Source organism: Glycomyces arizonensis DSM 44726 (assembly GCF_000482705.1).
Classification (GTDB): Bacteria; Actinomycetota; Actinomycetes; order Mycobacteriales; family Micromonosporaceae; genus Glycomyces; species Glycomyces arizonensis.
In genome coordinates this window covers 341,846-398,173 of record NZ_AXWO01000001.1, presented here as the reverse complement: position 1 = coordinate 398,173, position 56,328 = coordinate 341,846, and the positions used below count along the sequence as shown (strand labels likewise).

Here is a 56,328-nt window from a genome sequence, read left to right as displayed (position 1 = left end):
CGCGCGACACTTCCGCGTTTCTGCACGTCAGAGACGACTTGTGCCCCGAATCGGGGCTCGTTCATGAATTACTGGAGATTGCATTGCAAGCGAAGGCGAAAGTCAAGCTTTCCCGTTCCCTCGGCGTCGCGCTGACGCCGAAGGCCGCCAAGTACATGGAGCGCCGTCCGTACCCTCCGGGGCAGCACGGCCGCGGCCGCAAGAAGGAATCGGACTACAAAAACCAGCTCGTCGAGAAGCAGCGTCTGCGCGCGCAGTACAACATCAGCGAGCGTCAGCTGCGCAACGCCTACCAGGAGGCCGTGCGCAAGCAGGGCAAGACCGGTGAGGTCCTGATCAGCATCCTGGAGTCCCGCCTCGACGCCTTCGTGCTGCGGGCCGGATTCGCGCGCACCATCTACCAGGCGCGCCAGTTCGTCAACCACGGTCACTTCATCGTGAACGGCCGCAAGGTCGACATCCCGTCGTACCGGCTCAAGGCGAACGACTTCGTGCAGGTGCGCAAGAAGTCCCGCACGATGACACCGTTCCAGCTGGCCGCGGCCGGCGCGTGGGCGGGCGAGCAGACCCCCGCCTACATCGAGGCCCACCTCGACGGCCTGGTGGCCCGCTTCATCCAGGTGCCCGAGCGCAAGCAGGTCCCCGTGATCTGCGATGAGGCGCTCGTCGTCGAGTACTACTCGAAGTAGGAGCTCAGCCGAGTACTGCTCGAAGTAAGAGCTCAGCCGGGTACCGCTCGAAGCAGCGACTCAGCCGAGCGCCGCTCCGAGTAAGCGCTCAGCGAGTATCACTCGAAGTACGCGTTGTGACGAGGCGGCCCCCGCTCCGGCGGCGGGCCGCCTCGTACGCGCGACAGTGCCGTCCGTCACGGTCTCCCCGCTGGTAGCCGCCTCGCAGGCGCGAGTAGACTTACCCCGCGGTGCAGTCCGTTCTGTCCTGAGTCCGCCCGCGCTCCGGCGAACTGGGACAGTGATCAAGGCGAACTGCACCGATGCGACCGGCACGTGGCCCAGTGCCGCACAGCGGTCGCTCACGGTTCCGGCGCGGTGCGAATTCACTGCTCGCAAGCTTCGCAGAGAGTGCGAATGCCTTGCTCGCAGGTTTCGCGGCAACCGAACCGTGGAATACGCCCGATCAACGTCAGCGGACCCCGCCAGGGGCTCCTCGGCGTCGTGCGGGCTGACAGTTGCTCCGGACCCGGACGGGTGCGGAGTTTCGGACCGAGTTGTCACGGTAGCGGAGGACATGCCTAAAAAAGACGGTGCCATCGAGATCGAAGGCAAGGTCACCGAGTCCCTCCCGAACGCTATGTTCCGGGTGGAACTCACCAACGGCCACAAAGTACTCGCTCACATCAGCGGCAAGATGCGGCAGAACTACATCCGGATCCTCCCAGAGGACCGGGTCGTCGTCGAGCTCTCGCCGTACGACCTGTCGCGCGGGCGGATTGTCTACCGCTACCGCTGACCTGACGACTACACGTAAGTAGGACTCGTGAAAGTCAAACCGAGCGTCAAGAAGATCTGCAAGAACTGCCGCGTGATCCGCAGGCACGGACGGGTGATGGTCATCTGCTCGTCCGACCCGCGTCACAAGCAGCGTCAGGGCTAGAACTTCACACGCAACGAGCAAGGCCCCACGCTTGATGAGATGGGGAACCGCCGCCAGTGCGCACGAGCGCACAACCCCCGGTTCGGAGGCCGGGGCTCGCATCGCCCGATCAGGGCGGGGAGATCGACTCCTGGCGGGACGGCAGCGGTCAGACCTCCGAGAACACTAGGAGAACGCCTAGATGGCACGCCTGGTCGGAGTGGACCTCCCGCGCGACAAGCGCCTGGAGATCGCACTCACCTACATCTACGGTGTCGGCCGCACGCGCTCGATCGAGACGATCGAGGCCACCGGCCTCGACCGTGACAAGCGCGTCAAGGACCTCACCGACGACGAGCTGGTGAAGCTCCGCGACCACATCGAAGAGCACTACCAAGTCGAGGGCGACCTGCGCCGCGAAGTGCAGGCCGACATCCGCCGCAAGATCGAGATCGGCTGCTACCAGGGCCTGCGTCACCGCTTCGGCCTCCCGGTCCACGGTCAGCGCACCAAGACCAACGCTCGGACCCGCAAGGGCCCGAAGAAGACTGTCGCCGGAAAGAAGAAGGCCCGCTAGGGCTGAGGAGCGCAAGAGATGCCACCGAAGACTCGCGGCGGTTCGAAGAACCCGCGCGCAAAGAAGAAGAACGTCCCCCAGGGGCAGGCTCACATCAAGAGCACCTTCAACAACACCATCGTGTCGATCACCGACCCGACCGGTGCCGTCGTCTCCTGGTCCTCCGCCGGCCAGGTGGGCTTCAAGGGCTCCAGGAAGTCGACCCCCTACGCCGCGCAGATGTGCGCCGAGGCCGCCGCCCGCAAGGCGATGGACAACGGCATGCGCAAGGTCGACGTCTACGTCAAGGGTCCCGGCTCCGGCCGCGAGACCGCGATCCGCTCCCTCCAGGCCGTCGGCCTCGAGGTCGGCTCGATCAACGACGTGACCCCGCAGCCGCACAACGGCTGCCGGCCGCCGAAGCGGCGCCGGGTCTGACCGGCCGCGCGTCCCGAGTGCCAGCACCCGGGACGCCGGCGGTCCGCCGTCACAACTGAATCCGTCAGGGAGGCACCTGGGCGACGCAGCCTCGGTGTGCTCACCATTTCTCGGCGCCATATAGCGGGCGCCCTGAACCGAAGGAATCGATTCACGTGCTTATCACTCAGCGGCCTTCGCTCTCTGAGCAGCAGATCAGCCCGACCCGCTCGAAGTTCACCATCGAACCGCTCGAGCCGGGCTTCGGCTACACGCTCGGCAACTCGCTGCGGCGCACGCTGCTGTCGTCCATCCCGGGCGCGGCGGTCACCTCGATCAAGATCGACGGCGTGCTGCACGAGTTCTCCACCATTCCCGGCGTCAAGGAGGACGTCGTGGAACTGGTGCTGAACGTCAAGCAGATCTGCGTCTCCTCGGAGAACGACGAGCCGGCCACCATGTACCTGCGCAAGGAAGGCCCCGGCGAGGTCCTCGCCGGCGACATCCAGCCGCCCGCCGGCGTGCAGGTCCACAACCCCGAGCTCAAGCTCGCGACCCTCAACTCGAAGGGCCGCCTGGACATGGAGTTCGTGGTCGAGCGCGGCCGAGGCTACGTCTCGGCCCCGCAGAACAAGGCCGACACGAACGAGATCGGCCGCGTCCCGGTCGACTCGATCTACTCGCCGGTCCTGAAGGTGGCCTACTCGGTCGACGCGACCCGCGTCGAGCAGCGCACCGACTTCGACAAGCTCACGGTCGACGTCGAGACCAAGGCCTCGACCTCGCCGCGCACCGCTCTGGCCTCCGCCGGCTCGACCCTGGTCGAGCTGTTCGGGCTCTACCGCGAGCTCGACACCGAGGCCGAGGGCATCGACGTCGGGCCCAGCCCGGCCGACCAGCAGCTGGCCGCCGACCTGGCGCTCCCGATCGAGGACCTGGACATGACCGTCCGGTCGTACAACTGCCTCAAGCGGGAGGGCGTCAACACCGTCGGAGAGCTCATCAACCGCACCGAGGCCGACCTGCTCGACATCCGCAACTTCGGGCAGAAGTCGATCGACGAGGTCAAGATGAAGCTCGCCGGCATGGGCCTGAGCCTGAAGGACTCGCCGGGCACCTTCGACCCGTCCGAGGCCGCCGCGGCCTTCGGGTCCGAGGAGAGCCCCGAGCCCGAGGAGTACGAGGACGACGGTGAGGACCTCCGCGAGACCGAGCAGCTCTAGCGTCTAGCGCTGCCCGACAAGTGGCGGTCGGTTCCGTAAGACGGCCGGCCGCGCCAAACCCAGAGGAGCAAGACAATGCCTAAGCCTTCCAAGGGCCCGCGCCTGGGCGGTTCCCCAGCACACGAGAAGCTGATGCTGGCGAACCTCGCGGCGTCGCTGTTCGAGCACGGCAGCATCACCACGACGGTGACCAAGGCCCGCCGCCTGCGCCCTTACGCCGAGCGTCTGATCACGTACGGCAAGAAGGGCAGCCTGCACCACCGCCGCCTGGCGCTGGCCAAGCTGCGCAACAAGGACGCCACGCACGACCTGTTCGAGCAGGTCGCCCCGCGCTTCGCCGCCCGCGAGGGCGGCTACACCCGGATCATCAAGGCCGGGAACCGCAAGGGCGACAACGCGCCGATGGCGATCATCGAACTGGTCGACTAGCGACCGCCTCGAGGCGCCGACGGCGCCTTCGGGCCGGTGACGGCAAGACGTGCGACCGCGCGCAGAGTTCTGCTCTGCGCGCGGTCGTCTGTTTCTTATAGAATATAGGAAATAACTTATATTCTATAACCTATATCAAGGGTATAGCCTATAAGATCCTCAGTGGGAGGGCGCGTGGAGGACAAGACCAGACTGCGGCTCGGCGTCGCCTACGACGGGGCCGACTTCTCCGGCTGGGCACTGCAACCAGGACTGCGGACCGTCGCCGCCGAGGTGATGCGCGCCTGCGAGCTGCTGTTCGGGCACATCGAGGCATTCACCGTCGCCGGGCGCACCGACGCCGGGGTCCACGCCGTCGGGCAGGTCGTCCACGTCGACGTCCCCACCGCGAAATGGGAGGAGCTGGCCGAGAAGCTGCTGTGGCGCATGCGGGGCATCCTCCCGCCGGACGTGCGCGTCACCTCAGCCGAGGCCGTCGACCCCTCGTTCAACGCCCGCTTCGCCGCCAGGTGGCGCCGCTACACCTACCGCGTGGCCGACGCGATGTGGGGCGTCGACCCGCTGCGCCGATCCGACACTCTCGCCTGGCCCAGGCCCCTCGACGTCGAACGCATGCACACCGCCTGCCAGCGCCTGGTCGGCGAGCACGACTTCATCGGCTTCTGCAAGCAGCGCGAAGGCGCCACGACGATCCGCGAACTGCTCCAGTACGACTGGACCCGCGACGAGGCCGGCGTCGCGGTGGCGACGGTCCGCGCCGACGCGTTCTGCCACTCGATGGTCCGCAGCCTCGTCGGCGCCGCGCTCGCCGTGGGCGACGGCCGCCGAGACGAGGAGTGGCTGGCCTCGATCCTCCACCTCGGCGAGCGCGCGAACGACGTCCACGTCGTCGGCCCCCACGGCCTCGCCCTCGTCGAGGTCGACTACTCGGACGACCCCGCGGACTGGCGCTCCCGCATCGACCTCACTCGCAGAGTCAGGACCCGCCAGGACCCGGCGGCGGCCTGAGCCGCGAGCCCGCCCGGCGAGCCCACGGCGCAGACCCTTCGGACGGATCCGCGGCCCGCGTCACTGAGCGGTGAAGCCGCCGTCGATCGACATGGCCGCGCCGGTGATGAACGAGGCCTCGTCGCTCAGCAGGTGGCACACCGTCGCCGCGATCTCCTCCGGCCTCGCTATGCGCCCCAGCGGATGCAGGCCCTTGACCATCTCGCGTCCCTCGGCGGTCGCGCCGGTGGTCGCCCCGAACAGCGGTGTGTCGACCCCGCCGGGCAGCACCGCGTTCACGCGCACACCCTGCTCGGCGGTCTCCAGTGCGGCGGCCTTCGTCAGGCCGACCACGCCGTGCTTGGCGGCCACGTACGGCGCGACCGTGCCCATGCCGACCATGCCGAGATTCGAGGCGTTGTTGACGATCGAACCGCCCCCGGAGGCCGCGATGGCCGGGATCTGGTGCTTCAGGCCAAAGAACACGCTGGTGAGGCTCTGGGAGATGTCGGCGTGCCACGCCTCCGTCTCCACTTGTGAGATCGGGCCGAACGCGTTCATGCCGCCGGCGTTGTTGAAGGCGCCGTGGAGGCCGCCGTGCTCTTCGACCGCGACGGCCACGAGCCGCTCCATGTCGGCCTCGACGGTGACGTCGGTCGGGACATAGGCGGCCTGGCCGCCCTTGGCGGTGATGGAGGCGACGGCCACCTCGCCGACGTCCTTCCGCCTGGAGGCGATGAGCGCCGTGCCGCCCTCGGCGGCGACGCGCTCGGCGACGGCCAGCCCCATGCCGGTCGCGCCACCGGTGACGATGACCACTTTAGACTTGAATCGCTGGGACATGACTGCTCCTGCCTGCGTTTCCTGCTGGATTTCCTGAACTGTTGACACGTCGCAAGTCTCACCGGCGGTCGCGGCGCGCGCTGGCATGAAACCGACATGGAGTTTCGTCCCCGAATGCGGCGAAGCCGCCGCGTTTCGCGGCGGCTCCTCACGGTATCGCTAGAGGTCGATCGACCAGCCGTTCAGCGTGCCGGTCGAGCCCCCGTCGTACGTGTCGGCCAGCGAGGTCGCCGCCAGTGCCGTCGCGCCCTGTCGCGTGAAGCACTTTGCCGATGTTGCTCGGATGATGCCTTGTCCTTTAGGGCGGGGAGGAATCCGGGGTGATTGTCTGCTCGCTGTCCCGCGTGGCGGGACTGGGAGCGCTGGGATTGTCGGAACCGGCCGATAGGGTTCGTCTCGTGCATCTTCGTTACCGGTTTCGCGTCTATCCGACCGTGCCGCAGCGCTCTGCGCTCGCGCGCACGTTCGGGTGTGTGCGGACGGTGTTCAACGACGCCGTGGCCGCGAGAAAAGCAGCGCACCGGGAGGGGCTTGCGTACCCGTCGACGGCCGTCCTCGACAAGCTGCTGATAACCGAGGCGAAGCGGACCCCGGAGCGGGCCTGGCTGGCCGAGGTCTCGACGGTGCCGTTGCAGCAGGCCCTGCGGGACTGCCACGCGGCGTGGCGGAACTTCTTCGACTCGGTCTCGGGTAAGCGTGCCGGGGGGCGGGTCGGTCCGCCCAGGTTCAAGCGCCGCTCGCACACGCAGGCCGCCCGGTACACCCGGCGCGGGTTCTCGGTGAAAGCGAACGGGCGGCTGTATGTCGCGAAAGTCGGTGACCTCCGCGTCGCCTGGTCCAGGGAGTTGTCTGCCGATCCGTCCTCGGTGACGATCATCAAGACCGCCACCGGCAAGTACTACGCGTCGTTCGTCGTCGCCGTCGATGATGGCGCGGACCTGCTCGAACCGGTGGCCGACCCCGACACCGAAACCGGCATCGACCTCGGACTCAAAGCCTTCGCCGTGCTCCGAGGCGGCAAGACCATCGAGAACCCGAAGTTCTTCGCTCAGATGGAGCGGCGGCTCAAGAAGGCGCAGCGTGCGCTCTCGCGCAAACAGCGAGGATCGGCGAACCGGGTCGGGGCGCGCCTGAAGGTCGCGAAGATCCACGAGCGGATCAGGAACCGCAGGGATGATTGGCTGCACAAGCAGGTGGCGGCGTTGGTGGGCGAGAACCAAGCCCTCTACGTCGAAGACCTGTGCGTGCAGGGCCTGTCCCGGGGCCGAGCCGCGAAATCCATACAGGATGCCGCGCTCGGCCGGTTCCTGACCTTGCTCGAATCGAAAGCCGCCCGTGCGGGCCGGACCTTCGCCAAGGTCGACCGGCTCTTTCCCTCCACCCGGTTGTGCTCGGCCTGCGGAGCGCTGACCGGTCCGAAGGGCCTCGAAGGGCTCGGGGTGCGCGTCTGGGAGTGCGGGTGCGGTGCGGTCCACGACCGGGACGGCAACGCCGAGATCAATATCAGACGTGAAGGCAAGCGTCTGGTGGCCGCCGGGCTGGCGGACACCTAAAACGCCTGCGGAGTCTGTGTCAGACCTGGGAGACCGGGCAGTGGACGTTGAACCAGGAACCCTTCCGTAGACCGTTCCCGACCAGGAACGGCAAGCCGGAAATCCCCTCCCCTAGGGAGGAGAGGAAGTCAAGATGTGCATCTGATGCTCCTGTGAGGGTCGGTGAGGGGACCGGACGGCATGGCACGAGCCGCGGCCGGGGTCGAGCTCATCGACTCCCATCGATCAAAACAGAGGATGATGGGCTGAAGCAAGAGACAAAGCAAAGCGTTAACGACATTGACACGCGTTTCTCACGGAACCGTCTCGCACCGGACATTCCGGATCACGGACGCGCTCACCCGCGACGGCGTCTTCCCTTGCCGATCGCGAAGGCGGCACTGAGAGCCGGGGCCCGGCTCGTCCGAGTCCGGCCTGAGGACCACTGCGCCGACTGGGCGGCTACTCGACCGCGCGGCGCGGGAGGAGCTGATCCACCAGCCACACGTCGACGATGTCGTTCACCACCGTCAAGACCGCCTCGTCGGCGTCCTCCAGGGCTTCGCCGTCGGCGCGGCCGATGACCACGTACATCAGGTAGTGCCCGTAGGTGTTGTAGCCGACCATCGTCGGGGCCCGGCCGAGCTCGGCGCCCGCGCCGTCGGCGCGCAGCGCGGCGAACCCGCCCTCCAGTCCCGCCTCGACGGCCCCGCGCAGCTGCTCGGCCTCGTCGGCGTCCTCGAGATTGAGCACGCCGGCGGTGGCCGCGTACTCGCCGTCGGGACTGGCCAGCGTCGCGCGCACCGTCTGCGTGCAGCCCGAATCGGCCAGCAGCTCGGCGAGCTCGTCGAGGCCCGCCTCCGAGCAGTCGGCGAGTTCCTCGGTCGCCAGGACCTCGTACGGCCCGGCCGCGCCGGACGGGGTGATCGCGGCCGAACCGAACAGCTCGGCGACCGAGACCGGCTCGGGATCGGTCGCGCGCCGCTCGATCGGGTCGACGACCTCGGGCGGCGCCGACGACGCGTCCGCGGAAGACTCCTGCTCACCGGTCGCCGCGTCGCCCTGCGCCGCCGGAGAGGTCTCCCCCTCCCGCAGCACGATGAACGCCCCTGCACCGCAGGCGGCCACGACGGCGATGCCGCTGATCACCGCGAGCACGACGAGCCACCAGCGGGTGCGGCGCCGGGCGCGCTGAGCGGCGCGGCGGAGCGGACGCGAGGCGTGGATGCGCTCCAGGTGCTCCTGCATCTCCTCTTCCGAGGAGCGCTGCGCCGGCATCGGCGGCAGCGACGTCTGCTCGGGACTGAGCCGCATCGTCGGCGCAGTCTGTCGTGCGCGGTCGATGTGTTCAGCCCGGTTGAGATCCTCAACGGTGCGCTCGTGCCGCTGCTCTCGCTGCGGGACACCGAAGGGGGACGGGCCGTGTGCCATGAGGGGAGCATAGCCCCGGGAAGGGCCCGATCCGGGGGACGTTCCCCCTGGGGGAGTAAGCCGCGCGCGCCTTCGTGCCAGTGGGCGAAACGCGAAACACTGTGCGCCTCTGGCGTCACTCTGGCGACGGTCCATGGCCGAGCTTACGACGCGATCCGCCTCGGGCGCGGGCCGCGGAAGGGTGACAATGGGAGTGTGTCCGAGCAGCCAGAGCACTACTTCAGCGAGCAGCCCGCCGTCGACGACCGCGAGCGCACCGTCACCTTCGAACTGGACGGCGTGGCCTACGAGCTGGCCAGCTCGACCGGCGTCTTCTCCGGCAACCGCCTCGACCCGGGGACGAGCGTGCTGCTGGGCAAGGTGGTCCCGCCCGAGGAGGGCGGGACGTTCCTGGATCTGGGGTGCGGGTACGGGCCGATCAGCGCGGTGCTGGCGCGGCGGGAGGACGCGGAGGTGTGGGCGGTGGACGTGAACCGGCGCGCGCTCGACCTGGCGCGGCGCAACACCGAGCAGTCGCCGGGCACGGTGCGCGCCGCGACCCCCGAGGAGGTGCCGGGGGAGGTGGCGTTCGACGAGATCTGGTCGAACCCGCCGATCAAGGTGGGCAAGGAGGCCCTGCACCGGCTGCTGGAGACGTGGCTGCCGCGCCTGAAGCCCGGCGGCGTGGCGTGGCTGGTGGTCTCGAAGCACCTGGGCGCCGACTCCCTGGCGCGCTGGCTCGCCGAATCGGGCTGGGCGGTGGACAAGCACGCCAGTGCCAAGGGCTACCGAGTGCTCAAGGTCGAGCGGCCGTAAGTGTCCGCTTCGTGACACCGGTCTTGCCTACGGTGCTCGTTATGACGTAGCGTGGGCCGCGTAAGCGAATAAACCCACGGGAGTCCGATGCATCGGGCTGAGAGGGGACTTGGTAGTCCCGACCGTCGAACCTGATCCAGATCATGCTGGCGCAGGGAGAAGGAGCCATGCACGCTACTCGTCTACCCCGGCTGCACCTCATCACCGACACTCGCGAGGATCCCGGACCGAGGTCCGGCTCGCAAGCACCGCCGAGAGGGCCGCTGGCCGTCGCCGCCGCGGCGCTGAAGGCGGGCGCGCGGCTCGTCCAAGTGCGACCCGAAGACCACTACACCGATCGGGCCGCCCTCGATCTCGCTGCCGCCCTTGCCGAACTGTGCGCCGAGCATGACGCGTTGTGCATCGTCAACGATCGCGTCCACATCGCGCAAGCGGTCGGCGCCCACGGTGTCCACCTCGGCGCCGACGATCTCCCCGTCGACGTCGCCCGCCGCATCCTCCCCGCGGCCGCCGTCATCGGCGGCACCTGCCGCGAACCCGAGGCCGCCCGCGCCGCGCGCCGCGCCGGGGCCACCTACCTGGGCGTCGGTCCCGTGTGGTCTACCGGCACCAAGACCGGTCTGCCCGACCCCATCGGACTCGACGGCCTCGCCGCCGTCTGCGAGGCCGTCGACCTCCCCGTCATCGCCATCGGCGGCATCACCGCCGCACGCGTGGCCGCCTGCCGCGAGGCCGGCGCCCACGGCGTCGCCGTCGTCGGCGCGGTCTCCGGCGCGGACGATCCGGGGCGGGCCACCGCCGAAATCCTTGAGGCCGTGGGGGAATGGTGATGCGGCTCGCCGTCGTCGGTGCCGGATCGATCGGGCTCGCCGTCGCCTGGCGGGCCGCCGGGCGCGGCGCCGACGTCACCGTCTACGACCCCGATCCCGGATCGGGCGCCTCCCGCGTCGCCGCCGGGATGCTCGCCGCCGTCACCGAAGCCCAGTTCGGCGAGGAAGAGCTGCTGCCGCTCATGGCCGAGTCGGTCGACGCCTGGCCCGCCTTCGCCGAGAAGCTGGAGGACGCCTCGGGGGCGGCGGTCGGCTACCGCGACGTCCCCACGCTCATGGTCGGGCTCGACGACGGCGACCGCGCCGAGATCGACCGGCAGGCCTCGCTCTACCGGTCGAGCGGCCGCGCCTTCGAGGCGCTGAACGGCCGCGCCTCCCGCAAGGCCGAACCGCTGCTCACCCACCGGACGAGAGGCGGCGTCCTGGTCCCCGGCGACCACGCCGTCGACCCGCGCGCCCTCCACGCCGCCCTGCTCGCGGCGGTCGAGCGCGCCGGCGTGCGGATCCGGGCCGAGCGGGTGGACGACCCGGCCTCGCTCGACGCCGACCAGGTCGTCCTCGCCGCCGGATGCGGCTCGGCCGCCTTCGGACTCCCGATCCGCCCCGTCCGCGGCGCCGTCCTGCGCCTGAGAGCCGCCCCCGGCCAGCCGGTCCCGCGCACCACCGTCCGCGGGTGGGTCCAGGGCCATCCCGTGTACGTCGTCGCCCGCGACAACGGCGAGGTCGTCGTCGGCGCCACCAGCGACGAGCGCGGCTTCGACCCCACCACCGGCACCGCCGGCGCCGTCCATGACCTGCTGCGACGGTCCATCGACCTCGTCCCCGAAATCGCCGAGTACCACCTCGACGAGGTCACGGTCGGCTTCCGGCCCGCCGCTCCCGACAATCTCCCGCTGCTCGGCCGCCTCGACGAGCGGACGATCGCGGCCACCGGCCACTACCGGCACGGCATCGCGCTCGTCCCCGCCACGGCAGAGCACATCGCCGCGCTGACTGCGGGAGAGGCGAGCGCCGTTCACGAAGCGTTCGATCCGCTGCGATTCGAGGAAGGCTCATGAAGTTCGAACTCAACGGGCGCGAGCACGACGGCCCCGCCACCGTCGCCGACGCCGTCCGCGCCGCGCTCGGCGCGGGCGACGGCGCCGCTGCGCCGAATTACGGCTCCGCAAGCGCCGCCGAGCTCGGGCGCGGCACCGCCGTCGCCGTCAACGGCGAAGTCGTCCCGCGCTCCGAATGGGACCGCCCGCTCGCCGAGGGCGACGCCGTCGAGGTCCTCACCGCCACCCAAGGAGGCTGACCCATGGACAAGTTGCAGATCGCGGACAAGGCCTTCGGCTCCCGGCTCATCCTCGGCACCGGCGGCGCCGCCAACCACGCCCAGCTCGCCGACGCCATCACCGCCTCCGGCACCGAACTGGTCACCGTCGCCCTCCGCCGTGTGAATCCGGGCGCCGAAGGATCCATCGTGGACGTCATCGAGCGCTGCGGCGTCGACGTCCTGCCCAACACCGCCGGGTGCTTCACCGCCGAGCAGGCCGTGCGCACCGCCCGCCTCGCCCGCGAGGCCTTCGGCACCGGCTGGGTCAAACTCGAGGTCATCGGCGACGAGGACTCCCTCCTGCCCGACCCGGTCGAACTCCTCGACGCCGCCGAGACCCTCGTCGGCGACGGCTTCACCGTCCTGCCCTACACCAACGACGATCCGATCCTGGCCCGCCGTCTCGAAGAGGCCGGATGCGCCGCCGTCATGCCGCTGGCCGCGCCCATCGGCACCGGCCTGGGCATCCGCAACCCGCACAACCTCGCGCTCATCTGCGAGCAGGCGGGCGTCCCGGTCATCTGCGACGCGGGCATCGGCACCGCCTCCGACGCCGCGCAGGCCATGGAACTCGGCTGCGCGGCCGTCCTGCTCGCCACCGCCGTCACCCGCGCCGCCGACCCCGTGCTCATGGCCGGGGCCATGCGCGACGCCGTCAGCGCCGGACGCGCCGCCCGCCTCGCCGGGCGCATCCCCAAACGCCGCCTCGCGCACGCCTCCACCAGCTTCGAAGGGATCGCGGACCTGTGAGACCAGCACACCGGCAGCCGCCCGTCGCGCTCACCATCGCCGGATCCGACTCCGGCGGCGGCGCCGGCATCCAGGCCGACCTGCACACCTTCGCGGCGCACGGCGTCCACGGCACCAGTGCCATCACCGCCCTCACCGCGCAGAACACGCTCGGCGTCACCGCCGCCCACGCCGCGCCCGCCGACTTCGTCCGCGCGCAGCTGGAGGCGGTCCTCACCGACTTCGACGTCGCCGCGGTCAAGACCGGGATGCTCGGCGACGACGCGATCCTCGGCGTCGTCGCCGAATACGGCGGCGCCGACCGGCTCCCGTCCCTCGTCGTGGACCCCGTCATGATCACCACCTCGGGCGATTCGCTGTTCTCCGGCGACGCCGCCGCCTACCTCGGCAGGCTCGGTCCGCTCGCCACCGTCGTCACCCCGAACCTCCCCGAGGCAGGGCAACTCCTCGGCCGCGAGATCCGCGGCCTGGACGACATGCGCGAGGCCGCCCGCGCGCTCGCCACCTACGGCCCGCGCGCCGTCATGGTCAAAGGCGGACATGCCGCCACGGACGAGCGGGGAGCAGCCGAGGTCGTGACCGACGTGCTGTGGTGCGACGGGCAGATGCTCGATCTCGCCGCGCCGCGGGTCCAGACCCGCAACACCCACGGCACCGGCTGCACGCTCGCCGCCGCGATCGCGGCCCGGCTCGCGCTCGGTCACCCGCTCGCGCAGGCCGTCGCGGGCGCCAAGACCTATGTCACCGAGGCCCTCAAGGCCGCATTGAGCTGGAGGCTCGGCGCCGGACCGGGCCCCGTCCACCACCATCACGGCCGCAAGAGCGCCACCCTGTAGCAGCGAGGAGACGACATGGCATCCGCCGCAAGGAAGAAGACCTACACCGAGGGCTCCCGTCCGGACCTCCGCGTGCCGTTCGCCGAAGTGGAGCTCAGCGGCGGCGAGGCGCCGGTGCGGCTCTACGACACCTCCGGCCCCGGCTCAGACCCCGAGCAGGGCCTCCCGGCGCTGCGCCGGGCCTGGATCGACGAGCGCCAGCAGCGCCAGTGCAACACGCAGCTGCGCTACGCCAAGGAGGGGACCGTCACCCCCGAGATGGAGTTCGTCGCGATCCGCGAGGGGCTCGCCCCCGAGTTCGTGCGCGACGAGATCGCCGCCGGGCGCGCCATCCTCCCGGCGAACGTCAACCATCCCGAGACCGAGCCGATGGTCATCGGCAAGCACTTCCTCACCAAGATCAACGCGAACATCGGCACCTCGGCGGTCTCAGACTCCATCGCCGCCGAGGTCGAGAAGCTCACCTGGGCCGTCAAGTGGGGCGCCGACACGGTCATGGACCTGTCCACCGGCAAGCACATCCACGAGACGCGCGAGCACATCGTCCGCAACTCGCCGGTCCCGATCGGCACCGTCCCGCTCTACCAGGCCCTGGAGAAGGTGAACGGCGACCCGGTGAAGCTCACCTGGGAGGTCTACCGGGAGACGATCCTCGAGCAGGCCGAGCAGGGCGTCGACTACATGACCGTCCACGCCGGGGTGCTGCTGCGGTATGTGCCGCTGGCCGCCGAGCGCGTCACCGGGATCGTCTCGCGCGGCGGCTCGATCATGGCCGCCTGGTGCCTGGCGCACCACGAGGAGAACTTCCTCTACACGAACTTCAGGGAGCTGTGCGAGATCTTCGCCGAGTACGACATCGCCTTCTCCCTGGGTGACGGCCTGCGGCCCGGCTCGATCGCCGACGCCAACGACGAGGCCCAGTTCGCCGAGCTGCGCACGCTCGGCGAGCTGACCCGGATCGCCTGGGAGTACGACGTGCAGGTCATGATCGAGGGCCCCGGCCACGTGCCGATGCACAAGATCAAGGAGAACGTGGACCTCCAGCAGGAGCTGTGCGGCGAGGCGCCGTTCTACACGCTCGGGCCGCTCACCACGGACGTCGCCCCGGCCTACGACCACATCACCTCGGCGATCGGCGCGGCCATGATCGGCTGGTTCGGCACGGCGATGCTCTGCTACGTGACCCCGAAGGAGCACCTCGGCCTGCCGAACCGCGAGGACGTCAAGGAGGGCGTGATCGCCTACAAGATCGCCGCCCACGCCGCCGACCTCGCCAAGGGCCACCCCTCGGCGCAGGCCTGGGACGACGCGCTGTCGAAGGCGCGGTTCGAGTTCCGCTGGGAGGACCAGTTCAACCTCTCGCTCGACCCGGACCGGGCCCGCGAGTACCACGACGAGACGCTGCCGGCCGAGCCCGCCAAGACCGCGCACTTCTGCTCGATGTGCGGCCCGAAGTTCTGCTCGATGAAGATCAGCCAGGAGCTGAAGGACTACGCCGCGCAGGGACGGTTCGCGGATCGAGAGGCCACTGGGGGAGGCGGGTCCACGGACCGTGAGCTCGCCGAGGAGGGCATGCGCGCCAAGAGCGAGGAGTTCCGCGACGCGGGCGGCAAGGTCTACCTGCCGGTTGTCGAAGCGAACTAGGCACACCGATCTTATAGCTTATAACCGACGGTACTGTCGAATTATATCCTATAATCTATGGGTTTATGGGCTGTAGGGTATAGGTTATAGACTATAGAATTTTCCTGGTCCAGTTCGTTTCCGCTGTGACGGGGTGTGCTGTATTCGAGGTCACGGTGGCCGCCTGCGGGGCGGCCGTCGTGACCACGTAAACTGAGTAGCTGTTGTTCGAGTGCGCTCTTCACGAGGCACTGTCCAACGAATCCCGGTCGGGCCGTCCGCGGCCCGCGCTCGTCGAAGGCGGGGTCGCGAGGCCCGCGGGATTCAGGCGGCTCCGCGACATCTCCGCGGGGTTCGTTCCACACCGACAACGAAAGCTAGGTAAACCTGTGCGCACGTACAGCCCCAAGCCGGAAGACATCGACCGGCAGTGGCTCGTGATCGACGCGTCCGACGTGGTGTTGGGTCGGCTCGCGACGCACGCGGCCCAACTGCTCCGAGGCAAGCACAAGCCCACGTTCGCTCCGAACACCGACACCGGCGACTACGTCATCGTGGTCAACGCCGAGAAGGTCGTCCTGACGCGCAACAAGCTGCTCCAGAAGAAGGCCTACCGCCACTCCGGCTACCCGGGCGGCCTCAAAGAGAAGACCTACGCGGAGTTCATGGAGAAGGCCCCGCACAAGGTCGTCGAGAAGGCCGTGCTCGGCATGCTGCCGAAGAACAAGCTCGGTCGCGCCATGTTCAAGAAGCTGAAGGTGTACGTCGGCCCCGGCCACCCGCACACCGCCCAGCAGCCGAAGCCGTACGAGATCACGAAGGTCGCGCAGTAGGCGCGTTGAGGAGCAGAACCATGAGCGACCAGAACCAGGTCCCCGAGACCGTCGAGAACGAGGCCCCCGAGGCCCCTGAAGCCGTCGTCGAGGCGCCCGTCGAGGTCCCCGCCGACGTGGCCGCGGCCCCGACCGTGCCCAGCGTCCCCGCCGTCCCGGCCGACCGCCCCATCCAGACCGTGGGCCGCCGCAAGAGGGCCATCGCCCGCGTCCGCCTGGTCCCGGGCACCGGCAAGTACGTCGTCAACGGCAAGACCCTCGAGGACTACTTCCCGAGCAAGGTCCACCAGCAGACCGTGGCGGAGCCGTTCGTCACCGTCGAGGCCGGCGACAACTTCGACGTCCTCGTCAACATCCACGGCGGCGGCGCCACCGGCCAGGCCGGCGCGCTGCGCCTGGGCATCGCCCGGGCCCTCGTCGAGATCGACCCGAACATGCGCCCGGCCCTCAAGGCCGCCGGCTTCCTGACCCGCGACGCGCGCGAGAAGGAGAGCAAGAAGTACGGTCTCAAGAAGGCCCGCAAGGCGCCGCAGTACTCGAAGCGCTAGCACGGTTCCCCCTTTCGAGGGGAACGCGCTAGTCTGCACATGCAACGGGGCTGCCGAGGACATCCTCGGCGGCCCCGATTCCTTTGTCATCGACGACCAGGGCCGTCGCACGGCTCGCACGCACGCCAAGTAGGGGATACACCGTGTCACGACTGTTCGGCACCGACGGCGTCCGGGGACGGGCCAACGCCGACCTCACGCCTGAACTGGCGCTTCAACTCAGCATCGCGGCCGTGCGAGTGCTCGGCTCCGCGGGCCGCCGCCCCACCGTCGTCATCGGACGCGATCCCCGCGCCTCCGGCGAGATGCTCGAGGCCGCCTCGGCGGCCGGGCTCGCCGCCGCCGGGGCCGAGGTCATCGACCTCGGCGTCCTCCCCACCCCCGCTGTGGCGCACCTCACCGCCACCACCGGCGCCGCGTTCGGCGTCATGATCTCCGCCTCCCACAACCCCATGCCCGACAACGGCATCAAGTTCTTCGCCGCTGGCGGCCGCAAGCTCCCCGACGAGGTCGAGGACGCCATCGAGCAGGCCATGGGCGCCCCTGAGCCCTTGCCGCAGGGCGAGGCCGTCGGCCGCATCTCCCAGGCCGCCGCCCCCGTCGAGGCCTACATCGAGCACCTGGTGTCGGTGTGCCCGAACCCGCTGGACGGCCTGAAGGTCGTCGTCGACCCCGCCAACGGCGCCGCCACCCACGCCGCCCCCGAGGCGCTGCGCCGCGCCGGCGCCGAGGTCGTCGCCATCAACGCCGCCCCCGACGGGCTCAACATCAACGACGACTGCGGGTCCACGCACATCGAGGGGCTCCGCGCCGCCGTCGTCGAGCACGGCGCCGACGTCGGCATCGCCCTCGACGGCGACGCCGACCGCTGCCTCGCCGTCGACGCCACGGGCGAGGCGGTCGACGGCGACGCCATCATGGCGATCCTCGCGCTGGCGATGCGCGAGGCCGGGACCCTCCAAGGTGAGACCCTTGTCACCACGGTGATGAGCAATCTCGGCCTCCACCAGGCGATGGACGCCGCCGGCATCAAACTGGAGACGACCAAGGTCGGCGACCGCTACGTCCTCGAACGCCTCGGCGAAGGCGGGTTCTCGCTCGGCGGCGAGCAGTCCGGGCACATCGTCCTGCCCGCCCATGCCACCACCGGCGACGGCACGCTGACCTCGCTGATGCTGCTGGCCCGCATGGCCGCCACCGGCCGGAGCCTCGCCGACCTCGCCTCGGTGTTCAAGGCCGCCCCGCAGGTCCTCATCAACGTGCGAGTCGCCGACAAGTCCGTCATCGAGACCGAGGCCGTACGAGGCGCCGTCGCCCAGTGGCAGCACAAGCTCGGCGCCGACGGCCGCGTCCTGCTGCGCCCCTCCGGCACCGAGCCGCTCGTGCGCGTCATGGTCGAGGCCTCCGAGGAACCGGTCGCGCAGTCGGTCGCCGCCGAGCTCGCGTCCGTGGTCGAGAGCGCCCGCATCGCCTGATCCCCACAGCCGGGAGGGGCCGACGCGCGGTGCCCGAGTGGTGGCGTAGATGCACTAAGCTCTCGTTTCATGAACACAGCCATCGTGATCCTCGTCGTGCTGCTGCTGATAGCGCTCATCCTGGTGTTCGTCGCCCTGGGTGGACGCAACAAGCTGGTGCGGCTGCGCAACATCACCCAGGAATCGTGGGCGCAGATCGACGTGGAGCTGCAACGCCGGTACGACCTGCTGGACAACCTGATGCACGTCGTCCAGCAGGCCGCCGGGGCTGAGAACGCCACACTGGTGCAGGTGTCCCAGGCGCGGGCGGTCGCCATGCAGGCCCGCCAGGACCCGAACCAGGGCCACGGCGCGCAGGGCCAGGCCGAGGGCCAGCTCTCGGGCGCGATCCGCGGCGTCATCCACATGCAGGAGTCGTACCCGACCCTGAAGACCAACCAGAACTTCCTCCAGCTCCAGGCCGAGATCGTCGAGACCGAGAACCGCATCGCCGCGCCGCGCCGGTTCTACAACGCGAACGTCCGCGAGTACAACACCGCGCTCCAGGTCTTCCCCGGCAGCATCTCCGCGAAGATGGGCGGCTTCGCGCCCGAGGAGTACTTCGAGCTCGACAGCCCCGAGGCTCGCTCGGCCCCGCGCCTGCGCGACATGGGCCAGCCCGGCTACATGCAGCCCCAGCAGCCGCAACAGCAGCAGCTGCCGCCGCAGCAGCCGGCCCCGGGGCAGATGCCCGGCTACCAGCAGCAGCCGCAGCAGGTGGGCTACGGCCAGCCCCAGCAGCCCGGTTACGGGCAGCCTCCGGCCCAGCCGGGTTACGGCCAGCCGCCGCAGCAGCCCGGATACGGCCAGCCCCAGCCGGGATACCCGCAGCAGCCCCAGCAGCCGCAGCAACCCGGTTACGGCCAGCAGCCCGGATACGGGCAGCAGCCGTACAACCGTTAAGCCGCTCCGGTACTCCATCACGTCAAGGACCTCCCCCCGTGCAAGAAACTCTGCTCGCCGCGAGCGATGGCGACGCCGGTTCGATCGTCATCTTTGTGATCATCGTCGTCGTCATGGGCGGCCTCGCCTGGCTCGGCTGGTGGCTCAGGAAGAAGAAGATCGCCGCCTACCGGGCGTGGGCGGCGCAGTACGGCTTCCACTACGAACCGCGCGACGACTCGGTCACCGCGCTCTCGAGCGAGGACCCGTTCAACACCGGCCGGGCGCGGCAGGGCCTCGACGTCTTCCGCGGCAGGTACAAGAACATGCACATCGTGTTCTTCCAGTACAACTACACGACCGGCTCGGGCAAGGAGTCGCGGACGCACCCCAACCAGGTGGTCGCGATCGGCCTGCCGACGGCGCGCCCCCTGCTCGACATCAGCCAGGAGAACGCGTTCTCCAAGCGGTTCCAGAAGGACATCGACTTCGAGAACCAGCGGTTCAACGACACTTTCAGAGTCAAGTCGCCCAACCGCCGGTTCGCGTTCGACGTGATCCACGCCCGGACCATGGAGTGGATGCTCGCCGACCAGCGGGCGATGTCCTACCCCTGGCGGTTCGAGGGACCGTGGCTCATGACGTTCCGTCCGGGCGCGCTGAAGCTCGAAGAGGTCTTCTTCTACGCGGACTTCCTGATCGACGTGTACGCCCAGGTGCCCCGGCACGTGTGGTCCAACCGGTAGCGACCGGTGGGCCGCGCGGCGCGGCCTGGCACGGGCGCCTTCCGCACGGCTGCGAACGGTTCTTCCACCATCCCCGACAAGGAAGTCCCATTCATGCAAGCGAACATGATCGCGCAGAGCAGCGGCACCGGCGTCAACGGCGGGGCCGTGGCGGCGTTTCTCGCCATCGGCCTCGTCGTCGCCGTCCTCTGCTTCATCGGCTGGCGCAACAAGCAGAAGGAGATCCGCGCCTTCCGGGCCTGGGCGTCCCGGTACGGCTACCGGTACGAGCGGAGGGACGACTCCGTGGCGGGGGTGTCGTCGGTGCCGCCGTTCGGCATCGGCCGCGAACGGAAGTGCGTGGACGTGTTCCGCGGGACGTATAGGGACACGCGCCTGCTGTTCTTCCAGTACGACTACGCCTCGGGCTCCGGCGACCGCTCCGTGTCGCTCTCCTACCAGGTGGTGGCGATCGACCTGCCGCAGTCGCTCCCGGTCCTGGACATCGGCCAGGAGGGCTTCCTGTCGAGGTGGGACGAGGACATCGACTTCGAGAACCCGCGGTTCAACGACCTGTTCAAGATCCAGTCGACGGACCGGCGCTTCGCGTTCGACGTGATCGACCCCCGCACGATGGAGTGGATGCTGGCCGACCGGCGCGCCCAGACCTACCAGTGGCGTTTCGACGGGCCGTGGCTGATGAGCATTCGGCCGGGCGGGGTCGACCTCGGAGACGTGTTCACCCGCGCGGACTTCCTGCTGGACGTGTACGCCCGAGTGCCCCGGCACGTGTGGTTGAACCCGTAGCGTTATCCTGGACCGGGTCGCGCTGCATGGCGCGGCCCGTATTGGCCCATGGTGTAATCGGCAACACTACTGATTTTGGTTCAGTCATTCCAGGTTCGAGTCCTGGTGGGCCAGCATTCATTCCGGTTCGGGTGGCGGTGGGCGAGGGGCAAGCCCGTTCGCCGTTCCCGACCGGTTCGCGGAGGGCAATCGAATGTCGGCCGGGGCGCGATCGGCGGTGAATGCCACCGAACCGACGGCGATCCGCCATCAGTCGCCGTAGTGCCCGCGGGCCTGGACGACCTCGACGGCGTCATCCCGCACCCGGTAGACCAGGCGGTGCTCCTCATCGATCCGCCGCGACCACCACCCCGACAGCGGGCCCTTCAACGGCTCGGGCTTGCCGATGCCCGTGAACGGTTCACGCTTGATCTCCTTGACCAGGCGGTTGATCCGCTTGGTCGTCTTGCGGTCGTTCTCGGCCCAGTAGGTGTAGTCCTCCCAGCCGACTTCCGAAAAGACCGTCTTCACTCAGTCGTCCTCCACCTCGACGAGGTCGTGGACAGTGCCGCCTCCGGCGTCCATCTCGGCGATCGACCGCATCAGCCGCTCGGCGTTGCGGCGCGACCGGAGCAAGAACATCGTCTCCTGCCATGCCTCGTAGTCCTCTTCGGACATGAGCACGGCGTTGCCGCCCTTCGAGGAGATCCGCACCGGGGCGTGGTCGTCGTTGACCTTCTTGATGAGCGGGAACAGGTCCTTCCTGGCCTCACTCGCAGTGATGGTCATGCCGCCGCCTCCTCTCCCAGAGGTAATGCCATATATTGTACATGACTTGTACGGAAAATCGTACCACAGAATATTGGTCCATTTGTCCGCGACGACTTCGGCCGTGAGCGCTGTCCGGTGTCGCGAACGGTCAGACCCGTGCGGCGGACCGGCGCGCCAGCCAGGTGAACAGGGCCTCGCGGATCTGTTCATCGCCGGCCTCAGGGTAGCGGCGGCGTAGTGTCTGTTCGTGCATGCGCAGACCGGCCTCGTGCAGGTCGAGGGCGATGCGGAACTTCTCGGCCGGTGTCGGCTGACTCATTCCACAATTTTTACCGAGCGGCCCGCGCCTGAGCGCCGTGCGGGCGCGGGCAGAGTATCGGTTATAGAGGCGACTGGTCGACTAACGACCACTCGCAGCGCTTCTTGCTGCGAGCGATCAGCGCATGTCGTCTATGAGCGCCTCGAAGCCCGTTTCCGCCGCTCCGATCAGGGGGCCCTCCGCTCCCAGCGCCGGGGTTCGCAGGCGCAGGCGGGCGCGCAGCTGCGGCAGGGTCGTCGCCGCCAGGCTCGAGCGCACCGTCGCCGCCGAGGCCAGGTACAGCTCCCTCAGCCAGCCGCCGAACAGGATCTCGTCCGGGTTCGTCGCCGTGACCACCGCGCCCAGCGCCCGGCCCAGGCACTCGCCCGACCGCCGCACCGTCTGCCGCGCGACGCTGTCGCCCATCCACGCCGCGACCGTGGTCGTCTCCACCGCCTCGGCGAACCGGCTCGCGCCCATCTCGACCTCCAGGCACCCGCGCAGCCCGCACCGGCACTCGGCCCCCTCCGGCGCGACCACGAGGTGGCCCAGCGCGATCGAACTGCCGCACCGCGGCCGCCCGTCGACGATCACCCCGGCGGTCAGGCCCCTGCCGCCGTGCAGGTACAGCAGGTTAGCCGAGCCGCCCGCGTCCCCCCGCGACCACTCGCCGACCGCCGCGGCCGTGGCCGTGTCGACCATCCGCCAGTGCCGACCGGTCGCCTTGAGCAGGTCGGTGCCGAAATCGCGGTCGGCCCACCCCAGCTCGCTCGAATAGGCCACGATCGGGCCCTCGACCAGCCCCGGCACCGCCGCGACCGCGTCGGCGACGCCCGCGCCGTCCAGCAGGTGCGCGACCGTCGCCGCGGCCTCCAGCGGCTCTATGTCCGCCTCCAGCGGCGCCTCGGCCCGCTCCAGGACCGCCCCGCCGAGCCCGACCACCGACAGGCGGGCCAGGCCCGAGCGGATCTCGACCGCGGCCACCTGGGCCGCCTCCGCCACGCACTCGACCAGCGTCGAGGGCCGACCGGCGCTGCCGGTCGACCGCCCGGTCGTCTCGCGGATGTGCCCCGACTGCGACAGGTCCGCCGCCAGCGCCCCGATCGTGGACCGGTTGAGCCCGAGCGCCTCGGTCAGCTCGGCCCGCGTCTGGGGCCCGTGGCGGTGCAGTTGGTCGAGCAGGGCGCTGCGGTTTCGCCGGCGCAGCTCCTCCGTCGCTGGTCGGGCCACCGCTAGTGCCTGCCGAAGAGCGCACCTCGGCCTCGGGACATCGCGTCGACGCCCGCCGCCAGCAGCAGCACCGCGCCGGTCACGCCGAACCGGACGCCCGCGTCCAGGCCCATCAGGCCCATGCCGTTGTTGATGATCGCCACTACCGCGCCTCCCAGCAGGGCCGCTCGTACCGTGCCCTTGCCACCGAACAGGCTAGCACCGCCGATCACAGCGGCCCCGACAGAAAGCAGCAGCACATTGGACCCACCCGTGTTCGGGTCCACCGAGGCCGCCCGGGAGGCGGCGACGATGCCGCCGACGGCCGCCATGGCCGAGCAGATCACGAACGCGGCGATGCGGACCCGGTCGACCGCGACGCCCGCGCGCAGGGCCGCCTCGGCGTTCCCGCCCACGGCGTACAGGTGTCGGCCGAACCTGGTGCGGTGCAGCACGAACGACCACAGCACGAACAGGGCCCCGAGCACCACCACCACGACCGGCACGCCGGTGAGCGAGACGAGCTGCGGATTGGCCGAGCGCTCCAGGTTGAGCAGGAACACCGTGGCCGCCAGCAGTGCCGCCAGAGCGGCGATCCTGGCGCACACCACCGCGAACGGCTCGTGGACGAGCCCGCGCCCGACGCGCCGCCGCCACCGCGAGAGCTGGAGCGCGGCGTAGGCGGCCACGGTCACGACCAGCAGCGTCCATCCCTGCCAGCGCTCGAGGTTGCCCCCGGCGATGGCCTTGACGGTCTCGTTGTTGATGGAGATGTTGGCGCCCTTGTCGAGGATGATGAGCACGATGCCCTGGAAGGCCAGGAAGGCCGCGAGGGTGACCACGAACGAGGGGATGCCGAGCTTGACGACGATGGCGCCGAGCAGCAGGCCGATGGCGACCCCCGCGGCGATGGCCACGCCGATGGCGACCGGCCACGGCATGCCCCACTCGGTGAGGGCCACCGCCATGAGCGCGGCGCACACGCCCGAGGCGTATCCGGCCGACAGGTCGATCTCGCCGATGATGAGCACGAACACCAGGCCCATCGCGATGCAGGCGACGGCCGCGCCCTGGCCGAACAGGTTCGCCAGGTTCCCCACCGACAGGAACACCGGGTCGGCGGCGCCGAAGACGACGCACAGCGCGATGATCCCGGTGACGGCCGGGAGCGCCCCGACCTCCCCGCCGCGCACTTTCGCGAGGTAGTCGCGGAAGTGGGCCGCGACGGCCCGCGCCGCGCCGGCCTCGCTCCGGGTCTCGGGCGGATTCTGGACATCGGTGCTCACGGCCGGACTCCGTTCGTTTCGGTCAGGCCGACCTCACCGGACCGGCCGCTGGTGATCAGCTCGACCACCTGCGACTGGGTGGCGTCGGCGGCGTCGAGGACGGCGGCCATGCGGCCGAGGTAGAGGGCGGCGATCCGGTCGGCGACGGCGAACACGTCGTTGAGGTTGTGGCTGATGTAGAGGACGGCCAGGCCCTGATCGGCCAGGCGCCGGATGAGTTCGAGCACCTGCCTGGTCTGGGCGACGCCGAGCGCGGCGGTGGGCTCGTCGAGGATGACGAGCCTGGAGTTCCACAGCACGGCCTTGGCGATGGCGACGGTCTGCCGCTGGCCGCCGGAGAGGCTGGCGACGTTCTGGCGGAGGTTGCGGATGGTGCGCACTGCCAGGGAGTCGAGCGTCTCGGCGGCGAGCTGCTCCATGGCGTCGTCGTCGAGGACGACGCCATGGAGCTTCTCCCGGCCGAGGAACATGTTCTCGACGACGTCGAGGTTGTCGCACAGGGCGAGGTCTTGGTAGACGACCTCGATGCCGAGCGCGGCGGCGTCGCGCGGGCCGGAGATGTCGCGGGAGCGGCCGTCGACGGCGACGGTGCCGCCGTCGACGGTGTGGATCCCGGCGATGCATTTGACCAGCGTCGACTTGCCGGCGCCGTTGTCGCCGACGAGGGCGCACACCTCGCCGGCGTCGATGGCGAGGTCCACCTCGGAGAGGACTTCGACGGGGCCGAAGCTCTTGGAGACGCGGGAGAGTTCGAGCAGCACTGGAGCGGCCCCTACTGGATTCCGGCCGCGGCGCAGAGTTCGGCGTACTCCTCGGCGCACAGATCCGCCGGGTCGATGTACCCGTCGTCGAGGACGACCTGGATGTTCTCGGCGGTGATGGCGACGGGGTCGAGCAGGACGGAGGGGACCTCCTCGCCGTTGACCGGGTCGGTCACGGAGAAGCCGGTGTCGGGCTTCTCGCCGTTCGCGAGCGCGACGGCCAGGTCCACGGCGGCGTTCGCCTCCTTCTCGACGGCCTTGTAGACGGTCATGCACTGCTCGCCCGCCAGGATGTTCTGCAGTCCCTGGAGGGTGGCGTCCTGGCCGGTGACCGGGACGGTGCCGTTGAGGCCGTTGCGTTCGAGGACGGTGATGGCGGCGTGCGCGAGGTCGTCGTTGGCGGCGAGGACGCCGTCGATCTCGGCGCCGGTGTCGGTCATCATCTGGTCGAAGATGGTGCCGGCCTGGGCGTTGTCCCAGTCGGGCACCCATTCGTCGGGGCCCTTGGTGAACTCGCCGGAGTCGTAGAGCGGGTCGAGGACGGAGTCGTAGCCGTTCTTGAACAGGGTGGCGTTGTTGTCGGTGGGGGAGCCGTTGAGCTCGGCCACGAGCGGGTTCTCGACGCCTTCGAGGCACGTGACGAGGCCCTCGCCCTGGAGCTGGCCGACCTTCTCGTTGTCGAAGCTGACGTAGTAGTCGGCGCCGCCGCCCTCGGTGAGGCGGTCGTAGTCGATGGTGGCCACGCCCTGGGCCTTGGCGTTCTCGATGACGGTGGCGCCGGTGCCGGAGTCGAGGTTGACGGTCATGAGGACGTTGACGCCGCTGGTGAGCATCTGGTCGGCGATGGTCTGGAAGTCCTCGCGCGAGCCCTCGGCGTTCTGGATGTCGTAGTCGACGCCGGCCGCCTCGAAGGCCGCTTCGAGGTAGCGGCGGTCGGCGGTCTCCCACCGGTCCGAGGAGGCCGAGTCGGGCAGGATGACGCCGATGAGCGGGGTGTCGCCGCCGCCTTCGCCGCCCTCGTCGCCGCCGCCGCACGCGGTGGCGGCGAGGGCGAGCACGGCGGCGGCCGCGAGGCCGAGTGCGGTTCTGAGGTTGGTCATTGGGGGTACCTCCGATATTTGTTGCTGTTAGCAACATATGACACGGGACACACCTCGCACAAGTGCCGCGGAAACAGTAAAAACGTTTCACCGGTAACGATTTGGTAATAGTGCGCGGAGGCGGGTCAGGCCGCCCACCGGCCCGCCACCGACTACCATGGCCCATCATGAGCAGTGAGCGTTCGGCGATCATCCTGGCCGCAGGCCTTGGCACTCGCATGAAATCCACGAAACCCAAGGTCCTCCACGAACTCCTGGGACGGACACTCCTCGGCCACGTCCTCCGCAGCACCAAGGCCGTCGGCCCCGACCGCCGCATCGTCGTCGTCGGCGCCGCCGCCGACCAGGTCACCGCGCACCTCGAGCAGCACGCCCCCGACGTCGAGACCGTCTACCAGGCCGAGCAGCTCGGCACCGGCCACGCCGTCCGCATCGCCCTCGAAGCCGCGCCCGACCTCGAAGGCACCGTCATCGTCGCCTGCGGCGACGCCCCGCTGCTGCGCCCCGACACCCTGGGCCGGCTCGTCGAGGCCCACGAGCAGGCCGCCAACGCCGCCACCGTCCTGACCGCCGTCGTCGACGACCCCACCGGCCTGGGCCGCATCGTGCGCGACGAGGACGGCTCCGTCCTGCGCAACGTCGAGCACCGCGACGCCGACCCCGACGAGCTCGCCATCAGCGAGATCAACTCCGGCACCTACGCCTTCGACGCCGCCGCCCTGCGCGAGCAGCTCGCCAAGCTCACCACCGCCAACGACCAGGGCGAGGAGTACCTCACCGACGTCCTCGAACTCACCCGCGAGGCCGGACTCCGGATCGGCGCCGTCGTGGTCGACGACGCCACCGAGGTCCTCGCCTGCAACGACCGCGCCCAGCTCGCCGGGCTGCGCAAGGTCCTGCGCGATCGCATCAACACCGACCTCATGAAGTCCGGCGTCACCATCGAAGACCCCGACACCACCTGGATCGACGTCACCGCCAAGGTCGCCCCCGATGTGCTCCTGCGCCCCGGATGCCAGCTCAAGGGCGCCACCGCCGTCGACTCCGGCGCCGAGATCGGCCCCGACACGACCCTGAACGACACCCTCGTGGGCGCCGACGCCGCCGTCGTGCGCAGCCACGCCGACCAGGCCACCGTCGCCGAGGGCGCCAAGGTCGGCCCCTTCGCCCACCTGCGGCCCGCCTCCAAGCTCGCCGAGGGCGCCAAGGTCGGCGCGTTCACCGAGACCAAGAACGTCGAGATCGGCCCCGGCGCCAAGATCCCCCACCTGTCCTACATAGGCGACGCCACCGTCGGGGCCAAGGCCAACATCGGCTGCGGCGTCATCGTCGCCAACTACAACGGCACCTCCAAGGAGCACACCGAGATCGGCGGGGGCGCCTTCGTCAGCTGCAATTCGACCCTCATCGCGCCCGTGACCGTGGCCGACGGCGCCTACGTGGCCGCCGGATCGACCGTCACCGACGACGTCGCCCCCGGCGAGCTCGCGGTCGCCCGCGCCCGCCAGGTCAACAAGGAGGGCTGGGTCGCCAAGCGGCTGCCGGGCACCGTCGTCGACGAGGCCGCCAAGCGCGCTCTCAAAGACGAGGAATCGTCTGGAGAGTAACGGCACATTTAACACCCCCGTGAGTGTGCGTCCCGTGTTCGGACAGGGGACACTTGAAGCGTCGAGGTTCAGGTGACGACTATGGGGGAACCATCGCCATGGCGAGCATGTCCGCTGTCAACTCCAAGATGCTCATGCTTTTCTCCGGACGTGCTTATCCGGAGCTGGCCGAGGAGATAGGGAAGCACCTGGGGGTCGCGCCGACCCCCATGAGCGCCTACTCCTTCGCCAACGGGGAGCTGTACGTCCGCTACCAGGAATCGGTGCGCGGCTGCGACGCCTTCGTGGTGCAGTCCATGCCCGTGCCGATCAACGAGTGGGTCATGGAGACCCTCATCATGATCGACGCGCTCAAGCGCGGCTCGGCCAAGCGCATCACCGTCGTGCTGCCGTTCTACCCGTACGGGCGCCAGGACAAGAAGCACCAGGGCCGCGAGCCGATCTCGGCGCGATTGGTCGCCGACCTGTTCAAGACCGCCGGCGCCGACCGGATCCTCACCGTCGACCTCCACACCGCCCAGATCCAGGGCTTCTTCGACGGGCCCGTGGACCACCTGTTCGCCATGGGCACCCTCGCCCGCTACGTCGAGGAGAAGTACGCCGGCCGCCAGATGGCCGTCGTCTCGCCCGACACCGGCCGCGTGCGACTGGCCGAGCGCTGGTCCGACCGCCTCGGCGGCTGCCCCATCGCGTTCGTCCACAAGACCCGCGACCCGCTCAAGCCCAACCAGGTGGTCGCGCACAAGGTCGTCGGCGACGTCGAGGGCCGCACCTGCCTGGTCATCGACGACATGATCGACACCGCCGGCACCATCTGCTCCACCGCCGAGCTGCTCAAGGAGGAGGGCGTCGAGGACATCGTCATCGCCACCACGCACGCGATCATGTCCGACCCCGCCGCCGAGCGTCTCGCCTCCGCCCCCGTCTCCGAGGTCATCGTCACCAACACCCTGCCGCTGCCCCAGAAGGTCGCCGAACTCGAGAAGATCACCGTCCTGTCGATCGCGCCGCTGGTCGCCAAGGCCATCTGGGAGGTCTTCAACGACGGCTCGGTCACCACCCTGTTCGGCGGCCTCTCCTAGGCGTACACCGCAGATCACACACCAGCGCCCGTGGGAAGCGCCCTCGGGTGCACGTAGTAGGCTTGTGAGGTTGCCATCGGCGAGGGCGTCCTCCGAACGGGCGCCGTTATCGACGCAAAGGCGTAGGTCTATCGCAGGACTGATCTGTCCTTCTGATGCCGACGTGAGCGTCGAGCGCCGCCAGAATTTTCTGAGAACCAGGGGAGTATTTCCGTGTCCGAAGTTCGTATCAGCGCAGAGCCACGCACTGACTTCGGGAAGGGCGGTGCGCGCCGTACACGCCGGGCCGGAAAGGTGCCGGCCGTGGTCTACGGCCACGGCGAGAAGCCGCGTCACATCTCCCTTCCCTCGCTTGAGTTCGCCGCGGTCCTCCGCAAGGGCGGCCTCAACCAGCTCATCGAGATCGAGGTGACCGACGGCAGCCGCGAGCTGGTCATCCCGAAGGACCTCCAGCGCGACCCGCTGAAGGACGACATCGTCCACGCCGACCTGTTGATCGTGCGCCGCGGTGAGACGATCACGACCGAGGTGCCGGTCCACTGGACGGGTGAAGTCGAGAAGGGCGGCCTGGTCGTCCACGAGGTCGACGCGCTCAGCGTCGAGGCCGAGGCCACCCACATCCCCGAGGCCATCGAGGTCTCCCTCGAAGGCCTGGCCGTCGGCTCCCAGCGCACCGCCGCCGAGATCCAGATGCCCGCCGGCGTCACGCTCCTGACCGAGCCCGAGACCGTGCTGGCCTCCGTCACCGTTCCGCGCGCCGAGGCCGCGGCCGAGAGCACCGAGGAAGCCGAGGGCGCCGAGGGCGAAGCCGCCTCCGCCGAGTAGCCACCGAAGAACAGACAGCAGGACATGACCGACTCCTCGACCATCGTGGTCGGCCTGGGCAACCCCGGGCCGAAGTACGCCGCGAACCGTCACAACGTCGGTTTCATGGTCGCCGACGTGCTCGCCCAGCGCGTCGGCGGTCGTTTCGCCGTGAGCCGCAAGGCCCGTGCCGAAGTCTGCGAGGCCCGCTTGGGGGTAGGCGGGCCTCGCGTCGTCCTCGTCAAGCCGCTGACGTTCATGAACCTCTCGGGCGAGGCCGTCGGCCCGCTCGCGCAGTACTTCGGGATCGCGCCGGAGTCGGTGATCGCCGTCCACGACGAGCTCGACATCCCTTACGGGCAGCTGCGGATCAAGCGCGGCGGCGGCGAGGGCGGCCACAACGGCCTGCGTTCGCTGAGCAAGGTGCTCGGCAGCAAGGACTACGCGCGGGTGCGGTTCGGCATCGGCCGCCCGCCCGGCCGCCAGGACGCCGCCGCCTACGTGCTCAAGGACTTCGCAAAAGCCGAACGCGCCGACCTGGACCTGAACATCGAGCTGGCCGCCGACGCCGTCGAGGCCGTCATCGAGAAGGGCGTCGAGGCCGCCCAGAACACTTTCAACGTAACGAAGTGAAGTTGAACGGTTGGCTCGGAGCGTCGCAGAGCACGCTCGCACAAGTGAGGCGCCGCGCGAAGCGATGTCGGCCAAAGGTACAGAATGGCACAAAGTAACCTGGCCGTCACTCTTCGTTTCATCGATCGTTAGATCGGTGTGACGGCAGCAGAGGCACAGGGAGATCTCAGAGAGGCTCTGCCCCAAGGGCACGTCTACTCCATCAATCAGCAGACCCGCGGATACAGCGCCGCGTCCACGTGGCAGCGCAAGTACTTCGCCGGAATCATCGGCGGCGACATCGCCGCCGCCGTCTTCGGCGCGGCGGTCGCCTTCTTCGCCCGCTTCGGCAGCCTCAACCACCACAGCCAGATCTACGCGCTCGGCCTGATCGCCATGCCCGCCGTCTGGCTCGCCGTGCTCGGCCTCTCGCGGGCCTTCGAGAGCCGCTACCTGTTCGTCGGCACCGAGGAGTACCAGCGCGTCGTGCAGGCCGCGGTCGCGCTCACCGCCGCGGTCGCCGTCGTCTCCTACGGGCTCGAACTGCCGACCTCGCGCGTGTTCGTCCTCATCGCGATCCCGACGGCCGCGTCCGTCTCCATCGCGGCGCGCTTCTGCTGCCGCAAGTGGCTGCACCGCATGCGGCGCGAGGGCCGCTGCATGAAGCGCGTGGTGCTGGTCGGCCACGAGTCCTCGGTGGCCGCGCTGATCGTGCAGCTGCGGCGCGAGCACTACCACGGGTTGGGCGTGGTCGCGGCCTGCCTGCCCACCGAGCGCGCCGAAGGGGCGCTGCTGGAGTTCAACACGCGCGTTCGAGGCACCTTCGACCGCGTCGCCGAGGCCGTGGCCGCCGAGCGGGCCGACACCGTGATCGTCCTGTCCTGCCCGGAGTTCGACGGCCGGGCGCTGCGGCGGCTGGCCTGGAGCCTGGAGCGGTCCGAAGTGGATCTGATCGTCGCATCGGCGCTGGTCGACGTCGCCGGGGACCGCACCACGGTCCGTCCGGTCGACGGGCTGCCGATGCTGCATCTCGACCACGCCAACCTGACCGGCGCGCGCCGCTGGGCCAAGACCACCGTCGACAGGATCGTCGCCGCCGCACTGCTCCTGGCGCTCTCGCCGCTGCTCTTGGGCACGGTTCTCCTGATCCGCTGCACCTCGCCGGGGCCGGCCCTGTTCAAGCAGGAGCGCATCGGCAAGGACGGGCAGCCGTTCACCATCTGGAAGTTCCGCACGATGTACACCGACGCCGAGCGGCGGCTCGCGCACCTGTCGCACCTCAACGAGTCCGACGGGGTGCTGTTCAAGATGAAGGACGATCCGCGCGTGACGACGGTGGGCAGGCACCTGCGCCGCTTCTCGATCGACGAGTTCCCCCAGCTGGTCAACGTGCTGCGCGGCGACATGAGCCTGGTGGGCCCGCGCCCGCCCCTGGCCGTCGAGGTCGCCGCCTACGAGGCCGACATGCGCCGCCGCCTGGCGGTCAAGCCGGGGATGACGGGGCTGTGGCAGGTCTCGGGCCGCTCGGACCTGCCGTGGGAGGAGGCGGTGCGCCTCGATCTGCGCTATGTCGAGCACTGGACGCTGTCGCTCGACCTCGTCATCCTCCTGCGCACGGTCACCGCGATCCTCCGGCCCCACGGCGCGTATTGAGACCCGAACACGACTCCCATTCAATGAGATCACATCGCCCAACATTTGGACGACATTGTGACGCAGCGTAGACTGCCCGCTATGGATCACGCCCCGGAGGCCGATGGAGAGCCCACCGCCACGCCTGACGCCGCCACCCTCGAAGACACGGCGTTCGCGGCCGAACTGGCCACCGGCGCAGGGGAGCTGCTCCTCAAACTCAGAGCCGAGCTCGGCTTCGGCGATCCGCGCGCCCTCAAATCCGCCGGGGACAACGGGGCCAACGACCACCTCCTCGGCCGCCTGGCCGCCGAGCGCCCCGACGACGCCGTGCTCTCCGAGGAGGGCAAGGGCGAATCGGGCCGCATCGGCACCGTCCGCCTCGGCGCCGACCGCGTGTGGATCATCGACCCGCTCGACGGCACCCGCGAGTACGCCGAGGCCGGTCGCGACGACTGGGCCGTGCACGTCGGACTGTGGCAGCGCGGCCTCGGCCTCACCGCCGCCGCGGTCGCCCTCCCCGCGCAAGGTGTGACGTTGCGCACCGACGAGCGCCATCCGGTGGCCGGGCCCCGACCCGACCGCCCGCGCATCGCCGTGTCGCGCACCAGGCCCCCCGCCGAGGCCGAAGCGGCCGCCGCCGCGCTCGACGCCGAGCTCGTCCCGTGGGGCTCGGCCGGAGCCAAGGCCATGGCCGTGGTCGCAGGTAAGGTGGACGCCTATGTGCATGCCGGCGGGCAGTACGAGTGGGACTCGGCCGCTCCGGTCGCAGTGGCGCTCGCCTCCGGCTGGCATGCCAGCCGGATCGACGGCAGTCCGCTGCGGTACAACAACCCCGATCCTTACCTGCCCGACCTGCTGCTCTGCCGTCCCGACCTGGCCGAGCCGCTGCTCGAGGCCATCGCCGAGGCGTCCTGACCATCGGCCCGGCTCAACCAGGCGCGCCGGGCCCCGAAAGACGACGAACCGAACCCCCGACGGGTTCCTGCTGAGAGGAGTGTTGCGCCGGTGAGCGACTACCGCGTCAGCCATCTCGCCGCGCTGGAGGCGGAGGCGATCTTCATCTTCCGTGAGGTCGCGGCGACCTGTCAGCGCCCAGTGCTGCTCTTCTCGGGCGGCAAGGACTCCCTGGTCATGCTGCACCTGGCGCAGAAGGCCTTCTGGCCCGCGCCGATCCCCTTCCCGGTCATGCACGTCGACACCGGGCAGAACTTCGACGAGGTCATCGCCTTCCGCGACCGCAGGGTCGCCGCCACCGGCGTCCAGCTCGTCGTCGCCTCCGTCCAGGACGCGATCGACCGCGGCCTGGTCACCGAGCCGCCCAACGGCACCCGCAACCGCATCCAGACCCCGGTGCTGCTCGAAGCCGCCGAGAAGTACCAGTTCGACGCCCTCTTCGGCGGTGCGCGGCGCGACGAGGAGAAGGCCCGCGCCAAGGAGCGCGTGTTCTCCTTCCGCGACGACTTCGGCCAGTGGGACCCCAAGAACCAGCGCCCCGAGCTGTGGAGCCTGTACAACGGCCGCGTCCACCCCGGCGAGCAGATCCGGGTCTTCCCGCTGTCGAACTGGACTGAGCTGGACATCTGGCGCTACATCGGCGAGCAGGGCGTCGAGCTGCCGCCGGTCTACTTCGCCGCCGAGCGCGACGTCGTCGAGCGCGACGGGATGCTCTACGCGGTCAACCGGTTCATTCAGCCGAAGGACGGCGAGCCGGTCTTCACCGAGAAGATCCGCTACCGCACCGTCGGCGACGCGACCTTGACCGCCGGGGTCCGCTCCGACGCGACCACCGTCGACCAGATCGTCGCCGAGGTCGCGGCCACCCGCATCACCGAGCGCGGCGCCACCCGAGGCGACGACCGGACCTCCGAGGCCGCCATGGAAGACCGGAAACGGGAAGGCTACTTCTGATGACGCAAGCTCCGACTTTCGCGGCCGAGGCCCCGCCCGAGGCGACCGAGCTGCTGCGCTTCGCCACCGCCGGCAGCGTCGACGACGGCAAGTCCACGCTCATCGGGCGGCTGCTGTTCGACACCAAGACGCTCTTCGAGGACCAGTGGAACGCCGTGGAGGCCGTCAGCGCGGGCCGCGGCGACGAGTACACCGACCTGGCGCTGCTCACCGACGGCTTGCGAAGCGAGCGCGAGCAGGGCATCACGATCGATGTCGCCTACCGCTACTTCGCCACGCCCGAGCGCAAGTTCATCATCGCCGACACGCCCGGGCACATCCAGTACACGCGCAACATGGTCACCGGCGCCTCGACCGCCGACCTCGCGCTGATCCTGGTCGACGCCCGCAAGGGCCTGGTCGAGCAGTCGCGGCGCCACGCGTTCCTGTGCTCGCTGCTGCGCGTGCCGCACATGGTCCTGTGCGTCAACAAGATGGACCTGGTCGACTACGACGAGGAGACCTTCAAGCGCATCGAGCAGGAGTTCGGCTCGTTCGCCACCAAGCTGGAGATCCCCGACCTGACGGTCGTCCCGATCTCGGCGCTCAAGGGCGACAACGTCGTGCGGCGCTCGGAGAACATGCCGTGGTACCAGGGGCCGAGCCTGCTGCACCACCTGGAGAAGGTCCACATCGCCTCGGACCGGAACCTGGTGGACGTGCGCTTCCCGGTCCAGCAGGTCATCCGGCCGCACTCGAACGACAACCACGACTACCGCGGCTACGCCGGGCAGATCGCCTCCGGGGTCATGAAGCCCGGCGACGACGTCGTGGTCCTGCCCAGCGGCTTCACCTCGAAGATCGCCTCGATCGAGACCGCCGACGGCCCGCTGGAGGAGGCCTTCCCGCCCTTGAGCGTCACCGTGCGCCTGGAGGACGAGCTCGACGTCTCGCGCGGCGACCTGCTGTGCCGCCCGGGCAACCAGCCGCGCGTGGCGCAGGACGTCGAGGCGATGGTGTGCTGGATGGACGAGCAGCGGCCGCTGCGGCTGCGAGGCAAGTACGCGATCAAGCACACGACGGCCGACGTGCGGGCCGTGGTGAAGGACGTCCAGTACCAGCTCGACGTCAACACGCTGCACCGCGACGAGAGCGCCGAGGAACTGCGGCTCAACGAGATCGGCCGTATCACGCTGCGCACCACGAAGCCGCTGCTGTGCGACGACTACCGACGCAACAGGGCCACCGGCGGGTTCATCATCATCGACGAATCCGACAACCGCACCGTGGGCGCGGGCATCATCGTCTGAGCCCTTGCGGCTCATCCGAGCAAGGACTTATATCCTATAACCTACTTATGGCTATAGGATATAAGTTATATGCTTTATGTCTTAAGTGGACTGTTTGGCTCCGGTGCCAGTGTCGCCGTGACCACTATGAGTAGAGCCGGCTCGTTACAGTTGCCGTATGTCCAATTTCCACCCCCGATCCGCTTCCATCAGCGTCGACTTCGGTACCTCCCATACGGTCGTGACGGTGCGCCGCGCCGACGGGCGGGTCCGACAGCAGCTGTTCGACGGTTCGCCGCAACTGCCCTCGGCGGTGTTCCTCAGCGGCGCCGGCCTGGTCGTCGGCGCCGACGCCGCGCGCGGTGGACGCCGCAACCCCGAGCGGTGCGAACCCCATCCGAAGCGCCGCATCGACGACGGCGCGATCCTCCTCGGCGAGACCGAGCTGCCGGTCACCAGCGTGATAACCGCCGTGCTGGCCAGGGTGGTGCGCGAATGCGGACAGATCCCCAGCGGGCTCGGCCCGGTGGCCGTCACCGTCCCCGCCACTTGGGAACCGGCCCGCAGCCGCGTCATGGCGGACGCCGCCGCCGCGGCCGGACTCGGCGGGGTCTCACTGGTGGCCGAGCCCGTCGCCGCCGCCTCCTACTTCGCCGAAGTGCTCGACAGGGACGTGCCGATGGGATCCGGAGTCGTCGTCTACGACCTCGGCGGCACCTTAGGCGCGACCGTGCTGCGCCGCACGCCCGCCGCATTCGAAGTGCTGGCCGCCGAAGGCGCGGACGACCTCGGCGGGCTCGCCCTCGACCGGGCGCTGGCCGAGCACCTCTCACGCTGCTTCCGGCCCGAGGACCCGCGCTGGTCCCGCCTGATGACGCCGCGGAACGACGCCGACCGGCGCCACCGCGTCTCGTTTCTCGACGAGGCCCGAGGCGCCAAGGAACGGCTGTCCGGAGTCACGGCCACGAGCCTGGCGCTGCCGCTGTTCGACACCTACGCGCACCTGACGCGCGATGAGCTCGAGACCGTGGCCGCGCCGCTGATCGAGCGGACCGTGCGCATCACGCAGGACGCCATCCGCGAGGCGGGACTCGCCCCCGAGCAGATAGCGGGACTGTTCCCGGTGGGCGCGGCCAGCCGGATGCCGCTGGTGGCCACGATGCTGCGCCACGGGCTCGGCATCGAACCCGCCGCGGTCGAGCGGCCCGAGCTGGCCGTCTCCGAAGGCGGCCTCGTTGCCCAGGCGGTCGTCTCGTCACCGGCCGCCCCGGCTGGCACGCCGAATCCGCCGCCGCGGATGCCGCATGGCGCCGGGCCGGTCCGGCCGAGCGACCGCGCCTCCCGACCGGCCGGGCCGCGGACGCGGTCCGCCGCACGGTGGCCGAGGACCAAACGAGCCCTGATCGCGCCCTTGGCGGTCGTTCTGGCGGCGGCGCTGGCGACGGTGCTGGTGGCCGTCAACCTGCCCGGCGACGACCGGTCCGATCCGGAAGGCTCCGCAGCCGGTTCCGATCCGACCGGAGGACCGGTCGAAGACCCATCCACTTCAGACAATGATGAGGACGCCGATCTGCTGCAGCACGCCCTGAACGGCGGCACCGTCCGCATCGGATACTTCGAGGAGTACCCGTACACCTACACCGACGAGAACGGCAACGTCACCGGCTACTCGGTCGATGTCTACCTGTACCTCCTCACCCAGCTCGGCGTCGAAGAGGACCAGGTCGAATGGGTGCACAGGGACTGGGGCCACCTCCTCTCGGGCCTCGGCACCACACACGACTTCATCGTCTCCGGCGTGGCCATCGAGCCGGAACGCTGCTCCATGGTCGCCTTCGGGAATCTGGACCTCCTCACACCCGACTCGCTCCTCGTCCTCGCCGGAAACCCGCTGGGCCTGAGCGACACCGCCTCGATCGCGGACCACGACAGCGCGGTGGTCGGCGTCGTGGACGGCTCCACCGAGCAGGACGTCGCCACCGGGCTCGGCATCCCCGACGATCGGGTCGTCGTCCGGGACACCTTGGAGGAGCTGGTGCTGGAGCTCAGAGCCGGAGGCGTCGACGCGATCGCATACGGCCGCAACTACCTCGAGGACAAGGCATGGGGTGAGGAGGACATCGAGGTGGGCGAGCCGTTCCTGCCCAAGGACCCCGACACCGGCGAGGAGATCGTCCGTGCGGGCGGCACGGCGTTCCTGCCCGCCGACGCCGCCTTCCGCGACGCGCTCGACGATGAGCTCGCGGCGCTCAAGGGCGATCGCGACCGGTGGGAGGCGCTGGCGGGCGAGTACGGCTTCACGGTCGAGGAGAACTTCCCGCCGGAGGACCTCACCGCGGAGAGCCTGTGCGAAGGCGAGTACCGATAGCCCGCTCCGCGCACCGGCACCTTCGGTCCGGTTGTAGATGCGGCTCACTACAGTTACTGCATGTCCAACCTCAACCCCCGCCCCGCGTCGATCAGTGTCGACTTCGGCACCTCGCACACGGTGGCGTCCATCCGCCGTGCCGACGGCCGGGTCCACCAGCAGTTGTTCGACGGTTCGCCGCAACTGCCCTCGGCGGTGTTCATGAACGACGAGGGCGGCCCCGAAGTGGGCACCGACGCCATCCACAACGGCCGCCGCAAGCCCGAGCGGTACGAGCCGAACCCGAAGCGCCGCATCGACGACGGCACGATCCTGCTCGGCGAGACCGAGCTGCCGGTCACCAGCGTCATCGCCGCCGTCCTCTCCCGCGTGGCCCGTGAGTGCGAGCAGACCCTCGGCGGGCTGGGGTCGGTGACGGTCACGGTCCCGGCCGCGTGGGGTCCCACCCGCAGGCATGTGGTCGCCGACGCCGCCACCGCCGCCGGCCTCGGCAAGGTCGCCCTGGTGCCCGAGCCGGTGGCCGCGGCGAGCCACTTCGTCGAGGCCCTCGGCAACGAGGTGCCGGTCGGCTCCGGGGTGGTCGTCTACGACCTCGGCGGCGGTACCTTCGACGCCACGGTCCTGCGCCGCTCGGGAGGCGGCTTCGACGTCCTCGCCGTCGACGGCGCCGACGACCTCGGCGGGCTCGACTTCGACCAGGCCCTGGCCGAGCACCTCGCTTCGAGCGTCCAGGCCGAGGACGAGCGCTGGCAGCGCCTGACCGCGCCCACCGAATCGGCGGATCTGCGCCACCGCACCGCGTTCCTCGAAGAGGTGCGCCAGGCGAAGGAACGGCTCTCGCGCAGCACCTCGACGGACCTGACGATCCCCCTGCTCGACATCGACGCGCACCTGACGCGCGATGAGCTCGAGACCGTGGCCGCGCCGCTGATCGAGCGGACCGTGCGCATCACGCAGGGTGTCATCCGCGAGTCCGGACTGCCCAAGGAGCAGATCGCCGGGCTGTTCCTGGTCGGCGCGGCCAGCCGGATGCCGCTGGTGGCCACCATGCTCCACCGTGAACTCGGCATCGCCCCGGCCGCGATCGAGCAGCCCGAGCTGGCCGTCTCCGAAGGCGGCCTCGTGGCCCAGGCACTGACCTCCTCGCCGCAGTCGGTGCCGAGCCCGGCGCTGCCGCCGCAAGTGACTTCGCAGCCCGCCGGGCCGACGGTGCCGATGGCGGCGGGATCGCCGACGCCGGGCGCGTCCATGCAGCCGGGCATGCCGATGCCCACGCCCGCCGCGCCCATGCCCACACCGCCGCACATGACCGGCCCGATCCAGACCCCCGCGCACATGGCCGGCTCCCTGCCGCCCGCGCCGAACGAAGGCGGCGTCACCGGCTGGCTCAAGAGCACGACCGGCATGATCACCGTCGGCGCCGCGGGCGTGGCGGTCGTGCTGCTCCTCGCCGTCCTCATCGTGCCCGGCCTCATGGGCGACTCCGAAGAGGACCCCTCGGACCCCGACCAGAGCAATGTCGCGGCGAACGAGCCCAGCGAGGACGCCGACGAGCCGACCGAGACCGACGGCAGCGCCGCCGAGAGCGAAGCCCCGCAGGCGGGCACCGCCGAAGGCTCGGACACCGTCAGCCTGGAGAGCGCCACCGTCGGCGACGTCGTGGCGCTCGGCGAAGGCCGGCACACCGGCGCCGTCACGGCCATGGAGACCGGTGTGGCGAACGGCGTTCCGGTGGCGGTCACCGGCGGCGAGGACTACCTCATCCGCGTCTGGAACCTCGAGACCGGCAAGCTGATCGACGAATACCGCGGGCACCAGCAGCCCGTCAGCGACATCGCGATCACCGCGGACGGCGACCGCCCCGTCGTCATCTCGACCGACGGCTACGAGGAGCACGTCTGGTACCTCGACGACTTCACCGCCGCCAGCGAGCCGCGCGACGCCAACACCGGCACGTTCTCCTGGGTCGGCCAGATCGACTCGGCGCCCGCCTACGCCGACGACAACTCGTTCTACCAGCTGTTCACCGGCGAGGACCTGGACTACTTCAGCGCGCCCTACGCGCCCTTCCTGATGTTGATGGAGGTCGACGGGCAGCTGCGCGGCGTCGGCGTCGAGGACGACCGCGTGTTCGTCGCCGAGCTGGAGAACGGCGAGTACGTCGGCGGCACGTTCGACCAGCTGCCCAACGAGGTCGTGGCGGTCGAGACCGCCGTGATCGCCGGGAAGCCGGTCATGCTGACCGCCACCGACGCGGGCGCCGTCCAAGGCTGGGACCTGAGCTCGGCCGAGGCGTACGGGACCGCGTTCAACGAGCTGTACCAGACCGTCGCCGGGCTCAGCGTCGCCGACCTCGGCGGCGGCACCACCGGCGTGCTCGTGCGCGGCAGCGAGGGCCTGAGCCTGTTCGACCTCGACACCGGACAGCAGATCGGCGAGACCTTCGGGCAGCTGACCGGCGAGGCCACCTGGGTGAGCGCCGAGACGTCCACCATCGACGGACACCCCGTCGCGGTGGCGGCCTCCAGCGACGGCTCGATCACCGTCTTCAGCCTGGAGCGCTGAGCGACCGAAAAGCCGAGCGGCGCGATTCGCGGCCCGCAGTGGGGGACGGGCCGCGAACCGCCCGCCGGCTCAGCTCGCTGAAGACTCGTAGGCCCTGCGGACCCGCACCGGCGCCTTGAGGTGCCAGGCGTCCTCCACGAGCTCGGCCAGCCGCTCGGGCTCGACCCGCGCGAGGTCCACCAGGATCATCGCGTACCCCTCGTAGTGCGGCGTCGTGTAGTAGGCCGCGTCCCCCGAGGCCAGCAGCGCCGCCTTCTCGCTCGGGTCGCACACGAGCGCCAGGCCGCCCTCGGCCTCGGTGCGCAGCCGCGCGAAGAACCTGCCCTTGACCTTCAACGACGGGGTCCGCCAGCTCGTGGTCTCCTCGACCTCCGGATATCGCTTCGCGATCGCGACGACGTCGTCCCATGTCGGCATCTGGAGCTCCTTTCGTCCACTCCATGGTCCCGCGGACCACCGACAGAACGGGGACGGCGACTAAGGGTTGATCCAATCCGCTATGTAGAGCAGGCTCGCCGCCGAGACGCCGAGCACGGCCAGCGTCACCACGGCCGCGGCCAGCAGCCGCAGCGGCATCTGCGTCCAGTCCGGCCCCATCTGGCGCCTGAGCACCGGCATGTTCCGCGACGCCGACGGCTCGGGCTGCTTCGCCGCCGCCGGCACCGCCTCCTCGGGCCTCGGCTTCGGCGAGATGCGGGGGAGCAGCTGCGTGTCGCCCGCCGGGCGCCGCGCCTCGGGATCCTGGACGCGGTCGATCTGCACGGTCAGGCCGCCGACGGTGCCCCGCTGGCCGTCGCCCACGCGGGCGAAGTCGTCGGTGCCGCCGTAGCCGACGCGCGGAATGTTCGGGTCGGTCACGGCGTCGATCTGCACCGTCCGCATCTCGTCGGTGCCGCGCCTGCCGTCGCCGACCTTCGGCAGTTCGCCCGTCGTCGGATGCGACGGGTCGCCGTAGCTCGGGCCCCACCCGTAGCTCATGCCGCCCCTACCCCTGACCGGCGCTCTCGGCGGCGGCGAGGAGGTTGTCGAGGTGGCCCTGCATGTTCGCGATGTCGCTCTTCTGGACGGTGATCATCCGGCTCGCCGCGTCGACGACCGTCTCGTTGTCACTCAGATCGACGATCGCCTCGGCCATGGCGATCCCGCCGATGTGGTGGTCGATCATCAGATTCGCGAACATGACGTCGGCCTCATAGCCGGTGAGCTGCTTGAACTCGGCCATCTCCTCGTCGGTGGCCATGCCGGCCATCAGGCCGCCGTTGTCCTCCATGTCGTGGACGTGCCCCTCGCCCGCCCATGACATCGGCTCGCCGCTGCTCATCTGGACGCCCCACTCGCGCAGCCACGACCGCATCATCCCGATCTCGGCGCTCTGCGAGGTGGCGATGTCGTAGGCGATCGCGCGCATCGCCTCGTCCTCGCCGTTCTGCCACTCGTACATGGCCATCGCGACGGCCTGCTGGTGGTGGGTCTGCATGTCGCGGGCGAAGCCGGCCTCCGGCGAATCATTGCCGGGGGTCGACGTGGCGCTCACCCATCCGATCGCGAATCCGGCGCCGAGCATGAGCACGGCGGCGATGGCGATCAGCACGGCGGGTCTCTGCCACAGACGACTCATACGGATCCAGCCTTCCTATTCGGCGGGGGCGCTGCTCTCCATCTGCTCGAGCAGTGCCGAGGCCTCTTCTTCGGTCATCTCAGTCTCGCCGCCACTGGTGGTGGCCGTCGTGGTCGACACGCCGCCCGTGCAGGAGGCGCCCATCTCGGCGAGGTTGTCGCCGTTCTGGATGTAGTAGTTGAGGAACTGGTCGATCTCGGGGTCGGCGGGGTCGTCGGTCTGGAGCTGCACGCCCCACGCCTGGAGGGAGACCGCGACGCCCTGTCCGGGGTAGGGGCTCATGAGGCTGAAGTCGCGGCCCTCGATCTTCGAGGCCAGTTCGCTGACCTGGCCCTCGTCGACGAGCTCGGGGTCGTAGGTCAGCCACACCGCGCCGTGCTCGAGGGAGTGGACGGCGTTGCCGTCGGCGATCGGGTCGGCGTAGACGGCGCCGGTGCAGGTCTGCCACTGGCTCAGGTGGTTGCCCCCGGCGGGCGGGCTGATCTCGTAGGTGGGCTGGTCGTTGGAGGTGTCCTCGTCGGCGTCGAGGTGCTCCTGCTGCACCACCCACGGGTGATCGAGGTCCTCGGCCGTGATCTCGCCGTCGTCGATCGCCGCCTTGACGACCTCGTAGCTGCCGTAGTCGCCGTAGAAGTTCGTGACGCCTTCCGGGGGCTTGCTGCGGTCCCAGACGACGAATGCGGCGACGGCGATGAGGCCGAGTGCGACCACGCCGACGCCGGAGAAGGTGAGGATGAGCCCCCACGGCTTCGGCTGGGCGACCTGGACGCCACGGCCCTTGCGACTCGCGTTCTTGCCGGACTTCGACCCCGCGTTCTTCGCGGATTTCGAGCCCGCGTTCTTCGCGGTCTTCGAGGAGTTCTGCTTCTTGGATGCCATTTCGCGCGGGGAGCCTTATTCGTCGACTTCGGGATGGTAGCGGCGGCGACGCCGGAAACGACCCCGGTGATGCTCGCTCGCGTACGCCACTTTACCCGGTCGCCTGACGGCGCCGTTCCCGAGCGTTGCTCGCAACACGCTGGGCAGCGGCGAAAGCGGGAGCGCGATCACTCGGCGAGGGCGCTGTTGCCGCCCGAGCAGGTCGCCATCGCCTCGGGGTTGAACGCCTCGTTGAGGATGTAGGTGTCCAGGTAGGCGTCGATGTTCGGGTCCGCCGGATCGTCCGTTTGGTACTGGTTGCCCCACGACTGGAGCGAGACCGCGACGCCCTGTCCGGGGTAGGGGCTCATGAGACTGTAGTCGCGGCCCTCGATCTTCGCGGCCAGCGCGGCGATCTGGGCCTCGTCGACCAGCTCGGGGTCGTAGGTCAGCCACACCGCCCCGTGCTCCATCGAGTGGACGGCGTTGCCGTCGGTGATCGGCCCGTCGTAGACCGAGCCGTTGCACGTCTGCCACACGCTCAGGTGGTTCCCGGCCACCGGCGGCGCGAGCTCGTAGACCGGCGGGTTCCCGTCCCAGCCGGCCTCGCCGTCGACGTGCTCCTGCTGCACCACCTGCGGGTACTCGAGGTCCTCGGCGGTGACCTCGCCGTCGGCGATGGCGTCCTGGACCGCCTGGTAGCTGCCGTACTCGCCGTAGAAGTTCTGCACGCCCTCGATCTCGGTCGGCGCGTCCGGCGCGGCGGCCCCGTCCGCGTCACCACCTGAGTCGGAGCCCGAAGACGAGCATCCAGCGGCGAAGGCGGCCACGCAGACGGCGGCGAGGGCGGCGGAGCGGGCGCGGGTCGTGATCATGGCTGGGGGCCTTCCAGTCGATACCGGGACTCAATGGAGCTTACCGGCCGCCCCCGGCCGCAGCGTGCGGCCGCCGAGGTGGCGGCGCCACAACGGCGTTTATCACTCGCAGGCGCGAAACCCCAGCGTTTAGGATTGCGGGGTGACTCCAGAAACGCTCGCAGAGAAAGTGCTGTCCGCCACGCGCGCCGCGTTCGCCGATCTCGGCCTCGACGCCACCGCGCTGCCCACCGAAACGGCCGTGGAGCGACCCCGAAACCCCGAGCACGGGGACTACGCCTCCACGATCGCCCTCCAGGTGGCCAAGAAGGTCGGCACCAACCCGCGAGCGCTGGCGCAGGGCATCGCCGACCAACTCGCCTCCGTCGACGGCGTCGCCGGGGTCGACATCGCCGGACCCGGCTTCCTGAACATCACCCTCGACGCGGCCGCCGCCGGCGCCATCGCCGAGCAGATCGTCGCCGCGGGCACCGCCTACGGCTACAACGAGTCCATGAAGGGCGCGCACGTCAACCTCGAGTTCGTCTCGGCGAACCCGACCGGCCCGGTCCACGCCGGCGGCACCCGCTGGGCGGCCGTGGGCGACGCCCTCGCCCGCGTCATGCGGGCCTCCGGCGCGAAGGTCGCCTCCGAGTACTACTTCAACGACGCCGGATCCCAGGTCGATCGGTTCGCGAACTCGCTGCTGGCCCGCGCCAAGGGCGAGCCGACCCCCGAGGACGGCTACGGCGGCGGCTACGTCGACGAGATCGCCGCCGAGGTCCTCACCCGGCACCCCGACGCGCTCGAGTCCGACGACCCGCAGGAGGTCTTCCGGACCGCGGGCGTGGAGCTGATGTTCGAGCAGATCAAGACCACCCTCGCCGACTTCGGCACGCACTTCGACGTGTACTTCAACGAGAAGGAGCTCCACGACAAGGGCGAGCTCGACGCCGCCCTGGAGCGGCTGTCCAAGCTCGGACACGTCTTCGAGGCCGACGGCGCCACCTGGCTGCGCACCACCGAGTTCGGCGACGACAAGGACCGGGTCCTCAAGAAGTCCGACGGCTCGTGGACCTACTTCGCCGCAGACTGCGCCTATTACCTCGACAAGCGCGAGCGCGGCTTCGACAAGCTCGTGCTCATGCTCGGCGCCGACCACCACGGCTACGTCGGCCGGATGCAGGCGATCAGCCGGGCCTACGGCGACGAGCCGGGCACCCTGGAGATCCTCATCGGCCAGATGGTGAACCTGCTGCGCGACGGCAAGCCGGTGCGGATGTCCAAGCGCATGGGGACCGTGGTGACGCTGAACGACATCGTCGAGGCCATCGGCGTCGACGCCACCCGCTACGCGCTCACTCGCTACTCGGCCGACTCGTCGATCGACCTCGACATCGACCTGTGGACCAAGCACGGCAACGACAATCCGGTCTACTACGTGCAGTACGCGCACGCCCGGATCTCCGGGGTGCTGCGCAACGCCACCGAGCTGGGGATCGACAAGGGCGACACGTACGACGCCTCGCTGCTGTCCCACCCCAGGGAGAACGACCTGCTCAAGGCCCTCGCCGAGTTCCCCGCGGTGGTCGCCTCCGCCGCGGAGCTGCGCGAGCCGCACCGGATCGCCCGCTACGCCGAGGACCTCGCCGGGGCCTACCACCGGTTCTACAACGACTGTCGGGTCCTGCCCTACCCCGGTGAAGCACTCACCGAAACCGGCCGGGCCCGCCTGTGGCTGGTCGACGCCACCCGCGTCGTCCTCGCCAACGCCCTCGGCCTGCTCGGCGTCAGTGCCCCGGAGCGTATGTGATGCGGACCCACGAAGCCGGTGCCATGCACGGCGACTTCGCCTCCCTGCGCCCCGCCTGGCTGGGCGTCCCCGACGACGTCAACGCCCTCCTCCCGCAGCTGTGGGCCGCGGGCGTCGAACGCTCCGACGAGGGCGTCCTGCGCGTCGGCGGCATCCCGGTCGGCGAGCTGGCCGACGAGTTCGGCACCCCGGCGTACATCCTCGACGAGGACGACTTCCGCGCCCGCTGCCGCGCCTGGGCCCGGGCGTTCTCCGGCTCCGATGTCTTCTACGCCGCGAAGGCGTTCTGCTCCAAGGCCGTGCTCCGCGCCGCCGTCGAGGAGGGCCTGAACGTCGACGTGTGCACCGCCGGGGAGCTGGCCGTCGCGCTCGCCGCAGGGATCGAGCCGGCCCGCCTCGGCTACCACGGGAACAACAAGTCCCCGGCCGAGCTGCGCCAGGCCATCGAGCTGCGGGTCGGGCGCATCGTCGCCGACTCCTACAACGAGATCGAGCGCATCGACGCGCTCAGCGCCGAGCTCGGCATCCGGCCGCACGTGATGGTCCGCGTCAACGTCGGCGTCGAGGCCCACACGCACGAGTACATCGCCACCGCCCACGAGGACCAGAAGTTCGGGTTCTCGCTGGTCGACGGCGACGCCCACGAGGCAGCGCGCCGCATCGCGGCCTCCCCGAACATGTACCTGGCGGGCCTGCACTCGCACATCGGCTCCCAGATCTTCGACACGTCCGCGTTCGAGGTCTCGGCCGCGCGGGTGGTGCGCCTGTTCGCGGGGCTCCAGGACGAGATCGACGAGCCGATGGGCGAACTCGACCTCGGCGGCGGCTTCGGCATGGCCTACACCAGCCAGGACGACCCGCAGCCGCCGGTCGACGTCGCCGCCTCGCTCGGGAAGATCGTCGAGGCCGAGTGCGCCGCGGCGGGCATCGCGGTGCCGCGCCTGTCGATCGAGCCGGGCCGCACGCTCATCGGACCGGCCGTGTTCACGCTCTACGAGGTGGGCACCGTCAAGCCCGTCACGCTCTCTGCGGGCGCCTCGCGGCTGTACGTGTCGGTCGACGGCGGCATGAGCGACAACATCCGCCCGGCCCTGTACGACGCGACCTATTCGGCCACGCTCGCCTCGCGCGCCTCGCGGGCGGCCCCGGCGCTGGCCCGCGTAGTGGGAAAGCATTGCGAATCCGGCGACATAGTTGTTAAAGATGAATTCCTACCCGCCGACGTCGCTCCGGGCGACCTGATCGCCGTGCCGGGCACCGGCGCCTACTGCCGGTCCATGGGCTCGAACTACAACCACGTGCCCCGCCCGCCCGTCATCGCGGTCCGCGACGGAGAGGCCCGAGTGATCCTCGCCCGTGAAACGGTCGACGACCTCTTGCGCCTCGACGTCGGCTGAACCGACCAGAAAGGGAATCGGCGAATGAAGATCGCGCTACTCGGATGCGGCAACGTCGGCAGTGAAGTCGTGCGCCTCATGCGAATGCGCGGGGAGGAACTCGCCACCCGAGTAGGGGAGCCCGTCGAGCTCGCGGGCATCGCCGTGCGGCGCGCCGGACGCGACCGCTCGCACCTGCCGGTCGACCGGTCCATGTTCACCACCGACGCGCTCGCCCTCATCAAGCGCGACGACGTCGACATCGTCGTCGAGGTCGCCGGGGGCATCGAGCCGGCCCGCAGCTGGATCACCACCGCCCTCGGCGAGGGCAAGTCCGTGGTCACCGCCAACAAGGCCCTCCTGGCCGAGGACATGCCGACGCTGGCCGCCGCCGCGAAGGCCGGCGGCGCCGACCTCTACTACGAGGCCGCCGCCGCCGCCGCGATCCCGCTCATGCGCCCGCTGCGCGAATCGCTCCACGGCGACCGGATCAACCGCGTCCTCGGCATCGTCAACGGCACCACCAACTACATCTGCACCAAGATGACGCAGACCGGCGCGAGCTTCGCCGAGGCGCTCGCCGAGGCCTCCGAGCTGGGCTACGCCGAGGCCGACCCGACCGCGGACGTCGACGGCTACGACGCCGCCGCCAAGGCCGCGCTCATCGCGTCCCTGGCCTTCCACACGCACGTGGGCCTCGCCGAGGTCTACCGGGAGGGCATCACCCGCGTCACGCCCGCCGACATCGCCTCGGCGGCCGCCGAGGGCCGCGTCGTCAAGCCGCTGTGCATCGCCACCCGCGAGGAGGAGGGCGTCTCGGTGCGCGTCCACCCGGCGATGATCCCGGCCACGCACCCGCTCGCCAACGTCAACGGCGCCTACAACGCCGTGTTCGTCGAGGCCGAGTCGGCCGGGCGGCTCATGTTCTACGGTGCGGGAGCCGGGGGGACCGAGACGGCCTCGGCCGTGCTCGGCGATATCGTGGCCGTGGCGCGCAACAAGCGCGGCGGGATCACGGCCTTCCCTCCGGAGGCCGCCTACTCCGACGTGCCGGTGAAACCCATCGGCGAGGCCCGGACCCGCTACCACGTCAGTCTCGACGTCGTCGACGAGCCCGGCGTGCTCGCCCGCGTGGCGGCCACCTTCGCCCACCACGGGGTCAGCCTCGCGACCGTCCACCAGTCGGGCCGGGGCGACGATGCCCAGCTCGTGGTGGTGACCCACATCGCCGCTGACCGGCAGCTGTCGGACACGGTCGAGGAACTGTCGCAACTGATGTCGGTGCACCAGGTCACCAGCGTCATGCGCGTCGAAGGAGAATAGGACGACATGTCCGAAGGTGCCATGCGCCCTGGCTGGCGCGGCCTCATCGAGGAATTCAGAGACCGGCTCCCGGTCACCGACGCCACCCCAGTGGTGACCCTGCAAGAGGGCGGGACGCCGCTCGTGCCCGCCCCGGTCATCTCCGAGAAGACCGGCTGCGACGTCTACCTCAAGGTCGAGGGCCTCAACCCGACCGGCTCGTTCAAGGACCGCGGCATGACCGTGGCCGTCTCCAAGGCCGTCGAGGACGGTGCCAAGGCCATCATCTGCGCCTCCACCGGCAACACCTCGGCCTCGGCCGCCGCCTACGCCGCCCGCGCCGGGATCACCTGCGCCGTGCTCGTCCCGGCCGGGAAGATCGCCCTCGGGAAGCTCGCGCAGGCCCTCGTCCACGGCGCGAAACTGCTCCAGCTCGAAGGCAACTTCGACGACTGCCTGGCCATCGCCGACAAGCTCTCGCAGGACTACCCGGTCTCGCTGGTCAACTCGATCAACCCGCACCGGCTCCAGGGTCAGAAGACCGCGTCGTTCGAGATCGTCGACGTCCTCGGCGACGCGCCGGACGTCCACTGCCTGCCGGTCGGCAACGCCGGGAACATCAGCGCCTACTGGATGGGCTACGGCGAGGACGCCGACGCCGGGAGGTCCACCAAGCGGCCCCGCATGCTCGGCATCCAGGCCGCCGGGGCGGCCCCCATCGTGAACGGCCACGTCGTGGCGCACCCGCAGACCATCGCCACGGCGATCCGCATCGGCAACCCCGCGTCGTGGACCAAGGCCCTCGACGCCGAGAAGGAGTCGGGCGGGAAGATCATCGCCGCCACCGACCGCGAGATCCACGCCGCGTACATGCTGCTGGCCCGCTCCGAGGGCGTCTTCGTCGAGCTCGCCAGCGCCGCATCGGTGGCCGGGCTGCTCAAGCAGTCCGCGTCCGGCTGGCTCGAAAGGGGACAGACAGTGGTGTGCACGGTGACCGGCAACGGGCTCAAGGACCCCGACTGGGCCGTCTCCACCGCCCCGCAGCCGCAGACGGTGCCCGTCGACGTCATGCAGACGGCCAGGGCGTTGGGATTGTGAGGGGGGAGCGAAGCGACCGCGATGTCGGGCGGGGGCGGGAGACGGGTGGGATTCCGATGGGTTCGGCGACGGTTCGGGTCCCGGCGACCTCTGCCAATCTCGGGCCCGGTTTCGACTCGCTCGGCCTCGCGCTGGGCCTGTTCGACGAGGTGACGGCCACGGCGCTCGAAGGCGCCACCGGCACCGTCTCGGTCGAGGTGACCGGCGAGGGCGCGGGCGCCGTCGCCACCGACGAGAGCCACCTGGTGGCGGCCACCATGCTGCGCGCCTTCGACGCCCTCGGCGTCCGGGCGCCGGAGTTGAAACTCGAATGCCGCAACCGCATCCCGCACGCGCGCGGCCTCGGCTCCTCCTCGGCGGCGATCGTCGCCGGGATCATGCTCGCCGACGCGCTGGCCGCGGGCGGGATGAGCCGGGCCGAGAAGCTCGCGCTCGCGAGCGAGATCGAGGGCCACCCGGACAACGTGGCGCCGTGCCTGCTGGGCGGCTTCACCATCGCCTACGGCACCGACGAGGGCGCGCGGGCGGTCAGCCTCGAACCCTCGCCGCGCGTGCGCCCGTGGGTGTTCGTGCCCGAGGGCCAGGGCCTGACGGCGGTCGCCCGCGCGGCGCTGCCCGAGCGCGTCTCGTACGCCGACGCGGTCTTCAACCTCTCGCGGGCCGCGCTCCTGGTCGACGCGCTCACGCGCAAGCCCTCGCGGCTGTTCGACGCCACCGCCGACCGGCTCCACCAGTCGTACCGGGCGGAGGGAATGCCGGAGAGCACGCGGTTGTTGGAACAGTTGCGTTCCGCCGGGATCGCGGCAGCGGTCTCGGGCGCGGGTCCGACCGTCATCGCCTTGAGCGTGGACGGCGGGCCGGGGCCCGAGGGCCTGGCGGGGTTCGCCCCGGCGGGTTTCGAGGTCATGAGCCTGGACGTCGCGGACGGCGCGGTGATCACCGCGAGCGGGACCGAATGATGGACTGCGAGCCTCGCCGCCGGTGCTCGTTTGCGGCCCGCAAACGTCGCCGAGGCGGTAAGCTTGGAGTTCCACGGGCCTTCTACGTGGGAAAACGAGTGTTCTTCGGGTCTGTTGTTGGCAGTGGGCCGGGTGCGCTAGTATTCCCCGTAGACGACCACCCGGTGTCGTGACTGCTTGAAGCCTTGATTATGCTTGTAGTCACAACAGCTGCGGCGCATCCAGCGCACGCCTGATCTCTTGTTTGGGTCATCACCCTCAATCATGGATTTGTGACTTTGCATAGCTCTAGCGTGACATGGCACAGTTCCGACTTCGCATCCGTGAAGTTCCACGTGTGGCGCTGGGGCCTCGGCTCCGGCGAGGATCGCAATCACGTATCGCACCGTGCGCGTCGACCATCTATCGCGGGCCGTCGAGTCACAGGCCCAGAGGCGCCGCCTCAATCGGGACCGTCTGCTCAGCGGACTGCCCCAGGGTGTACCCAGGACCAGCTGTTGCACCACATCCACCGCGGCCATTCGACTAGCGCGCGGTGGGCGACGCGATGGCGGGACGCAAACCAGAACATCGGCATTGCGGCTATTTGAAAGACGCGGAAACTCCTCGAATTCATTTCGAAGTGCTCCGCAAGGGAAGGAATCCATTGAGCGACACCACCGGCACGACGTCGGACCGGAATAGCAGTGCGGCGTCGGCTCCGGGAACTCTCCCGGAGACCAAGAAGCGTCGCCGGGCAGGAACCGGTTTGGCCTCTATGCTGATGCCCGAGCTCCAGCAGATGGCGCAATCGCTCGGCATCACCGGCGTTGGCCGGATGCGCAAGAGCGAGCTCATCGCGGCCATCCAGACGCAGCAGGCGAACGGCTCGGAGCCCGGCGGTGCCAGCGCGGAACAGGAGGCCCCGCCAGTGCCTGACTCTGAACACACACCGACCACTGAGGCCCCGTCGGCGCCCGTCGACACCGAGCCCGCCGCCGACTCCGCGGAGAGCGCCACCGAAAGCGCCGAGGCCAAGAGCGCCCGCCGCGCGACCCGCCCCGCGGGTCCGCCGCAGCCGCGTCGCCGCCAGGAGCAGAACGCGGCCCGCGACACCGCCGAGGAGACCGGGGCCGCGCCCGCCGCCGACGAGTCCGATGAGGACCGCCCGGTCCGCCGTCGCCGCGTCCGCGGAGGCGAGCGGTCCGAGCAGAACGAGCGCCGCTCCGAAGAGACCGAGACCGCTGAGCACGAGAGCCGCAATGAGGGCCGTGGCGAGCGCCGCGGCGACCAGCGAGGCGAGCGCGACCGCGACCGCGACGACCAGCGCGAACAGCGCGGCGACCGCGGGGACCGCGACGACCAGAACGAGGGGGGCCGCCGCCGCAAGAGGCGCGACCGCTCCGACCGCCGCCGCTCGGGCAACAGCCGCGGCGGCGAGGACTTCGAGCGCGGAGGCCAGAACGACGAGCAGCTCGTCCCGGTCGCCGGCATCCTCGACATCCTCGACAACTACGCGTTCATCCGCACCACCGGCTACCTGGCCGGACCGGACGACGTCTACGTCTCGATGTCGCAGGTGCGCAAGCACCGGCTGCGCCGCGGCGACGCCATCACCGGCGCGGTCAAGCCCGGCCGCGGCGAGGACAACGGCAATGGCGGCGGTGGCGGCGGCAAGCAGCGTCGCGAGAAGTACAACCCGCTGGTCCGCCTGGACACCGTCAACGGCATGAGCCCTGACGACGCCAAGAGCCGCGACGACTTCTACAAGCTCACGCCGCTGTACCCGAACGAGCGCCTGCGCCTGGAGACCGAGCCGAACGCGCTGACCACCCGCGTCATCGACCTGGTGGCCCCGATCGGCAAGGGCCAGAGGGCCCTCATCGTCTCCCCTCCCAAGGCCGGCAAGACGATGGTGCTCCAGGCGATCGCCAACGCGATCACCACGAACAACCCCGAGTGCCACCTCATGGTCGTGCTCGCGGACGAGCGGCCCGAAGAGGTCACCGACATGCAGCGCTCGGTCAAGGGCGAGGTCATCGCCTCGACCTTCGACCGCCCGCCGTCGGACCACACCACCGTCGCCGAGCTCGCGATCGAGCGCGCCAAGCGCCTGGTCGAACTCGGACACGACGTGGTCGTGCTCCTCGACTCCATCACGCGGCTCGGCCGGGCGTACAACAACGCCTCGCCCGCCTCGGGGCGGATCCTGTCGGGCGGCATCGACTCCACCGCGCTCTACCCGCCGAAGCGCTTCCTGGGCGCGGCGCGGAACATCGAGCACGGCGGATCGCTGACGATCCTCGGCACGGCGCTGGTCGAGACCGGCTCCATGGGCGACACGGTCATCTTCGAGGAGTTCAAGGGCACCGGCAACGCCGAGCTCAAGCTCGACCGCAAGATCGCCGAGAAGCGCACCTGGCCGGCCATCGACGTCCACCAGTCGAGCACCCGCAAGGACGAGCTCATGATGAGCCCCGAGGAGCAGGCGGTCATGCTCAAGCTCCGCCGCGTCCTGTCCTCGCTGGAGCCGCAGCAGGCAATCGACCTGCTGCTCGACCGGCTGAAGAAGACGCAGACCAACGCCGAGTTCCTGATGTCGATCGTCAAGCAGTCGACGCCGGACTAGGCGAACGCCGCTGAGGCCGCTCCGGTTGAGAGCGGCCTCACGGCCTATCATGGTCAATCGGTGCGCAGGTCGCGCACATGCCAAGAGCCCTGGACTCCGGGGCCCGATGCGGTACCGGTTCACGGCCCAGCAATGCGCCGACCCGGCGACCGAACAGAGAGGGAAACTCATGAAACAGGGCATCCACCCTGAGTACGTGGTCACCGAGGTGACCTGCTCCTGCGGGAACAGCTTCACCACCCGCTCCACGGAGGCCAGTGGCAAGATCCAGGCTGCGACCTGCAACAAGTGCCACCCGTTCTACACGGGCAAGCAGCGCATCCTCGACACCGGCGGTCGCGTGGCCAAGTTCAAGGCCCGCTACGCCAAGGCCCAGGAGAAGGCTCAGGCCGGCAAGTAGCTTTCCGACGCAGCGCCCGTGCCCGAGGCACGGGCGCTGCGTCCTTTTTGTCCGCTTCTTCACTGGCTTTCGACCCGAAGGAACCACCATGTCCACCGCCGCCGACAACCGCCTGGCCTCCCTCCTCGCCGAGTACCACGACCTCGAAGCGCAGATGGGCGACCCGGCCCTGCACGCCGACCCCGCCCAGGCCCGCCGCGTCGGCCGCCGCTACGCCGAGCTCGGCCCGATCGCCAAGACCGCCGCCGACATCGCCACCGCCAAGGACGACCTCGAGACCGCCGAGGAACTGGCCGGCGAGGACGCCGACTTCGCCGACGAGGCCGAGCGGCTGCGAAAGACCATCCCCGAGATGGAGTCCAAGCTCGCCGAGCTGATGATCCCGCGCGACCCCGACGACTCCAAGGACGTCATCATCGAGATCAAGGCGGGCGCCGGAGGCGAGGAGTCCGGCCTGTTCGCCAGGGACCTCATGCGCATGTACCTGCGTTACTTCGAGCACCGCGGCTGGGCCGTCGAGACGCTGGAGAGCGTGCCCACCGACCTCGGCGGCATCAAGGACTCCTCGATCGCCGTCCGCACCAAGGGCGCGCCCGAAGGCGGCAACGGCGTGTGGTCCCGCATGAAGTTCGAGGGCGGCGTCCACCGCGTCCAGCGCGTGCCGGTCACCGAGTCCCAGGGCCGGGTGCACACCTCGGCCGCGGCCGTGGTCGTCATGCCCGAGGCCGAAGAGGTCGACGTCGAGCTCAACATGAACGACGTCCGCGTCGACGTCTACCGCTCCTCGGGACCGGGCGGGCAGTCGGTCAACACCACCGACTCGGCCGTCAGGCTCACCCACGAGCCCACCGGCATCGTCGTCACCAGCCAGAACGAGAAGAGCCAGCTCCAGAACAAGGAGGCCGCGCTGCGCGTCCTGCGCGCCCGCCTGCTCGCCAAGCAGCAGGAAGAGGCCGCCGCCGCCGCCGGAGAGGCCAGGCGCTCGCAGGTGCGCACCGCCGACCGCTCCGAACGCATCCGGACCTACAACTTCCCGCAGAACCGGCTCACCGACCACCGGATCGGCTTCACCGCCTACAACCTCGACCAGGTCATGGACGGCGAGCTCGACGAGGTCCTCGACGCCCTCGCCGCCGCCGACCGGGCCGAGCGCATGGCCGGCGGTAATGACCAGCACTAGCTGGACCGGCGCCATCGCCGCGGCCGCCGCGCGCCTCGCCGAGGCGGGCGTGCCCTCGCCGCGCGTCGACGCCGAGCTGCTGGCCGCCCACGTCTCCGGGCTGCGCCGCGGCCAGCTGCTCGCCGCCGACGCGCCAGGCGAGGACCACCTCGCCGCGTTCGCCGACCTCGTCGAGCGGCGCCTTGGCCGCGAACCGCTCCAGCACCTGACCGGCTCGGCCGCGTTCCGCTACGGCGAGCTCGCCGTCGGGCCCGGCGTGTTCGTGCCCCGGCCCGAGACCGAGCTGCTCGTCGACTGGGCCCTGGAGCACCTCCCCGAGGGCGGGACCGTCATCGACGCCTGCTCCGGCTCGGGCGCGATCGCCCACGCCATCGCCACCGAGCGGCCCGACAGCCGCGTGTGGGCCGTCGAGGCCGACCCGGACGCCTTCGAATGGCTGGAGTCGAACCTCCAGGGCACCGGCGCCGTGCCGGTCCTGGCCGACGCCGTCGCCCCCGGCACGCTCGCCGAACTCGACGGGCAGGTCGACCTCGTCGTGGCCAACCCGCCGTACGTCCCGATGGACATGGAGGTCGCCCCCGAGGTCGACTTCGACCCGTCGGGGGCGGTCTACGCCGACGAGGCCGGGCTGTCGGTCATCCAGCCGCTCGCGCTGCGCGCCGCCCGCTGGCTGGCCCCCGGCGGCTGGTACGGCTTCGAGCACGACGACACGCACGGCAGGGCCGCGCCCGAGATCCTCGGCGTCTCGGGCTTCACCGAGGTCGCCGATCACGACGACCTGGCGGGGCGCTCGCGCTTCACGACGGGAAAGCTAGGCTTGTCGCCGTGAGGCTGTTCAACTGTAGGAAGATCAAAGACCGCGCCACCGGGCTCAAGTCCGCCGCCCGCGCGGTCTCCGGCGGCAAGCTCGTCGTGATCCCGACCGACACGGTGTACGGGATCGGCTGCGACGCCTTCTCCCATGCTGCCGTGCGCGCCCTCCTGGAAGCGAAGGGCCGCGGCCGGGACATGGCTCCGCCCGTGCTCATCGGCTCCAAGCGGGCGCTCGACGGGATCGCCTCCGACGTCTCGAAGTCGGCCAAGGAGCTCATCGAGGCGTTCTGGCCCGGGCCGCTCACCGTCGTCGTGCCCTACACGCCGACCCTGACCTGGGACCTCGGCGACACCGACGGCACCGTCGCGGTGCGGATGCCGCTGCACCCGCTCGCGCTGGAGCTGCTCAAGGAGACCGGCCCGATGGCCGTCTCCTCGGCCAACAAGACCGGGCATCCGCCCGCCGAGACCGCCGCCGACGCGAAGGGCCAGCTCGGCGCCGACGTCTCGGTCTACCTGGAGGCCGGTCCCTCGGAAGACAACCTGCCCTCCACGATCGTCGACTGCGTCGCCGACCCGCCGCAGGTGCTGCGCGAGGGCGCGCTGACCGTCGAGCAGATCCGCAAGGTCGTGCCCGAGGTGCTCGACGCCGACGGCTACGGCCCCGGCGAGCGCCCCGAAGAGCAGCAGGCCGAGGACGAGCAGGAGGAGGAGCCCCAGGCATGAGCGCGGTCTTCTCGGTCCTGCACGTGTGCACCGGCAACATCTGCCGTTCGCCGATGTCGGAGCGCATCCTCGACGGGCTCACCGGCGACGACGTGTTCAACCACGGCGCCGGGATCTCCAGCTACCACGAGGGCGACCCGATGGAGCCGAACGCGGCGCGCGAGCTGGAGGACCGGGGATTCGAGCCCGGCGGGCACCGCGCCCGCCACATCGACCGCGCCCAGGTCGAGGGCTCCGACCTGATCCTGGTGGCCACGGCCACCCACCGCGAGTACATCGCCGAGCGCTTCCCCGAGGCGGCCGACCGGACGTTCCTGGTCAGGCAGTTCGGTCACATCGCCGCAGGCGCCTCCGACGAACTGCCCGACGGCGACGCCGTCGCCCGCGGCAAGGCCCTGGTCGCCCTGGCGGCCAAGCGCCGCGCCGACCACCCCGAGGCCGACCTGTCCGACCCGTGGGGACTGAGTCGCGCCGTGTACTCCGAGATAGCCGACCAGCTCGAGGACGCGCTCGAACCGGTCGCCGACGCTTTGGACGGTGACGCGTGAAGGCATCGCGAGGCTTCCTGAAACCCTGCTTCATCGTGGCGGCGATCACGGCCGTCGCCGCCGCCGCGGCGGGCCTCATCGTCTCCGGCCCGGCCGCCGCGATGTGGGCCGCGATCGGCGTCGCGTTCGTCTCCCTGGGCTTCGCCGCCTCGGTGTGGGCCATCGCAAGAGCCGAAAAGATTGACATACGTCTCACTCTTATGGTGGCCTTGCTCACGTATACGGCGAAGGTCATCGTCTACGGAGCGGCGTTGTGGGTGGTCGACGCCCTCGACGAGCACGCCGTGCTCCCCGTGGCGCTCGGACTCGGCGCCGGGGCCGTGACCTGGCTGTGCGCTCAGGGAATCTGGCTGTTCCGGGCCAAGACCCTCTATGTCGAACTCGACGGCGAGACCTGAGCGGTCCCATTCGGCGCGTTTCGTGGAGGTTGACAAAACCGCACGAGCGGGGATG

General features: G+C 70.0%; 57 protein-coding genes, 1 tRNA gene, 1 pseudogene and 1 riboswitch. Of the genes and pseudogenes, 45 read left to right on the top strand and 14 right to left on the bottom strand.

Features of this window, described 5'->3' with window-relative positions; all coding sequences use genetic code 11:
• The first annotated feature begins 77 nt into the window (after positions 1-77).
• The 8 genes and pseudogenes from rpsD (at position 78) to truA (ending at position 5,223) form a co-directional block, all read left to right on the top strand.
• Entirely contained in the window at positions 78-689 is a 612-nt protein-coding gene (gene rpsD / locus H613_RS0101805; RefSeq protein ID WP_026922447.1) for a 30S ribosomal protein S4, read from the top strand.
• Positions 690-1,245: 556 nt separating this feature from the next.
• On the top strand, positions 1,246-1,467 hold the full coding sequence (infA, locus tag H613_RS0101800) for a translation initiation factor IF-1 (protein WP_026922446.1): 222 nt from the start codon (positions 1,246-1,248) through the stop codon (positions 1,465-1,467).
• Between the two features lie 27 nt (positions 1,468-1,494).
• Complete coding sequence (gene rpmJ / locus H613_RS29730; protein ID WP_081687242.1) at positions 1,495-1,611, top strand: 50S ribosomal protein L36; 117 nt, start codon at positions 1,495-1,497, stop codon at positions 1,609-1,611.
• 181 nt (positions 1,612-1,792) lie between these two features.
• Entirely contained in the window at positions 1,793-2,167 is a 375-nt protein-coding gene (gene rpsM / locus H613_RS0101790) for a 30S ribosomal protein S13 (protein ID WP_026922445.1), read from the top strand.
• Positions 2,168-2,185: 18 nt separating this feature from the next.
• Positions 2,186-2,584, top strand: coding sequence for a 30S ribosomal protein S11 (gene rpsK / locus H613_RS0101785; RefSeq protein WP_026922444.1), 399 nt, complete (start codon positions 2,186-2,188; stop codon positions 2,582-2,584).
• 155 nt (positions 2,585-2,739) lie between these two features.
• Positions 2,740-3,786: a DNA-directed RNA polymerase subunit alpha gene (locus tag H613_RS0101780; RefSeq protein WP_026922443.1), complete on the top strand. Its 1,047-nt coding sequence runs from the start codon at positions 2,740-2,742 to the stop codon at positions 3,784-3,786.
• 75 nt (positions 3,787-3,861) lie between these two features.
• Positions 3,862-4,212, top strand: a pseudogene (gene rplQ, locus H613_RS23810) (50S ribosomal protein L17); the annotation flags it as partial.
• A gap of 177 nt (positions 4,213-4,389) precedes the next feature.
• A complete protein-coding gene (gene truA, locus H613_RS0101770; protein ID WP_026922442.1) occupies positions 4,390-5,223 on the top strand; it encodes a tRNA pseudouridine(38-40) synthase TruA in 834 nt (277 codons plus the stop codon).
• A gap of 60 nt (positions 5,224-5,283) precedes the next feature.
• Here truA and H613_RS0101765 read toward each other — a convergent pair whose 3' ends face one another.
• On the bottom strand, positions 5,284-6,045 hold the full coding sequence (locus tag H613_RS0101765) for an SDR family NAD(P)-dependent oxidoreductase (RefSeq protein ID WP_026922441.1): 762 nt from the start codon (positions 6,043-6,045) through the stop codon (positions 5,284-5,286).
• A 398-nt stretch (positions 6,046-6,443) separates the two neighbouring features.
• On the opposite strand from H613_RS0101765, the gene H613_RS0101760 reads away from it, so the two are divergent.
• On the top strand, positions 6,444-7,598 hold the full coding sequence (locus H613_RS0101760) for an RNA-guided endonuclease InsQ/TnpB family protein (protein ID WP_026922440.1): 1,155 nt from the start codon (positions 6,444-6,446) through the stop codon (positions 7,596-7,598).
• A 441-nt stretch (positions 7,599-8,039) separates the two neighbouring features.
• On the opposite strand, the gene H613_RS0101755 is transcribed toward H613_RS0101760, so the two are convergent.
• Positions 8,040-8,891 carry a hypothetical protein gene (locus tag H613_RS0101755; RefSeq protein WP_026922439.1) on the bottom strand — a complete coding sequence of 284 codons (852 nt, stop codon included), beginning with the start codon at positions 8,889-8,891 and terminating at the stop codon, positions 8,040-8,042.
• 312 nt (positions 8,892-9,203) lie between these two features.
• Between H613_RS0101755 and H613_RS0101750 the strand changes: the two genes are divergently transcribed.
• The 14 genes from H613_RS0101750 (at position 9,204) to H613_RS0101685 (ending at position 20,583) form a co-directional block, all read left to right on the top strand.
• Complete coding sequence (locus H613_RS0101750; RefSeq protein ID WP_026922438.1) at positions 9,204-9,803, top strand: class I SAM-dependent methyltransferase; 600 nt, start codon at positions 9,204-9,206, stop codon at positions 9,801-9,803.
• 68 nt (positions 9,804-9,871) lie between these two features.
• Positions 9,872-9,978: riboswitch (TPP riboswitch) on the top strand.
• The gene (gene thiE, locus H613_RS0101745) at positions 9,971-10,633 is read left to right on the top strand and encodes a thiamine phosphate synthase (RefSeq protein WP_026922437.1); all 663 of its coding nucleotides are present in this window, start codon (positions 9,971-9,973) and stop codon (positions 10,631-10,633) included. (Overlaps the previous riboswitch by 8 nt.)
• The gene (thiO, locus tag H613_RS0101740; protein WP_169731939.1) at positions 10,633-11,691 is read left to right on the top strand and encodes a glycine oxidase ThiO; all 1,059 of its coding nucleotides are present in this window, start codon (positions 10,633-10,635) and stop codon (positions 11,689-11,691) included. The genes thiE and thiO overlap by 1 nt, the downstream gene beginning before the upstream one ends.
• Positions 11,688-11,930 carry a sulfur carrier protein ThiS gene (gene thiS, locus H613_RS0101735; protein WP_026922435.1) on the top strand — a complete coding sequence of 81 codons (243 nt, stop codon included), beginning with the start codon at positions 11,688-11,690 and terminating at the stop codon, positions 11,928-11,930. Before thiO ends, thiS begins: the two co-directional genes overlap by 4 nt.
• Before the next feature lie 3 nt (positions 11,931-11,933).
• Positions 11,934-12,701: a thiazole synthase gene (locus H613_RS31590; protein ID WP_026922434.1), complete on the top strand. Its 768-nt coding sequence runs from the start codon at positions 11,934-11,936 to the stop codon at positions 12,699-12,701.
• Positions 12,698-13,537 (top strand): bifunctional hydroxymethylpyrimidine kinase/phosphomethylpyrimidine kinase, encoded by an 840-nt coding sequence (thiD, locus tag H613_RS0101725; RefSeq protein WP_026922433.1) that lies wholly within the window; start codon positions 12,698-12,700, stop codon positions 13,535-13,537. The genes H613_RS31590 and thiD overlap by 4 nt, the downstream gene beginning before the upstream one ends.
• A 15-nt stretch (positions 13,538-13,552) precedes the next feature.
• On the top strand, positions 13,553-15,181 hold the full coding sequence (gene thiC, locus H613_RS0101720) for a phosphomethylpyrimidine synthase ThiC (RefSeq protein WP_026922432.1): 1,629 nt from the start codon (positions 13,553-13,555) through the stop codon (positions 15,179-15,181).
• A gap of 368 nt (positions 15,182-15,549) precedes the next feature.
• The gene (gene rplM / locus H613_RS0101715; RefSeq protein WP_026922431.1) at positions 15,550-15,993 is read left to right on the top strand and encodes a 50S ribosomal protein L13; all 444 of its coding nucleotides are present in this window, start codon (positions 15,550-15,552) and stop codon (positions 15,991-15,993) included.
• A gap of 20 nt (positions 15,994-16,013) precedes the next feature.
• Complete coding sequence (gene rpsI, locus H613_RS0101710; RefSeq protein WP_026922430.1) at positions 16,014-16,541, top strand: 30S ribosomal protein S9; 528 nt, start codon at positions 16,014-16,016, stop codon at positions 16,539-16,541.
• A gap of 143 nt (positions 16,542-16,684) precedes the next feature.
• Positions 16,685-18,016 carry a phosphoglucosamine mutase gene (gene glmM, locus H613_RS0101705; RefSeq protein WP_026922429.1) on the top strand — a complete coding sequence of 444 codons (1,332 nt, stop codon included), beginning with the start codon at positions 16,685-16,687 and terminating at the stop codon, positions 18,014-18,016.
• Between the two features lie 69 nt (positions 18,017-18,085).
• Complete coding sequence (locus H613_RS23805; protein WP_084546214.1) at positions 18,086-18,958, top strand: LemA family protein; 873 nt, start codon at positions 18,086-18,088, stop codon at positions 18,956-18,958.
• A gap of 38 nt (positions 18,959-18,996) precedes the next feature.
• Positions 18,997-19,683, top strand: a complete 687-nt coding sequence (locus H613_RS23800) for a hypothetical protein (protein ID WP_051392811.1) — start codon at positions 18,997-18,999, stop codon at positions 19,681-19,683.
• 93 nt (positions 19,684-19,776) lie between these two features.
• A complete protein-coding gene (locus tag H613_RS28815; RefSeq protein WP_026922428.1) occupies positions 19,777-20,469 on the top strand; it encodes a hypothetical protein in 693 nt (230 codons plus the stop codon).
• A gap of 42 nt (positions 20,470-20,511) precedes the next feature.
• Positions 20,512-20,583: transfer RNA gene (locus H613_RS0101685), tRNA-Gln, on the top strand.
• A gap of 135 nt (positions 20,584-20,718) precedes the next feature.
• Here the strand turns inward: H613_RS0101685 and H613_RS0101680 are convergent.
• The 7 genes from H613_RS0101680 to H613_RS0101650 all read right to left on the bottom strand — a co-directional run bounded on the left by H613_RS0101680 (position 20,719) and on the right by H613_RS0101650 (position 25,873).
• Complete coding sequence (locus tag H613_RS0101680; RefSeq protein WP_026922427.1) at positions 20,719-20,979, bottom strand: Txe/YoeB family addiction module toxin; 261 nt, start codon at positions 20,977-20,979, stop codon at positions 20,719-20,721.
• The gene (locus H613_RS0101675) at positions 20,980-21,237 is read right to left on the bottom strand and encodes a type II toxin-antitoxin system Phd/YefM family antitoxin (RefSeq protein ID WP_026922426.1); all 258 of its coding nucleotides are present in this window, start codon (positions 21,235-21,237) and stop codon (positions 20,980-20,982) included. It abuts the gene before it with no gap.
• A gap of 130 nt (positions 21,238-21,367) precedes the next feature.
• Positions 21,368-21,538 (bottom strand): hypothetical protein, encoded by a 171-nt coding sequence (locus tag H613_RS30570; protein WP_156925767.1) that lies wholly within the window; start codon positions 21,536-21,538, stop codon positions 21,368-21,370.
• A gap of 117 nt (positions 21,539-21,655) precedes the next feature.
• Positions 21,656-22,747 carry an ROK family transcriptional regulator gene (locus tag H613_RS0101665; RefSeq protein WP_026922425.1) on the bottom strand — a complete coding sequence of 364 codons (1,092 nt, stop codon included), beginning with the start codon at positions 22,745-22,747 and terminating at the stop codon, positions 21,656-21,658.
• 2 nt (positions 22,748-22,749) lie between these two features.
• On the bottom strand, positions 22,750-24,012 hold the full coding sequence (locus H613_RS0101660) for a sugar ABC transporter permease (protein ID WP_026922424.1): 1,263 nt from the start codon (positions 24,010-24,012) through the stop codon (positions 22,750-22,752).
• The gene (locus H613_RS0101655; protein WP_026922423.1) at positions 24,009-24,773 is read right to left on the bottom strand and encodes an ATP-binding cassette domain-containing protein; all 765 of its coding nucleotides are present in this window, start codon (positions 24,771-24,773) and stop codon (positions 24,009-24,011) included. Before H613_RS0101655 ends, H613_RS0101660 begins: the two co-directional genes overlap by 4 nt.
• An 11-nt stretch (positions 24,774-24,784) precedes the next feature.
• Complete coding sequence (locus H613_RS0101650) at positions 24,785-25,873, bottom strand: sugar ABC transporter substrate-binding protein (RefSeq protein ID WP_026922422.1); 1,089 nt, start codon at positions 25,871-25,873, stop codon at positions 24,785-24,787.
• Positions 25,874-26,040: 167 nt separating this feature from the next.
• Here H613_RS0101650 and glmU point away from each other — a divergent pair, with 167 nt between their 5' ends.
• From glmU to H613_RS28805, 10 genes are all read left to right on the top strand, one after another.
• Complete coding sequence (gene glmU, locus H613_RS0101645; protein ID WP_026922421.1) at positions 26,041-27,480, top strand: bifunctional UDP-N-acetylglucosamine diphosphorylase/glucosamine-1-phosphate N-acetyltransferase GlmU; 1,440 nt, start codon at positions 26,041-26,043, stop codon at positions 27,478-27,480.
• Between the two features lie 98 nt (positions 27,481-27,578).
• A complete protein-coding gene (locus tag H613_RS0101640) occupies positions 27,579-28,562 on the top strand; it encodes a ribose-phosphate diphosphokinase (protein WP_026922420.1) in 984 nt (327 codons plus the stop codon).
• Positions 28,563-28,775: 213 nt separating this feature from the next.
• On the top strand, positions 28,776-29,387 hold the full coding sequence (locus H613_RS0101635; RefSeq protein WP_026922419.1) for a 50S ribosomal protein L25/general stress protein Ctc: 612 nt from the start codon (positions 28,776-28,778) through the stop codon (positions 29,385-29,387).
• A gap of 24 nt (positions 29,388-29,411) precedes the next feature.
• Positions 29,412-29,999, top strand: coding sequence for an aminoacyl-tRNA hydrolase (gene pth / locus H613_RS0101630; protein WP_026922418.1), 588 nt, complete (start codon positions 29,412-29,414; stop codon positions 29,997-29,999).
• A 138-nt stretch (positions 30,000-30,137) separates the two neighbouring features.
• Positions 30,138-31,631 (top strand): sugar transferase, encoded by a 1,494-nt coding sequence (locus H613_RS0101625; RefSeq protein ID WP_245598434.1) that lies wholly within the window; start codon positions 30,138-30,140, stop codon positions 31,629-31,631.
• Positions 31,632-31,712: 81 nt separating this feature from the next.
• Positions 31,713-32,528 carry a 3'(2'),5'-bisphosphate nucleotidase CysQ gene (locus H613_RS0101620; protein WP_051392810.1) on the top strand — a complete coding sequence of 272 codons (816 nt, stop codon included), beginning with the start codon at positions 31,713-31,715 and terminating at the stop codon, positions 32,526-32,528.
• Positions 32,529-32,618: 90 nt separating this feature from the next.
• A complete protein-coding gene (gene cysD, locus H613_RS0101615; protein WP_026922415.1) occupies positions 32,619-33,521 on the top strand; it encodes a sulfate adenylyltransferase subunit CysD in 903 nt (300 codons plus the stop codon).
• Positions 33,521-34,810 carry a sulfate adenylyltransferase subunit 1 gene (locus tag H613_RS0101610; protein ID WP_026922414.1) on the top strand — a complete coding sequence of 430 codons (1,290 nt, stop codon included), beginning with the start codon at positions 33,521-33,523 and terminating at the stop codon, positions 34,808-34,810. Before cysD ends, H613_RS0101610 begins: the two co-directional genes overlap by 1 nt.
• 157 nt (positions 34,811-34,967) lie before the next feature.
• On the top strand, positions 34,968-37,157 hold the full coding sequence (locus tag H613_RS28810; RefSeq protein WP_051392809.1) for an Hsp70 family protein: 2,190 nt from the start codon (positions 34,968-34,970) through the stop codon (positions 37,155-37,157).
• Between the two features lie 60 nt (positions 37,158-37,217).
• Complete coding sequence (locus H613_RS28805; protein ID WP_051392808.1) at positions 37,218-39,722, top strand: Hsp70 family protein; 2,505 nt, start codon at positions 37,218-37,220, stop codon at positions 39,720-39,722.
• Between the two features lie 69 nt (positions 39,723-39,791).
• Here the strand turns inward: H613_RS28805 and H613_RS0101595 are convergent, their stop codons facing one another.
• The 5 genes from H613_RS0101595 to H613_RS28795 all read right to left on the bottom strand — a co-directional run bounded on the left by H613_RS0101595 (position 39,792) and on the right by H613_RS28795 (position 43,073).
• Positions 39,792-40,139: an MmcQ/YjbR family DNA-binding protein gene (locus tag H613_RS0101595; protein WP_026922413.1), complete on the bottom strand. Its 348-nt coding sequence runs from the start codon at positions 40,137-40,139 to the stop codon at positions 39,792-39,794.
• Between the two features lie 60 nt (positions 40,140-40,199).
• The gene (locus H613_RS0101590) at positions 40,200-40,700 is read right to left on the bottom strand and encodes a hypothetical protein (protein WP_026922412.1); all 501 of its coding nucleotides are present in this window, start codon (positions 40,698-40,700) and stop codon (positions 40,200-40,202) included.
• Between the two features lie 7 nt (positions 40,701-40,707).
• Positions 40,708-41,340, bottom strand: a complete 633-nt coding sequence (locus tag H613_RS23780; protein WP_084546213.1) for a DUF305 domain-containing protein — start codon at positions 41,338-41,340, stop codon at positions 40,708-40,710.
• Between the two features lie 15 nt (positions 41,341-41,355).
• The gene (locus tag H613_RS28800; protein ID WP_051392806.1) at positions 41,356-42,219 is read right to left on the bottom strand and encodes a thioredoxin-like domain-containing protein; all 864 of its coding nucleotides are present in this window, start codon (positions 42,217-42,219) and stop codon (positions 41,356-41,358) included.
• A gap of 167 nt (positions 42,220-42,386) precedes the next feature.
• A complete protein-coding gene (locus H613_RS28795) occupies positions 42,387-43,073 on the bottom strand; it encodes a thioredoxin-like domain-containing protein (protein ID WP_051392805.1) in 687 nt (228 codons plus the stop codon).
• 142 nt (positions 43,074-43,215) lie between these two features.
• On the opposite strand from H613_RS28795, the gene argS reads away from it, so the two are divergent.
• The 12 genes from argS (at position 43,216) to H613_RS0101515 (ending at position 56,273) form a co-directional block, all read left to right on the top strand.
• Positions 43,216-44,865, top strand: coding sequence for an arginine--tRNA ligase (gene argS / locus H613_RS0101570; RefSeq protein ID WP_026922411.1), 1,650 nt, complete (start codon positions 43,216-43,218; stop codon positions 44,863-44,865).
• Entirely contained in the window at positions 44,865-46,262 is a 1,398-nt protein-coding gene (lysA, locus tag H613_RS0101565) for a diaminopimelate decarboxylase (protein WP_026922410.1), read from the top strand. The genes argS and lysA overlap by 1 nt, the downstream gene beginning before the upstream one ends.
• A gap of 24 nt (positions 46,263-46,286) precedes the next feature.
• Positions 46,287-47,564 (top strand): homoserine dehydrogenase, encoded by a 1,278-nt coding sequence (locus tag H613_RS0101560; RefSeq protein WP_026922409.1) that lies wholly within the window; start codon positions 46,287-46,289, stop codon positions 47,562-47,564.
• A gap of 6 nt (positions 47,565-47,570) precedes the next feature.
• Positions 47,571-48,641, top strand: a complete 1,071-nt coding sequence (gene thrC, locus H613_RS0101555; protein ID WP_026922408.1) for a threonine synthase — start codon at positions 47,571-47,573, stop codon at positions 48,639-48,641.
• 56 nt (positions 48,642-48,697) lie between these two features.
• The gene (gene thrB, locus H613_RS23765; RefSeq protein WP_051392804.1) at positions 48,698-49,600 is read left to right on the top strand and encodes a homoserine kinase; all 903 of its coding nucleotides are present in this window, start codon (positions 48,698-48,700) and stop codon (positions 49,598-49,600) included.
• 757 nt (positions 49,601-50,357) lie between these two features.
• Positions 50,358-52,208 carry a transcription termination factor Rho gene (gene rho, locus H613_RS0101545; protein WP_211234674.1) on the top strand — a complete coding sequence of 617 codons (1,851 nt, stop codon included), beginning with the start codon at positions 50,358-50,360 and terminating at the stop codon, positions 52,206-52,208.
• A gap of 169 nt (positions 52,209-52,377) precedes the next feature.
• Complete coding sequence (gene rpmE / locus H613_RS0101540; RefSeq protein ID WP_026922406.1) at positions 52,378-52,608, top strand: 50S ribosomal protein L31; 231 nt, start codon at positions 52,378-52,380, stop codon at positions 52,606-52,608.
• An 88-nt stretch (positions 52,609-52,696) separates the two neighbouring features.
• Positions 52,697-53,788, top strand: a complete 1,092-nt coding sequence (gene prfA, locus H613_RS0101535; RefSeq protein WP_026922405.1) for a peptide chain release factor 1 — start codon at positions 52,697-52,699, stop codon at positions 53,786-53,788.
• Positions 53,775-54,617, top strand: coding sequence for a peptide chain release factor N(5)-glutamine methyltransferase (gene prmC, locus H613_RS0101530; RefSeq protein WP_026922404.1), 843 nt, complete (start codon positions 53,775-53,777; stop codon positions 54,615-54,617). Before prfA ends, prmC begins: the two co-directional genes overlap by 14 nt.
• Positions 54,614-55,327, top strand: coding sequence for an L-threonylcarbamoyladenylate synthase (locus H613_RS23760; RefSeq protein WP_051392803.1), 714 nt, complete (start codon positions 54,614-54,616; stop codon positions 55,325-55,327). Before prmC ends, H613_RS23760 begins: the two co-directional genes overlap by 4 nt.
• Positions 55,324-55,875, top strand: coding sequence for an arsenate reductase/protein-tyrosine-phosphatase family protein (locus H613_RS0101520; protein WP_026922403.1), 552 nt, complete (start codon positions 55,324-55,326; stop codon positions 55,873-55,875). Before H613_RS23760 ends, H613_RS0101520 begins: the two co-directional genes overlap by 4 nt.
• A complete protein-coding gene (locus H613_RS0101515; RefSeq protein ID WP_026922402.1) occupies positions 55,872-56,273 on the top strand; it encodes a hypothetical protein in 402 nt (133 codons plus the stop codon). Before H613_RS0101520 ends, H613_RS0101515 begins: the two co-directional genes overlap by 4 nt.
• The last annotated feature ends 55 nt before the right edge of the window (positions 56,274-56,328 follow it).

What these genes read in the sequence shown, in the direction of transcription:
- infA (WP_026922446.1), top strand. Translation starts at nt 1,246, where the DNA reads ATGCCTAAAAAAGACGGTGCCATCGAGATCGAAGGCAAGGTCACCGAG.
- rpsM (WP_026922445.1), top strand. Translation starts at nt 1,793, where the DNA reads ATGGCACGCCTGGTCGGAGTGGACCTCCCGCGCGACAAGCGCCTGGAG.
- rpsK (WP_026922444.1), top strand. Translation starts at nt 2,186, where the DNA reads ATGCCACCGAAGACTCGCGGCGGTTCGAAGAACCCGCGCGCAAAGAAG.
- H613_RS0101765 (WP_026922441.1), bottom strand. Translation starts at nt 6,045, where the DNA reads ATGTCCCAGCGATTCAAGTCTAAAGTGGTCATCGTCACCGGTGGCGCG.
- H613_RS0101755 (WP_026922439.1), bottom strand. Translation starts at nt 8,891, where the DNA reads ATGCGGCTCAGTCCCGAGCAGACGTCGCTGCCGCCGATGCCGGCGCAG.
- thiE (WP_026922437.1), top strand. Translation starts at nt 9,971, where the DNA reads ATGCACGCTACTCGTCTACCCCGGCTGCACCTCATCACCGACACTCGC.
- thiO (WP_169731939.1), top strand. Translation starts at nt 10,633, where the DNA reads ATGCGGCTCGCCGTCGTCGGTGCCGGATCGATCGGGCTCGCCGTCGCC.
- thiS (WP_026922435.1), top strand. Translation starts at nt 11,688, where the DNA reads ATGAAGTTCGAACTCAACGGGCGCGAGCACGACGGCCCCGCCACCGTC.
- H613_RS31590 (WP_026922434.1), top strand. Translation starts at nt 11,934, where the DNA reads ATGGACAAGTTGCAGATCGCGGACAAGGCCTTCGGCTCCCGGCTCATC.
- thiC (WP_026922432.1), top strand. Translation starts at nt 13,553, where the DNA reads ATGGCATCCGCCGCAAGGAAGAAGACCTACACCGAGGGCTCCCGTCCG.
- rpsI (WP_026922430.1), top strand. Translation starts at nt 16,014, where the DNA reads ATGAGCGACCAGAACCAGGTCCCCGAGACCGTCGAGAACGAGGCCCCC.
- H613_RS23805 (WP_084546214.1), top strand. Translation starts at nt 18,086, where the DNA reads ATGAACACAGCCATCGTGATCCTCGTCGTGCTGCTGCTGATAGCGCTC.
- H613_RS28815 (WP_026922428.1), top strand. Translation starts at nt 19,777, where the DNA reads ATGCAAGCGAACATGATCGCGCAGAGCAGCGGCACCGGCGTCAACGGC.
- H613_RS0101675 (WP_026922426.1), bottom strand. Translation starts at nt 21,237, where the DNA reads ATGACCATCACTGCGAGTGAGGCCAGGAAGGACCTGTTCCCGCTCATC.
- H613_RS30570 (WP_156925767.1), bottom strand. Translation starts at nt 21,538, where the DNA reads ATGAGTCAGCCGACACCGGCCGAGAAGTTCCGCATCGCCCTCGACCTG.
- H613_RS0101650 (WP_026922422.1), bottom strand. Translation starts at nt 25,873, where the DNA reads ATGACCAACCTCAGAACCGCACTCGGCCTCGCGGCCGCCGCCGTGCTC.
- glmU (WP_026922421.1), top strand. Translation starts at nt 26,041, where the DNA reads ATGAGCAGTGAGCGTTCGGCGATCATCCTGGCCGCAGGCCTTGGCACT.
- H613_RS0101640 (WP_026922420.1), top strand. Translation starts at nt 27,579, where the DNA reads ATGGCGAGCATGTCCGCTGTCAACTCCAAGATGCTCATGCTTTTCTCC.
- pth (WP_026922418.1), top strand. Translation starts at nt 29,412, where the DNA reads ATGACCGACTCCTCGACCATCGTGGTCGGCCTGGGCAACCCCGGGCCG.
- H613_RS0101620 (WP_051392810.1), top strand. Translation starts at nt 31,713, where the DNA reads ATGGATCACGCCCCGGAGGCCGATGGAGAGCCCACCGCCACGCCTGAC.
- H613_RS0101610 (WP_026922414.1), top strand. Translation starts at nt 33,521, where the DNA reads ATGACGCAAGCTCCGACTTTCGCGGCCGAGGCCCCGCCCGAGGCGACC.
- H613_RS28810 (WP_051392809.1), top strand. Translation starts at nt 34,968, where the DNA reads ATGTCCAATTTCCACCCCCGATCCGCTTCCATCAGCGTCGACTTCGGT.
- H613_RS28805 (WP_051392808.1), top strand. Translation starts at nt 37,218, where the DNA reads ATGTCCAACCTCAACCCCCGCCCCGCGTCGATCAGTGTCGACTTCGGC.
- H613_RS0101595 (WP_026922413.1), bottom strand. Translation starts at nt 40,139, where the DNA reads ATGCCGACATGGGACGACGTCGTCGCGATCGCGAAGCGATATCCGGAG.
- H613_RS0101590 (WP_026922412.1), bottom strand. Translation starts at nt 40,700, where the DNA reads ATGAGCTACGGGTGGGGCCCGAGCTACGGCGACCCGTCGCATCCGACG.
- H613_RS23780 (WP_084546213.1), bottom strand. Translation starts at nt 41,340, where the DNA reads ATGAGTCGTCTGTGGCAGAGACCCGCCGTGCTGATCGCCATCGCCGCC.
- H613_RS28800 (WP_051392806.1), bottom strand. Translation starts at nt 42,219, where the DNA reads ATGGCATCCAAGAAGCAGAACTCCTCGAAGACCGCGAAGAACGCGGGC.
- H613_RS28795 (WP_051392805.1), bottom strand. Translation starts at nt 43,073, where the DNA reads ATGATCACGACCCGCGCCCGCTCCGCCGCCCTCGCCGCCGTCTGCGTG.
- lysA (WP_026922410.1), top strand. Translation starts at nt 44,865, where the DNA reads ATGCGGACCCACGAAGCCGGTGCCATGCACGGCGACTTCGCCTCCCTG.
- H613_RS0101560 (WP_026922409.1), top strand. Translation starts at nt 46,287, where the DNA reads ATGAAGATCGCGCTACTCGGATGCGGCAACGTCGGCAGTGAAGTCGTG.
- thrC (WP_026922408.1), top strand. Translation starts at nt 47,571, where the DNA reads ATGTCCGAAGGTGCCATGCGCCCTGGCTGGCGCGGCCTCATCGAGGAA.
- thrB (WP_051392804.1), top strand. Translation starts at nt 48,698, where the DNA reads ATGGGTTCGGCGACGGTTCGGGTCCCGGCGACCTCTGCCAATCTCGGG.
- rho (WP_211234674.1), top strand. Translation starts at nt 50,358, where the DNA reads ATGCTGATGCCCGAGCTCCAGCAGATGGCGCAATCGCTCGGCATCACC.
- rpmE (WP_026922406.1), top strand. Translation starts at nt 52,378, where the DNA reads ATGAAACAGGGCATCCACCCTGAGTACGTGGTCACCGAGGTGACCTGC.
- prfA (WP_026922405.1), top strand. Translation starts at nt 52,697, where the DNA reads ATGTCCACCGCCGCCGACAACCGCCTGGCCTCCCTCCTCGCCGAGTAC.
- prmC (WP_026922404.1), top strand. Translation starts at nt 53,775, where the DNA reads ATGACCAGCACTAGCTGGACCGGCGCCATCGCCGCGGCCGCCGCGCGC.
- H613_RS0101520 (WP_026922403.1), top strand. Translation starts at nt 55,324, where the DNA reads ATGAGCGCGGTCTTCTCGGTCCTGCACGTGTGCACCGGCAACATCTGC.